This is a genomic window from Gibbsiella dentisursi, assembly GCF_039539505.1.
Taxonomy (GTDB): Bacteria; Pseudomonadota; Gammaproteobacteria; order Enterobacterales; family Enterobacteriaceae; genus Gibbsiella; species Gibbsiella quercinecans.
In genome coordinates this window covers 400,286-457,956 of the sequence record NZ_BAABDG010000002.1, presented here as the reverse complement: position 1 = coordinate 457,956, position 57,671 = coordinate 400,286, and the positions used below count along the sequence as shown (strand labels likewise).

Genomic DNA, 57,671 nt, shown 5'->3' with positions numbered 1-57,671 from the left:
GGGGCAGACGGTTGTTCCCTTGGCCGTTCCAGCACTGTTGTCTGCTATTTACGCCGCTACTCTGGCTTGAACTCCAGTATAGAACTCTTAAACTGCTGATAGACAGCATCACTTGGCGGTTTCGGAATTCGTGCCAATTTTGCTGCCGATATTGCTGCCTGGCAGAGTGCCGGATCACCTCCAGCCGCAGTCACGCTGGTCAGGAAACCATCCGGCTGCAAACGAATGCGGAGATCACAAGTCTTGCCGACAAAAGATCCCGAGTCGTAAAACTTGCTCTGGATCGCTGCCTGTATCTGGCTCTTGTAGCCGCTGATATCCGCCCCACTGGCGCCCGCCGTTTTAGCATTGCCCTGGCCGGCCGGTTTACCGTCGCCTTTCTGAGTGGCGCCGCCACCCTTCGGTGCATTCTTGCCATCAGCCAAACCACCAAACAGTTCGTCGACGTCTGAAGACTGCTTCGCCGCCTCTGCCGCGGCTTTCTTCTTGGCATCTGCTGCGGCTTTCTTGGCTGCCGCAGCCTTCTCAGCGGCGGCGGCTTTTTTCGCGGCCTCGGCGGCAGCCTTCTTCTCGGCTTCTGCGGCGGCTTTCTTCTCTGCATCAGCGGCCGCTTTTTTCTCAGCGGCTTCTGCGGCCTTTTGCTCTGCGGCTGCGGCAGCGGCTTTCTTCGCCTCTTCCGCCTGCTTCTTGGCCGCTGCAGCGGCCGCAGCTTCTTTCTTCGCTTCAGCCTCGGCCTTTTTCTGTGCCTCGGCCTGCGCCTGGGCGATTTTATCCGCTTCGGCTTTTGCTTTAGCTGCGGCTTCTTCCGCCGCCTTTTGCTGTTGTTTGGCCTTCGCCGCGGCGGCTTCCGCCGCTTTCTGCTGCTCGGCAGCCTGCTGTTGTTGCTCCGCCGCCTGCTTCTGCTGCTCTGCCTGGGCCGCTTTTTCCTGGGCGGCCTTTTCCTGCGCCGCCAGGCGCTCTTGCTCCAGCGCTTTCAGGCGCTGCTGCTCTGCCGCCTGCTTCTGCTGCAGCTCTTCAGCCTGCTGTTCCGCCTTCTTCTGGCGCTGTTTCTCCGCACGCTGCGCATCATTGTTCTGCTGCTGCTGGCGATTGTACTGCTCGACCACCGCCCCCGGATCAACCATCACGGCGCCGATAGCGGTGCCGTCACCGCCGCCGCCGCCAGCGCTCATTTCGGCATTTTCATGCAGCGAGCCCCAGATCAACAGGGCAATCAATACGAAGTGCAGAACCACCGAAACAATAACGGCGCGGTTCAGCTTATCGTTTTGCTCAGTTGGTTTTACCAAAATAGAGTCCCAAAAACTGGTGCCTAAACGGGGTTCCCGCATCAGTTACGCAGGAACCGGGTGCCACTTGCCAGGCAGCTAGATAGGTTGAGTCATCAACCCAACCGAAGCCACGCCCGCCTGGTGCAGGATATTCAATGCCTTGATGATCTCATCATAAGGCACTTCCTTCGCCCCGCCGATCAAGAAGACCGTCTTCGGGTTCGCTGCCAGGCGTGATTTGGCCTCCGCTGCCACCTGCTCAGGCGGTAATAGCTCCATACGGTTATGGTCAACCACCATGGTGTATTGACCAACGCCTGAAACCTCCAGGATAACCGGCGGATTATCATCGCTGGATACCGTTTTGGAATCAGTGGCATCCGGCAGATCGACCTCCACACTCTGGGTGATGATGGGTGCGGTTGCCATAAAGATCAGCAGCAACACCAGCAACACATCCAACAGCGGAACAATGTTGATTTCAGACTTCAGCTCACGACGGCCACGTCTACGCGCCATGCTATCCTCCTACTTATTTGCTGCTGCTGGAGAAGGCCTGACGGTACAGAATGGCGGTAAACTCTTCCATAAAGTTGTCGTAATTCTGCTCAAGCTTGTTAACCCGCAGGTTGAGGCGGTTATACGCCATGACCGCCGGGATCGCAGCGAACAGACCGATCGCAGTAGCGATCAGCGCTTCGGCGATACCGGGAGCCACCATCTGCAGCGTTGCCTGCTTCACCGCGCCCAAGGCGATAAAAGCATGCATAATCCCCCATACGGTACCAAACAGGCCGATATACGGGCTGATGGAGCCGACCGTGCCCAGGAAGGGGATGTGGTTTTCCAGGCTTTCCAGTTCACGATTGAGCGAAATACGCATCGCGCGTGAAGCGCCCTCAATCACCGCATCCGGCGCATGGTTATTGGCACGGTGCAGGCGGGCAAACTCTTTAAAGCCGGCGTAAAAAATCTGTTCAGAGCCGGTCAGGCTGTCACGGCGCGCTTGGCTTTCCTGATACAAGCGTGAAAGCTCAATACCGGACCAGAACTTGTCTTCAAAGGCTTCGGCGTCGCGCGTCGCCGCATTCAGAATACGGGTACGCTGGATGATAATCGCCCAGGAGACTACGGAAAAACCTATCAAAACCAGCATGATAAGCTTAACCAACAGGCTCGCCTTCAAGAATAAATCTAGGATATTCATCTCAGTCACTGCTTAAACTCCGCGACAATCGACTTAGGAAGCGCTACCGGCTTCATTTGGTGTGGATCAATGCATGCAATCAACACATCGGCCTGACTCAAGAGAGTACCGTCAGAATTGACAATGCGTTGAGCAAACGTGAGAGAAGCCCCGCGTATCTGGGTGATTTCACTCTGCACTTCCAGCAGCTCATCAAGGCGTGCAGGATGCAGGTACTCCACCGTCATACGCCGGACCATAAAAGCGACGTGTTCACTGAGCAGTTGCTGCTGATGAAAGTTATGCTGACGCAACATTTCAGTGCGCGCTCTTTCAAAAAAGGCGACATAGCGAGCGTGATAAACCACGCCACCGGCATCGGTATCTTCAAAGTAGACACGCACCGGCCATCGGAACAACATATTACTCACTCTACTTCCCAGCAATGCAATTAACGCTGCTACTATACGCAAGAGAGATCGGGTTTGGAATGGGGTACCAGAGGGGGAATGCAAATAATTATGGGCCAAAATGGCCCATAACTCAGGTATTTCGAACAGATTATAAAGTTACGTAAAGTAATCCCGCGATGAGGATCACAATTGCCGGAAGTGGCGCGAAAAATGCACGCCAGAATGCGCGTTGCGGGCGGAAACCAAAGCCATGAACCACCCCGGCGCAAACGGCCCAAATCAGCAAAATACCCTGCCACACTTCAAACGCGCTGGTGTGTGCGGCAAACCGAGAAGGATCCCAGAACACACACCCCGCAACCACCAACGCCAGCACCAATGAGAGGGCCCGAACCGGGCCCTTATCGGTGATCGCATACAGCTTATCGGCTAACGAACCCATTACTTGCCGTCTTGCTGCGCTTTTGAATCTTCGCTGTGCTCAAGCGCCAGCGCCGTGATGATGCCGAAGGCGCAGGCAAGAAGCGTTCCGAGAATCCAGGCAAAATACCACATGGTTTAGCTCCTTTTCCTTAGTACAACGAGTGCTTGTTGCTTTCGATATAGTTCTTATCCAGGCGCCCGAACATTTTGTAGTACGCCCAGCTGGTGTACGCCAGAACGATAGGCACGAAGATCGCGGCCACAACGGTCATCACCTGCAGGGTCAGCAGGCTGGAAGTGGCGTCCCACATGGTCAGGCTAACGTTCGGGTTGGTGCTGGAAGGCATCACGAACGGGAACATGGTGATGCCCGCGGTCAGGATCACACAGGCGATGGTCAATGACGACGTCACAAACGCCAGCGCGCCCTTCTCCAACCGGGAGAACAGGATGGTAAACAGCGGCAGCACCACACCCAGCGCCGGCAATGCCCACAACAGCGGATATTTGTTGTAGTTGATCAGCCAAGCGCCAGCCTGATGGGCCACTTCTTTACGCAGCGGGTTAGACTCCGCCATCGTGTTCAGCGCAGAAGTGATTACATAGCCATCAATGCCTTTCACCAGCCAGACGCCGGCCAGCAGGAAGCAGACCGCCATGATCAGCGTCGCCAACTGTGCCGCGGCACGGGAGCGCAGGTGAATCTCACCGGTGGTGCGCATCTGCAGATAGGTCGCCCCCTGGGTAATCAGCATGGTCAGGCTGACGATACCGGCCAACAGGCCAAACGGATTCAGCAGTTGGAAGAAGTTACCGGTATAGAACAGTCGCAGATACTCATCCACGTGGAACGGCACGCCCTGCAGCAGGTTGCCGAAGGCCACGCCGAATACCAAGGCCGGCACGAATGAGCCGATGAAGATGCCCCAGTCCCACATGTTGCGCCAGCGGCTGTTTTCCAGCTTGGAACGGTAGTCAAAACCGACCGGGCGGAAGAACAACGAAGCCAGCACCAGGATCATCGCCACGTAAAAGCCGGAGAATGCCGCGGCGTAGACCATTGGCCAGGCAGCAAACAGCGCGCCACCGGCGGTGATCAACCAAACCTGGTTACCGTCCCAGTGCGGGGCGATAGCGTTGATCATCACACGGCGTTCGGTATCGGTTTTCCCGATCAGGCGCACTAAAATGCCAACGCCCATATCAAAACCGTCGGTGATAGCGAAACCGATCAGCAGCACGCCAACCAGTATCCACCAGATAAATCGTAGTACTTCATAGTCAAACATACGTGGACTCCTGTTTAACGTGCTTCCTGCAAGGCGGCAGTCGGTTGTTCAAAATGATAACGGCCGGTTTTCAGGCTGCTAGGGCCCAGGCGCGCGAATTTAAACATCAGATACAGCTCAGCCACCAGGAACAGCGTATACAAACCGCAAATCAGCCCCATGGAGAACAGGATATCGCCCGCCGTCAGCGACGAGTTGGCAACGGCCGTCGGCAACACCTCACCAATCGCCCAAGGCTGGCGGCCATATTCAGCCACGAACCAGCCCGCTTCCACTGCAATCCACGGTAACGGAATACCGAACAGAGCCGCGCGCAGCAGCCATTTTTTCTGGCCGATACGGCCACGCACGACGCTCAGGAAAGACAGGCCGATAATGATCAGCATCAGCACGCCGCAGGCCACCATGATACGGAAAGCAAAGTACAGCGGCGCCACGCGTGGGATCGAGTCTTTGGTTGCCTGAGCGATCTGCGCTTCCGTGGCATCGGTCACGTTCGGCGTATAGCGTTTGAGCAACATGCCATAACCCAGGTCCTGCTTGGTCTTGTTGAATTCGGCACGCACGTTCGGATCGGTATTGCCGGCGCGCAATTCTTCCAGCAGGTGGTAAGCGGTCATACCGTTACGGATACGCAATTCATGCTGCGCCATCAAATCTTTCAGGCCGGTGACCTGGGTATCGGTGGAGCGGGTCGCGATCAGGCCCAGCGCATAAGGGATTTGGATCGCGTATGCGTTTTCCTGTTTATCCTGGTTCGGGATACCGAACAGGGTAAAGGCCGCCGGCGCCGGTTGGGTTTCCCATTCGGCTTCGATCGCTGCCAGTTTGGTTTTCTGCACGTCGCCCATTTCATAACCGGACTCATCACCCAGCACGATAACGGACAGTACGGCAGCCATACCGAAGCTGGCGGCGATGGCGAAGGAGCGTTTGGCGAACGCCACATCACGGCCTTTCAGCAGATAGTAGGCGCTGATGCCCAGCACGAACATCGCACCGGTGGTGTAACCGGCAGCGACGGTATGCACAAACTTCACCTGCGCAACCGGGTTCAAAACCAGTTCGGAGAAGCTCACCATCTCCATACGCATGGTTTCGAAGTTGAAGTCAGAGGCGATAGGGTTCTGCATCCAGCCGTTAGCAACCAGGATCCACAGAGCGGAAAGGTTGGAGCCGAGGGCCACAAACCAGGTTACCGCCATGTGCTGCACCTTGCTCAAACGATCCCAGCCGAAGAAGAACAGGCCGACCAGCGTCGATTCAAGGAAGAACGCCATCAGACCTTCGATCGCCAACGGGGCCCCGAAGATGTCACCGACGTAGTGGGAGAAGTAAGACCAGTTGGTCCCGAACTGGAACTCCATGGTCAAACCGGTGGCCACACCCAGAGCAAAGTTGATTGCAAACAACTTGCCCCAGAATTTGGTCATATCTTTATAGATTTGTTTGCCTGACAGCACATATACCGTTTCCATAATTGCCAGCAGAAACGCCATACCGAGCGTTAGTGGAACAAATAAGAAATGGTACATCGCCGTTAACGCAAACTGTAAGCGCGACAGCTCGACAATATCAAACATCTTGACTCCTTGCTCCTCGCAGGAAGACTCCGACTTGCGGTTACCGGCATAGTGCCGCTAACGCCCCGCAGTGAATGCCCTAAAAACACAACAAATTGATCCAGCCTCTCCGCTTTCAACTACATGCTCAGGCCCGCGCATCACAACAGACACAAAGCACAACACTGAAAACCGACAGCGGGTAACAAATACAACAAGATCGCCCATGCCTGAATACAGAATGGATGATACTCGCCCAATCCCACACAATAAATAGGTTTTTACGTGACGTGGGTTAGACTTTTGGCTATAGGTCAAAAGACAGCCAAAAGAGACGCTCAGGCTTAATTTGATCTGGAACAATTTAAGCCTATCTGGCTTTTATTTCCAGATTCATCACACTATTTCGCATAATTTTCTTATGACATGTTAATCAATGAGTTAATTGTTTTTCCATCATGTTCATTATGTTAATTTAATGTAGCATAAAAGGTGGGTGTTTTTATTTTTACCAACTTATAACACGAAATATATTAACCATTTATTTCCATATATCGAACACAGTGATTTAAATCACAAAATTGATTTTCTACATTAATCATAGCCGTTTTTTCTGCCGCCGAGACAATGCTTTTCCCTTCACGCCATACCCGGCGCCCAACCGCACGACGACACCCCTGTACACCAGACACGGCTCGGCGCCGATGCCGTTTTTGAGCGGCACAATCCCCCAACCGCTTGCAACATGGCGAGACGCTGGCCGGCAGGTAATGAACGGAGGCAACCGAGAGAGAGCGGCATGGCAAATGCCGCGTGGTAATTTAGCTATTAATAAACCAGCGTTGAGATGCAATCACGATTAATAAACGCAAAAAGAAATAAAAAAATAACATTTGGCATCATTTTAATTAACTGCGTTACTGGAATACATTACGGCGGCTCGCAGGATAAAAACGCCGCTTGTGCCGGCGATTTGCCTCGCAGGCAATAATCATAAAAAAACCACCTAAACGGGTTTCGTTCAGAAACGCATGCCTGCCAACGACAGGCATGCGCCATCGTTTTTCAACGGCGGGTTTTACGGCGGCGGTGCATACTCAAGCCGGCCTGACGCCAGGCCGGGCCCACTGCAGAAGGACAAAAAACAGCCCGACCACCAGCAAGACCACCGTGGAAGCCGCCGCCAGCGTGGGCGTAATCTGCAGCAAAATATCGTCCCACATCTGTTTCGGCAGCGTGGTTTTCAGCCCGCCACCGATAAACAGCGCAATGGTCAACTCCTCGAAAGAGTTCAAAAAACCAATAACCAACGCAGCGGCCAGCCCTGCCTTAATCGAAGGTAGCGTCACCCGCCACAACACCTGGCGTTTATTGGCCCCCAGGGTTGCGGCGGCCTGATCCAACCGCCAGTCATGCCCTCTGAACGTCGTCAGCAGGATCACAAATACCATCGGCAAAGCAATGACGATGTGACCAATCGCGATCCCCAGGTCAGTCGCAACCAAGCCGATCTGCGCGCACAAATAGAAAAGCACAATGGCGATGACGATAGCCGGGATAATCATCGGCAGAATGAACAGCAGAAAAACCAGCCCGGATGCCCGGCTGTCCGAACGGCTGATACTGAATGCGGCCATACCGGCAATCACCGTGCTCACCAGCGCAACCGCCAGCCCAATCATAAAAGAACGCAGGGTTGCTCCCATCCACAGCGGCGAATCGAAATAAACCTGGTACCATTTCAGGCTGAAGCCGTGAGGGGGAAACGAGAGAAAATTGCTGTCGGTGAATGAGATGGGGATCACCGCCAGTACCGGCAATACCAGAAGCGCAATCAGTACCCAACAGAACGCGCTCAGCAAACTCATTTTAAGCCAGCGCCCCGGCCCCCGCTGATATAGCTTATCGAGCACCGCGGAGCAGCATGCCAGCACTGAAATCAGCCCTAACCCCAGGCGCCGCAAGATACGGTGATGGAATGAAACATTTCTGTTGCTCCCACCGGCAAGTGATGAAAGGCCAAAAATCAGATCGTAGATGATGCAGTTGATGATGGCCGCCAATACCAGAATAACAGCCAGCGCACAGCCCAATTGCCAGTTCTGTAATTGGTTGATCTGCAAAATAATCATTTGCCCCAGCATCATCTCCCGCGGGCTGCCGAGAAAGGTTGGGGTAATAAAAAAGCCAAGGCTGCTGATAAAGATCAACAGCCCGGCGGCGGCGACGCCGCGCATGGAGAGCGTGAAATAAACGCGCCAGAAAGTATGGGCGCGATCGGCCCCCAACGTCGCCGCCGCCTTTTGCAGATTGCGATCAATCTGGTTCATCACCGGAAGCAACGTAACCACCCCGAGCGGGAGCAAGGTATGAACCATCGCGAAGATCACGACCCCCCGATTAAACAACAGACTATCGCCGCTAAAACCGAGAGCGCTTAAAAGATGGGCAACCACCCCATTGCGCGCCAGAAGGATCAGCCAGGTAAAGTTCTTGACCAGCGTGCTACTCCAGAATGCCAGTAATATCAACAGTGACAGTATCTTCTGGGCGCGCTCGGGAAGGTTAGACAACCAGTAGGCCAATGGATACCCCAACAACAGGCTGAATACGGTTGTCCAAAACGCAATATCAAACGTGTTCATCAGAACCCGCTGGTAAACGCCATGCGTAAAAAAGCGCTCAAACCCGGCTAAGGAGAACTGCCCTTGATTGTTGACCACGCTGAGCATAAAAATTTTAAGCGACGGTATTATCAGGAACAGGAGAAGAAACACAATGCCGGGCAGGGCCAGCCAAAGCGGGCCCGGGCGCCAGAGTTTCCATGCCCAACGCGATTTACGGGTCACTTCTGTCAACGTCGTCATAACGAACATCCTTCAAAGTCATCTCTCGGCGTGATGTGCTACCCGTTAGCGCTTATCGCCGGCGGCAACATGGCGATTAGCGGGGCGCGACAGGTTAAGGTGTTCGCGCAGAGTGCTGCCTTGGTACTGCTGGCGATAAACGCCGCGTGCTTGCAGAACCGGCACGACTTTGCTGACAAAATCCTGCAAATCATCCGGCAAGGTATGGAAGCTCAACATAAAACCATCCGCCGCATCGCTTTCCATCCACGTCATCATATGATCGGCAATCATCGCCGGCGTGCCGCACAGCGAGACTTTGCCTCGTTCGTAACTGGAATAGAGCTGCCGGAGCGTTAAGCGCTGCTCGCGGATCATCTCTGCAAGCTGGTTGAAATACGCCTGATGAAAATTGGCTTTTTTCGGGATCATCTCGACGGGTATCGGTTCATCCAATGGCAGGCTGCTTAAATCGGCTTCCAGATCGGCACTCAATCGCATTTTCCCCACGTCCGGGTGGATCATATCCTGCAGTTGCTGAAATTTATCCTGAGCTTCCGCTTCGCTATCGCCCACCACCACGGAAAGGCCGGCCAGGATCTTCAGCTCATCGGTATGGCGGCCAAACTGCGCCATACGCCCCTTCAGGTCGGCATAAAAACGTTGAGCGGCTTCAAGGGTAGGATCGGAGGCGAAGACCACCTCTGCGGTTTCCGCCGCCAGCGCTTTACCCGCTTCGGAAGAACCCGCCTGGATAACCACCGGCCGCCCCTGGGGCGTGCGCTGGATATTGAGCCCGCCATAAACCTTAAAATATTCGCCTTTGAAATCAGTGATATGATATTTTTTTGGATCGAAGTACAGGCATTCGGCCTTATCATAGATAAAGGCGTCGTCTTCCCAGGTATCCCAAAGGCTTGCCACTATCGAGTAAAACTCGCGAGCCCGGGCATAACGCGCATCGTGCGGGGGTAATTTATCCAGCCCAAAATTTCGTGCCGCGTAGTCATTCGCGGAGGTCACGATATTCCATGCCGCACGCCCCTTTGACAGATGATCGAGAGAGGCAAACAGGCGGGCAATATTATAGGGTTCGTAGAAACTGGTGGATGCGGTGGCCCCCAGGCCAATATGCCGCGTCATACCGGCGATGGCGGTTAATTCCGTAATGGGTTCAAGCCGGTTCATGTAGTTTGGGTAGCGGCTATGTATATGCAGGTTTTCAGTGCAGGTGGCCGGCGTATCAGCAATAAAAAACAGATCGAACAGCCCTTTTTCCGCCGTAAGCGCTAACTGCTGCAGGTAATGAATATTGGTGGCGCCGCCGGCAGGCGCACTGGAATTTAACCAGGCGGCCAAATGATCGCCGTAAGGTTGTGCCAGCAAGCCCAGATGAATTTGTCTGTTGCGCATATATCTTGCTCCTGAAGTTAATTAAGGTTAGGCGCCGATAAGCCATTCCTGAAAACGTTCATTGGCCGCGTCATAGTTCTTGCCCCACCAGGCGTCATCCTGGCGAACAAGCCCCTGGAGATTTTTCGGGTGGGTTGCAAGCTGCTGCGCGGCGGCAGGATCCATCATGGACAGCGCCTTACTGTTACTGGGTCCATTACTGGTCAGCGCGGAATATTCAGCCTGCCGATCGGGCCGCATACAGAAACGAACAAACTGCTGAGCCTGCTTGAGTTTCGACGTGCCTTTGACGATGGCCCAGCCATCAACGCTGTATGTCCCCTGCCAGACAATGCTCACCGGGGCACCGGAATGTATCGCCGCAAGCGCGCGCGCATTCCAGGTATCCGACAGATCGACTTCGCCGCTTTGCAGCAGTTGGGTGTTCTGGGCGCCATCGGACCACCAGACATTGATATGATCGCGAATTTTATCCAGTGATTTCATGGCTCTGTCGATATCGATGGGGTAAAGGTCGGCGGGAGCAACGCCATCGGCGAGCAAGGCGGCCTCGAAGGTGCAGGACGGCGATCGATACATTCCCCGCCGCCCTGGAAATTTTGCCACGTCCCAGTAATCGCGCCAGTTTTGCGGGCCATTTTGTGCGAACTTATCCGTGCGGTACGCCATAATGGCGGCCCAAACGGAAAAGCCAAACCAGTTGGCGGTCAACATCCCGGGCAGGATGTCTTTTCCATCCGCCGCATCAATTTCTAGCGGCTCGATATAGTTTTTCCCTTCCGTCAGACGCAGCACATTATCGGGCGTCACCAGCGCGATGTCCCAGATGTGGGAACCGGAATCCACCGCCAGTTTAAATTGCGTTACCGCATCTGATTCATGAGCCACATTGGTGACATGAATGCCGGTTTCTTTTTCAAAGGGATCATAGAAAGCTTTACGCAGGGCCGGTGCAACGGAACCACCATAATCCGCCACCACCAGGCTTTCCGCCGCAAAAGCCCGGGGGAGCCATAATGAAGGAAAGGCCAGTGCAGCTCCGGTAACGCCCATTGTTTTAAGAAAACCACGACGACTATCTTGCCTTTTAAGCATGACTCAGACTCCATCATAAAGTGTGTTTTACTGTGGATACCATTAACGACTGACGTAGGGTTTTATTAACGGGTTAGCAGGCGCGCGTTTGCGGCTTGCCACTGTAGAGCAACATACTCACCGACTTCGGGCACACGGCCCCCCGCAGGCCGCCGAACGGTCAATACGGCGCCACTCTTCAGCTTTATCAATAGGCGTATTTCCGCACCGGCATAGATCTGTTCAATCACTTGCCCGTGCAGGAAGCCGTTGTCGGCAACCAGTTGAATATATTCCGGCCGTATAATCAGGGTGGCCCGATCGCCGGATGCAATATTGCCCCCATATTTAGGCAACGGCAGCGTGCCGTCTGGGGTATGTAATCCCCCATCACTATCCACAACGCCGGTCAGCTTGTTGGATACGCCAATAAAATCGGCGGCGAAAAGCGTTTTAGGGTATTCATAAACGGCCGAGGGCGTATCTATCTGCTCAATACGCCCGGCATTCATCAAGCAGACGCGGTCAGACAAGGCCAGCGCCTCATCCTGATCGTGAGTCACAAAAATAATTGTTGAGCCGGTTTCGCGGTGAATACGTTTAATCTCCACCTGAATACTTTCACGCAGTTTGCGATCCAGCGCCGACAGGGATTCGTCCATCAGTAGAATGGAGGGCTGATAAACCAGGCTACGTGCCAATGCCACCCGCTGCTGCTGCCCGCCGGACAATTCATGGGGAAAACGTTGGCCATGAGCACCCAATCCGACCATTTCAAGGGCATTAACGACTTTGGTTTTTATGGCTCCGCCGGGGATAGCGCGCATCTTTAAAGGAAAGGCGATATTTTCAAACACGCTCATTTGCGGGAACAGCGCGTAGTTTTGAAAAACAACGCCAATATCGCGCTGGTGAGATGGCGTATGCGTTTTGGGTTCGCCGTCAATATAAAGTTCGCCCGCGCTCGGTTCCGTCAGCCCGCTGATTAACTGGAGCAAGGTTGTTTTCCCTGATCCTGACGGGCCTAATAGCGTCATTAATTCGCCGTCACGAACGTCAAGATCAATAGGATGCAGCGCGGTAAAGGCACCATAACGCTTTGATAGCCCCAAAGTACGCATTTTAATTTTTTGCGTAACTGCCGAAGGCTGGGTTATTTGCATGCTAGCCAGTTCAGTCATTCTATAACCTCAGGATCGAGTGACGACTTACCATAAACGTATGGCACCTGCTCCCGGCGGAAAAACATCTCCGCGCACGAGACAAGGCCAACGCTACATGAGATTTAGCACAACAATTTTTTTGTTCGGCGATAAATATCGCCAGAAACAAACAGGCAACGGCGGCATTATTTTCGTATCCGTGATAAAGCACCCGCTATAATGCTTCAGCCACCGGCAGAGAAGCATACCGTTGCCATTATGAAAGATACGTTTCCACCAGGCGTGAAAAATAACTCGCCCCAATCGGTAATAACGCATCATTGAAATCATAATTTGCATTATGCAGCTCACAGGCGCCCGGAGAATGATCATTCTTGCCACTGCCGGCCATGCCATTGCCGATAAAGGCAAAACACCCTTTAACTTCATTAAGCATAAAAGAGAAATCTTCCGCCGCCGTTGTCGGTTCTATATCCGTGATGACGTTATCCTGGCCGACAACGTTATTTGCCACTTGTTGTGCAAATAATGCCATATCCGAATTATTTATCACCGGCGGATAATAAGGTGTAAATTCGAAATCTGCCTGGCAGCCGTAAGCTTGTGCCGTAAACTGGACGATTTCCTGCATTTTTTCGGCGATAATATCGGTAATCCCCGTATCATACGTACGCACAGTACCATGAAAGAACAGGCTGGATGGCAAGGCATTTAGCGTATCGCCGCCGTGAATCTCAGTGACGGAAACCACCACGCTCTGTAACGGGGAAACCATCCGGCTCGCAATACTCTGCAGCGCAACGATGATATGCGAGCTTGCCAGTATCACGTCATGACTCTTATGCGGCATGGCCGCATGGCCGCCTTTGCCAGTGACGACCACTTTAAAGATGCTTGATGACGCCATCATCGGGCCTGGCCTTACGGCTATCGCCCCTGCCGGCAGCCCGGGCCAATTGTGCACGCCAAAAATCGCATCCACAGGGAAACGTTTAAAAAGGCCGTCCTCAATCATAGTTCTGGCCCCCCAACCTTTTTCCTCTGCCGGCTGGAAAATAAAGTGCACGGTGCCGTCAAAATTTTTCGTCTTGGAAAGATAACGCGCCGCTCCCAGCAACATCGCCATATGGCCATCATGCCCGCAGGCATGCATCGCCCCCGCGACCTGTGATCGCCAAGGGAATGCATTCAATTCATTTATCGGCAGTGCGTCCATATCAGCCCTCAGGCCAATCGCACGTGGGCTATTCCCCGCCTTTAACGTTCCCACGATGCCGCTAATGCCAATGCCTTCGGTCACCGAAATGCCCCATTCGGCCAGATAGCCCGCGATCATCGCCGTCGTTTTGGGGAGCTCAAACCCCAGTTCAGGGTGACGATGCAAATCCCTTCTGATTTTTATAAAAAGCGCTTCTTCTTGCGCTATGATGCCCGGTACGTTCACGTTTGCCTCCCGCTTAAGTCAAAAGCGCCGTTAGCCTTATTTCATCTCGAAGTTAAAATATTTTTTGGCGAGCTTAGGGTATTCATCGCTGGTTTTAATGGCAGTTATCGCTTGGTTGAACGTGTCTTTTAATTGCAAATCGCTTTTACGAAACGCCAGGCCCACGCCTTTACCAAAATATTTTTCATCCGATAATGTTGGGCTGGCTATCATAAAATCTTTCCCCTGCGGGGTATTGAGGAAAGCGGAAGTAGCCGTTGCGGCATTAGTAAAGGTGGCATCAAGACGGTTATTCTCCAGATCCAGATAGACCTGTTCCTGGCTTTGATAAGAAACAACATTAATGCCTTTTGGCGCCCAGAACTTTAAGGCGTAGCTTTCTTGTATTGTTCCCTGAGTAACGCCAACGTTTGCGCCAGCTTTAATGTTCTCAGGCGTTATTTTATTTGATTTCCTGACAACCAGCGCGCTGGGGATGTTATACAGCGGAACAGAAAAATCAACCTGTTTTTCCCTCTCGGCGGTAATCGCCATAGCAGAAAGAATAATGTCTATTTTCTTCGCCTGTAATGCGGGGATAATCCCATCAAAACTTATTTCTTTCCATTTACATTCAACGTTTGCCTGTTTACACAATTTCTCGCCAAGATCATAGTCGAATCCAGAATATGAACCATCAGGGAGTTTAAACTCAAAAGGCGCATAGGTTGGATCAAAGCCGATGGTCACCGTTTGGGCATAAAGGTTGTAACTTGCTGAAAAACAGAGCGCGAAAAGAGCTACGCGTTTTATATTTTTAAACATAATATCCGCTCAGTATATAATTGATAACCGTGATCTCATCGTGATAATTTTACTTATCGTTGACAGGCTCTCTTCCATTTGACCAAATCACCGGGAACAGCGGGTGATCCATTGGCGCCCCGGCGGGCAGCTCATCAGCCAGGCCGGGAAATTCCGGCGATGTTCTCCAGGGCCTTGGCGCATGGGTAACATCATCGCCAAGGAAACGCAGCGAGAATGCTCTTCTACGGGAATTGGCGCCGACGCCGCCTGAGGCGTGCAGAGTAAGCATATGGAAAAACAATACGTCTCCTGGCTCCAGCTCCCAGCCAAGGATATTCCATTTTGAGCGGTCCGCTTCTATATCCGGTAACTCCGCCAGGCTCCCCTCTGGAAACCAGCTCGCATGGTTGTCTCTGAAGGTTCTGGGCATTAACCATGGCCCTTTGTGCGAGCCGGCAATAAACTCCAGCGTTGATGCTCTTGAAACGGGATCCACCGGCATCCACATGCTACAGTTCATTTGCCCCTCGATGTTATAGTAGGGCTGATCTTGGTGCCATGGCGTTTTCTGTTGGGTTTTAGCCTCCTTGACCAATAGATGATCGTGGTAAAAACGCACTTGCTGGCTTTGCATCAGCTGTGCGGCGACAGAGGCCACGCCGGAGGTGAGAATAAAATCTTTATAGTATGAGTTCTGGTTCCAGTTGCAGAAGTCTTCAAAAAACTTGCCCGGATCCTCTTTGTTACTCGCAATCTTCGCGCGTTCGCTGGGCTGTTCAAGGTTTAGCTGAATACCTTTCTCGATTTTTTCAACCTGCTCCCTGGAGAATAAGTTTCGGATACACACAGCGCCATGCAACTGAAAATCATCCACCGTTTTTTGCGGTACAGTCATCTGCTTCATACACACCCTGCTGGAAATTTTTTTACTATTCACCTTCACGCACATCGTCATGCAGGCAACCATCCGCCAACATAACCCCACAATAAGTAACAATGAACTTACATGTATATACATGCATTAACCATGCCATAACACCAGGGGCGTCTGTTGCCCGCGCTGGCGCGGTAAAAAGGCCGGGTGGGCGAAAAATGCCACTGCTTTGCACTCTTTTAGTGACGCATTGCACTATTAACTATGCAATTAATGTCGCGTCGCTACGGGCAAGCCGGCAGCACCCGCCGGTTGCATCAACGGGTGAGCAAATGATTGCAGGGCATCACGATTGGAAGGAAATACGTATAAAAAAGCCACCCGATGGGTGGCTTACAGAAGGTTACGTTGCGGCTCAGTCGCCCAATACGGTTTTGATGGCGTCGCCAATATCAGCCAGGCTGCGCACGGTTTTCACCCCCGCCGCTTCCAGCGCCGCGAATTTTTCATCCGCCGTGCCTTTACCGCCGGCAATGATCGCGCCCGCGTGGCCCATACGTTTGCCCTTAGGCGCGGTGACGCCGGCGATATAGCCAACCACAGGCTTGGTCACGTGCGCCTTGATGTACGCCGCGGCGTCTTCTTCCGCGCTGCCACCGATTTCACCGATCATCACAATGGCTTCAGTTTGCGGATCTTCCTGGAACAGTTTCAGGATATCGATGAAATTGGAGCCAGGGATAGGATCGCCGCCGATACCAACGCAGGTAGACTGCCCCAGACCCACATCGGTGGTTTGTTTCACCGCTTCATAGGTCAGGGTACCGGAGCGGGAAACAATGCCCACCTTGCCCGGCAGGTGAATATGGCCCGGCATGATACCGATTTTACATTCGCCTGGGGTGATAACGCCCGGGCAGTTCGGGCCGATCATCCGTACACCGGCTTCGTCCAGCTTCACTTTAACGGTCAGCATATCCAGCGTTGGGATACCTTCCGTAATGGTGATGATCAGTTTGATACCGGCATCAATCGCTTCCAGAATGGAATCTTTGCAGAACGGGGCCGGCACGTAGATCACCGATGCCGTAGCGCCGGTGGCTTCTACCGCTTCGCGTACGGTATTAAATACCGGCAACCCCAAATGGGTAGTGCCGCCTTTGCCCGGCGTCACGCCGCCGACCATTTTCGTACCGTAAGCGATAGCCTGTTCGGAGTGGAAGGTGCCCTGGCTACCGGTAAAACCCTGGCAAATAACTTTGGTGTTCTTATCGATTAAAATGGACATTATTCCCCCTCCACTGCCGCAACAACTTGCTGAGCCGCATCTGTCAGGCTGATCGCAGCAATGATGTTCAAACCGCTGTCCGCCAGTTTTTTGGCGCCCAATTCGGCATTGTTACCTTCCAGGCGCACCACCACAGGGACGCTCACGCCCACCTCGGCCACCGCGCCAATGATACCGTCGGCGATCAGATCGCAGCGCACGATACCACCAAAAATGTTCACCAGAACCGCCTTCACCTTGTCGTCAGACAGGATGATTTTAAACGCCTCGGTAACGCGTTCTTTGGTTGCGCCGCCGCCCACGTCAAGGAAGTTGGCCGGCTCACCGCCGTGCAGTTTGACGATGTCCATGGTGCCCATCGCCAGCCCGGCGCCGTTCACCATACAGCCGATGTTTCCGTCCAGGGCGACATAGTTCAGCTCCCACTGGGACGCACGGGATTCGCGCTCATCTTCCTGCGAAATATCATGCATTTCACGCAGTTCTGGCTGGCGGAACAGCGCATTGCCGTCAACGCCCAGCTTGCCGTCCAGGCAGATCAAATCGCCCTGTTTGGTGATCACCAGCGGGTTGATTTCAACCAGTGCCAGATCGCGCTCCAGGAACAACTTCGCCAATCCCATGAAAATTTTGCTGAACTGGCTAACCTGTTTCCCCGACAGCCCCAATTTGAATGCCAGTTCGCGGCCCTGATAAGGCTGCGGCCCGGTCAGCGGATCGATACTCATCTTGTGGATCAATTCAGGGGTGTGCTCGGCAACCTTCTCGATTTCCACACCGCCTTCGGTAGAGGCCATGAAGACCACGCGGCGGCTACTGCGATCCACCACCGCCCCCAGATACAGTTCCTTGTCGATATCGGTGGCCGCTTCTACCAGGATCTGGTTAACCGGCTGGCCCAGCTCATCCGTCTGGTAGGTCACCAGGCGTTTGCCCAGCCATTGTTCAGCAAAAGCACGAATCTCTTCCTTACTGTTCACTACCTTGACGCCGCCCGATTTACCACGGCCGCCCGCATGCACCTGGCATTTGACCACCCACGGACCACTGCCGATTTTGGAAGCGGCTTCTTCTGCTTCACGCGGCGTCGTGCAGGCGTAACCGGCGGGAGCCGGCAAGCCATACCGAGCAAACAGCTGTTTTGCCTGATATTCGTGTAAGTTCATGATATTCAATCCGTTCTGTCTGAAAGTTTTAGCCGGGCCACGATTGCGAAAACCGCATGACTTATCGGCCACAGAGTACCGTAAAGGCACGATACCGCGCGCCATGTGTCTCCCCGCCGTATTCGGGTATGGCTGCCATCATAGACCAGCACACACGGCCAACACCTTATGCTGAGTCAAATAGCCGCCCGGCAAGCGCAGGGCGGCAATGGCCTGGTACTAGACGTCCAGCAGCAGGCGAGTCGGATCTTCCAGCATCTCTTTGACCGCCACCAAATAACCGACGGACTCACGCCCGTCGATCAGCCGGTGATCGTAAGAGAGAGCCAGATACATCATCGGCAGGATCACCACCTGGCCGTTTACCGCCATCGGCCGGTCCTTGATCGCGTGCATCCCCAAAATGGCGCTTTGCGGCGGGTTGATGATAGGCGTCGACATCAGTGAACCGAACACGCCGCCGTTGGTGATGGTGAAGTTACCGCCGGTCAGTTCTTCCACTTTCAACTTGCCGTCGCGGCCTTTCACCGCCAGCTCTTTAATTTTTTTCTCAATGTCCGCCATGCTGAGGCTGTCCACGTCGCGCAGAACCGGAGTCACCAGACCGCGCGGCGTCGATACCGCAATGCTGACATCAAAGTAATTGTGATAAACCACATCATCGCCATCAATGGAAGCATTCACTTCCGGATAGCGTTTCAATGCTTCAACCACCGCCTTGATGTAGAAGGACATGAAGCCCAGGCGCACGCCGTGGCGCTTTTCAAACGCTTCGCCGTACTGTTTGCGCAGATCCATGATCGGCTTCATGTTGATTTCATTGAAGGTCGTCAACATGGCCGTGCTGTTTTTGGCTTCCAGCAGGCGTTCCGCCACGCGTTTGCGCAGGCGGGTCATCGGCACGCGTTTTTCACTGCGGCCGTTCAACGCCGCAGGCTGAGGCGCCGCTTCGGCCGCCGGCGCAGCGGCAGGCTGCTGAGCGGGTTTCGCCGCGTTGGCCAGATGCGCTTCCACATCTTCACGGGTGATACGGCCACCCACGCCGCTGCCTTTAATGGCGCTGGCATCGAGTTCATGTTCAGCAATCAGGCGGCGAATCGCCGGGCTTAATGCGTCATTGCTCTCTTCTTCCAGGCTGGCGGTGGCACGCTGGGCCGGCGTGGCTTCTTTGCTTTGGCTTTTCTCTGCCGTCGGCTTGCCGGAGTTGTCGCCCTGGCGAATGCGGCCGAGGATCTGCCGGGAAGTCACCGTGGCGCCTTCATCTTCCAGAATGGCATCAAGCACGCCCGCTTCGCTGGCCGGCACTTCCAGCACCACTTTGTCGGTTTCAATCTCAACCAGGACTTCGTCACGCTGAACGCTATCGCCCGGTTTTTTATGCCAGGTGGCAACCGAGGCATCGGCAACCGATTCAGGAAGGTCAGGAACCAGAATATCTACGCTACTCATTAGCTTTCCCTTAATTTTTAATCAATATTCAGCGCGTCATTCACCAGAGCCTGTTGCTGCTTCTGGTGCACGGACATATAACCCACCGCCGGCGAGGCGGAGGCTGGCCGCCCGGCGTAACGTAAAGAGGCCCCGAACGGGATCACTTCACGGAAATTATGCTGGCTGCAATACCAGGCCCCCTGGTTCAACGGCTCTTCCTGGCACCAGACAAAATCATGCACATGGGCGTATTTTTCCAGCACCGCTTGAACCGCCTGATGCGGGAACGGATACAGTTGCTCGATACGCACAATCGCCACATCCTGCTGCTCATTCTTACGGCGCTGTTCCAGCAGGTCGTAATACACCTTGCCGGCGCACAGCACGACGCGCTTCACCGCTTTCGGATCCAGATCATCGATCTCGCCAATCGCCGGCTGGAAGGCGCCGTTGGCCAACTCGTCCAGCGAAGAAGTCGCCAGCGGGTGGCGCAGCAGAGATTTGGGCGACATCACCACCAGCGGGCGGCGCATACCGCGCAGCGCCTGGCGGCGCAGCATGTGGTAAACCTGCGCCGGCGTCGACGGAATGCACACCTGCATATTCTGTTCAGCACACAGTTGCAGATAACGCTCCAGGCGGGCGGAGGAGTGTTCCGGCCCCTGCCCTTCATAGCCATGCGGCAGCAGCATCACCAGGCCGCACATACGGCCCCATTTTTGCTCGCCGGAGCTGATGAACTGATCGATCACCACCTGGGCGCCGTTGGCGAAGTCACCAAACTGCGCTTCCCAAATCGTCAAGGTGCGCGGTTCGGCGGTGGCATAGCCATATTCGAACGCCAGCACCGCCTCTTCAGACAGCACGGAATCCCACACCTTGAACTCGCCCTGCCCGCTGTGGATATTGGCCAACGGCACGTAGACCGAACCATCTTTCTGGTTATGCACCACGGCGTGGCGGTGGAAGAACGTCCCGCGGCCGGAGTCTTCGCCGGAAATACGGATTGGGATACCTTCATCCACCAGCGTCGCATACGCCAACGTTTCGGCCCCGCCCCAGTCAAACAACTTGTTGCCCGCGGCCATCTCGGCGCGATCGCCGTAGATTTTCGCCACGCGGGATTGCATTTCGACCCCATCCGGCACACGGCTGATACGGCGCGCCAGCTCCTGCAGGCGTTTCATATCCACTTTGCTTGGATATTCTTCGTCCCATTCATGGTTCAGATAAGGCGACCAGGTGAAAGAATGAAGATTCATCGGGCGCCATGAATCCACAACGCACTCACCGTCATCGAGCGCATCACGGTACAGATTGACCATTTCCGTGGCATCTTCCAGGCTGGCGATATTCTGCTCTGTCAGTTTGTCAGCATAGAGCTTGCGCGGCGTTGGGTGTTTCTTGATCTTTTGATACATCAACGGCTGAGTGGCACTCGGCTCATCCGCTTCGTTATGGCCATGACGGCGGTAACAGACCAGATCGATCATCACGTCACGTTTGAAGGTGTTACGGAAATCCAACGCTATCCGGGTCACGAAGGCAACGGCTTCCGGATCGTCTGCGTTCACATGGAAAATCGGCGCCTGCACCATTTTAGCGATATCAGTGCAATACTCGGTGGAACGTGCATCATGCGGGTTGGAGGTGGTGAAACCCACCTGGTTGTTAATCACGATACGCACCGTACCGCCAACCTCATAGCCGCGGGCCTGCGACATGTTCAGGGTTTCCTGAATAACGCCCTGGCCGGTAATGGCGGCATCACCATGGATAGTGATCGGCAACACCATGTTGCTGTGCGCTTCATCAAGACGATCGCGGCGGGCGCGTACCGAGCCCATTACCACCGGGCTGACGATTTCCAGGTGCGAGGGGTTAAACGCCAGCGCCAGGTGAACCATGCCGCCTTCGGTTTCCACGTCGGACGAATAGCCCTGGTGATATTTCACATCGCCAGTGCCCAGGTGTTCTTTATGCTTACCGGCAAACTCGTCGAACAAATCAGCCGGCTTCTTACCCAGCACATTGATCAGCACGTTCAGGCGGCCGCGGTGGGCCATGCCCAGCACCACTTCACGCGTGCCATTATTGCCGGCATGGCGCACCATCTCTTTCAGCATCGGCACCAGCGCATCGCCGCCTTCCAGCGAGAAGCGCTTCGCGCCGGGGAATTTGGCCCCCAGATAGCGTTCCAGCCCTTCGGCCGCCGTCAGCTCTTGCAGAAAACGGCGCTTCTCCTCGTTGCTGAAGCTGGCCTGGCCGACCACCGATTCAATACGCTGCTGGATCCAGCGTTTTTCGTCGGTATTGGTGATGTGCATGTATTCAGCGCCGATCGAACCGCAATAGGTTTGTTTCAGCGCGGCATACAAATCGCTCAGCCGCATGGTTTCTCTGCCAATGGCGAAAGACCCCACGTTAAAGGTTTCCTGGAAATCGGCTTCGGTCAGATTGTGGTAGGCAGGATCCAGATCCGGCACCCGTTCCTGTTGCCATAAGCCGAGCGGATCCAGATTGGCATGCTGATGCCCGCGAAAGCGGAATGCGTTGATTAATTGCAGCACCTTGACCTGTTTGGCATCGGTCTGCGGATCGCTGATGGTTGAGTGATAACGTGCGCTATCTTTCGCCAGGCGGCGGAAATACTCGCGCGTTTGGGAATGGAGCTGATCGGGTGTGGCTCTTACGGTAGGAAGCTGCTGAAAGATAGAACGCCAGCTATCCTCAACGGAGCCCGGATCGGTTAGAAAATCTTCATAGAGCTGCTCTATGTAGGACTGGTTCGCGCCCGCCAGATAGGAGGAATCCAGCCAGGCCTTCATTGCGCCGTTCTGCATTATGATCCCTTAAGCTTTAAAGCTTCAGTTTTCGCCGTGGTTAACATGGTTACCGTGAAAAAGACGGTTTGCCGTAAAACGGTTCACTCGCCGTACCTGCGGCCTTATCCTGAACTCGTCACAACCGCGTTATTATTGCAAACAAACTGGGCCAGGCCAGCGCACAAACGCGATACCGCACGTTTAAATGCCCTTTCCGGCGCCGACTGGCGAAAATATGCTCAGGCGCGCCGTTCCCGATTGCCAAAAATAACCGCTTGCCGAATTCAAGCCCCACGTACGTTTTATTCCGGGCCTCGCGGCCCATTACAAGGAACATCTAAAAACCGAGGAAAAACAAGGTTTGCCAGCATGGCAATCACCATCGGTTTTTAGGCGCTTCCTGCCCGGCGATGAGGCCGGGGAAGCCCCCGGCACAGCATCTTGTACTCTTTAAGCGCTACGCTGCAGCAACATTGACTTGATATGGCCAATTGCACGCGTTGGATTAAGGCCTTTGGGACATACACTGACACAATTCATAATGCTATGGCAGCGGAAAACACTAAAAGCATCGTTCAGATCATCTAAACGTTCTGCCGTTTCGGTATCGCGGCTGTCGATCAGGAAGCGGTATGCCGCCAGCAGCCCCGCCGGCCCAACGAACTTGTCAGGATTCCACCAGAACGACGGGCACGAGGTTGAACAGCAGGCGCACAGAATGCATTCATACAAACCATCCAGCTTAGCGCGCTGCTCCGGCGATTGCAGATGTTCGCGCGCCGGTGGATTTTTACCATCATTCAATAAGTAAGGCTTAATCTTTTCATACTGGGTATAGAACTGCCCCATGTCCACCACCAGATCGCGGATCACCGGCAATCCCGGCAGCGGCCGGATCACGATCTTGTTATTGCCTTTGCGCAGCGCAGATACCGGGGTGATACAGGCCAGGCCGTTTTTGCCGTTCATATTCAGCCCGTCGGAGCCGCAGACCCCTTCACGGCAGGAACGGCGAAACGCCAGGGTCGGATCCTTTTCTTTCAGTTGGATCAGCGCATCCAACAGCATCATATCCCGGCCTTCTTCCGCTTCCAGCGTATAATCCTGCATATGCGGCGCATCATCAACATCCGGGTTATAGCGATAGATTGAAAATTCGAGTTTCATTTATCCCTTCTCCGCAATTAATAAGAACGCACTTTTGGCGGGAATGCCGGGCGCAGCGTCGGCTGCATATTCACGCTACGGCGCGTCATGCTTTCCGACTGCGGCAGATACAGCGAATGGCACAGCCAATTAGCGTCATCCCGATCCGGGTAGTCAAAGCGGCTGTGGGCACCGCGACTTTCCGTGCGATAGTTGGCCGATACGGCAGTGGAAAACGCCGTCTCCATCAGGTTATCCAACTCCAGGCATTCAATGCGCTGGGTATTGAACTCCGTTGAGGTATCGTCCAAACGCGCGTTCTTCAGGCGCTCGCGGATCACTTTCAACTCTTCCAACCCTTTGGCCATCGCGTCGCCTTCGCGGAACACCGAGAAATTGTGCTGCATGCAGGATTGCAGCGCCTTGCGGATTTCAACCGGATCTTCACCGCTGCGGTTATTGTTCCAGCGGTTAAGGCGCTCCAGCGAGGCCTCAACGTCGGAATCGCTGGCGTCACGGCTGGCGCCCTGTTCTTCCAGGGATTCCTGCAGATGCAGGCCGGCGGAACGGCCGAAGACCACCAGATCGAGCAGAGAATTGCCGCCAAGCCGGTTGGCGCCGTGTACCGACACGCAGGCAATTTCGCCCACGGCGAATAGCCCCGGGATCACCACGTCCTCCCCCTGCTCGTTCACCGTCAGTGCCTGGCCGGTCACCTTGGTTGGAATGCCACCCATCATATAGTGGCAGGTCGGAATCACCGGGATCGGCTCTTTGACCGGATCGACATGGGCAAAGGTGCGCGACAGCTCGAGGATCCCCGGTAAGCGCGATTCCAACACGTCTTTACCCAGATGATCGAGCTTCAGCTTGGCGTGCGGGCCCCACGGGCCGTCGCAGCCGCGGCCTTCACGGATTTCGATCATGATCGAACGGGCCACCACATCACGGCCCGCCAGGTCTTTGGCATTCGGCGCGTAGCGCTCCATGAAGCGCTCGCCATGTTTGTTCAGCAGGTAGCCGCCTTCGCCACGGCAGCCTTCTGTCACCAGAACCCCCGCGCCGGCAATACCGGTTGGGTGGAACTGCCACATTTCCATATCCTGCACCGGCACCCCGGCGCGCAACGCCATCCCCACGCCGTCGCCGGTATTGATGTGCGCATTGGTGGTGGACTGATAAATACGCCCGGCGCCGCCGGTCGCCAGCACGGTGGCCTTGGCTTTGAAATAGACCACTTCGCCGGTTTCAATACAGATAGCGGTGGTGCCCACCACGGCGCCATCCTGGTTTTTCACCAGATCCAGCGCATACCATTCGGAGAAAATCGTAGTGTGATTTTTCAGATTCTGCTGGTAAAGGGTGTGCAGCAGCGCATGGCCGGTGCGGTCGGCAGCGGCGGCCGTGCGGGCCGCCTGCTCGCCGCCGAAGTTCTTCGACTGGCCGCCAAACGGCCGCTGATAAATACGGCCGTCATCAAGACGGGAAAACGGCAACCCCATGTGTTCAAGCTCAAGAATGGCTTCAGGGCCGGTTTTGCACATGTATTCGATGGCGTCCTGATCGCCGATATAATCAGAGCCTTTCACCGTGTCATACATGTGCCATTCCCAGTTATCTTCATGGGTGTTGCCAAGCGCGACGGTAATGCCGCCCTGAGCGGACACGGTATGGGAACGGGTTGGAAATACTTTTGACAGCAGGGCACAGGTTGAGCCCGCCTGGGAAATCTGCAGTGCCGCGCGCATCCCCGCGCCGCCGGCACCGATAACAACAGCATCAAACTCTCTGACTGGCAGCTTCATTTACGCACCCCACACGACAATGGTTCCATACAATAAATAGACCACCAGCGCGACCACGATCGCCAATTGCAGCACCAGGCGCACCGCCAGCGGTTTGATATAATCCGTTAACACCTGCCACATCCCAATCCAGGCGTGAACCAGAATGGAAAGCAATGCCAGCAGGGTAAAAACTTTCGTGATGGAAGTGGCGAAGAAAGCCCGCCAGATGTCATAGGTAATGTCAGGCGCAGTGGCGACAAAACCCAGAAGATAAAGAACATACAGGGTGATAACGATGGCGGAGGCACGCAGTAATAACCAGTCATGCACGCCGTTGCGTCCTAATGCAGAAACATTGCTTACCATACCAAGACTCCCGCCAGAATTGACAACACGGCGGTCAATACGAACGCCACCTGGGCAGAACGTTTACCCGCGGCCAAACTCTCTTCGATATAGCCAAAATCCATTAGCAAATGGCGAATGCCACCGCAAATGTGATAAGCCAGCGCCGTCAGGATCCCCCAAAAAATAAATTTCGCGAAGAAACTATTCATGATGGCTGTAGCTTGCAGAAACCCGTCCTGGGAAGAGAGAGACAGGCCTAACAGCCAGAGGAGAATGCCCACGGCAACGAAGGTGATTACGCCAGAGACTCGGTGTAAAATGGAAGCTATTGCAGTTACGGGAAACCGGATCGTTTGCAGATCCAGATTAACAGGTCTTTGTTTTTTCACGATTTTGCCCACACAGCTCTTATTATTTTCCTTCCTCCGGCCTGGGCGGGGATCAGACAGCGTTAAGAGCCGAAAAAAACCCTCACACGTCACGCGCTCAAACATCAACATCCTATGTGCTTAAACGGCGCGTTGTTATAACGCTGGGTGCTCCTACTTCAGGGTAAACCCGGAGACCTGGCGGCAGTATAGGATGATCACAATCCTATTACAATTCCCACACAATCTCTTTGGTGACATTTCCGCTGAACAGTGATTTGGATCACTTTTTTCACAAAAAACATAAAACAAATCATATCATTTGACAAAATATCAACATTTGAATTACATATACAACGCAAACACGCCTATGATAGACGAACGACCAGTAGATACACTTCCCCCTACGCCCAAGTTATGCAACAGTGTATCTTGCTGAAACTCCTTCAATCCGTGTGGTTACACCGCCCAGAGCCGCGATCGCGCATGCCATAGCCAGCAAACAACATGCCGGGCAACCCTACGGGCCTGGTAAGCCAGAAGGCGATACGGCACTGAAAAGCGCGAAGGGCACGGGTTTGAACAACCGCGGCATATCGTAGGTAACAATTAGCAGACAATAATGAATTCGAATGAATCGTTGATAACTGGTCACCTGTTTCGTTCGCCTGATGAGCACTCTGTACCCCATACACGCATTTGCGTAGTTGCTCACAGAGTTTGCGCTTGCGCGAATTTTTTGCGGGCAACATGCGGAGATTTAAGGTATTTCAGTTATTAGTGGTTTAAAAATAAGGCGCTAAGGAGACTGTAAATGACTGACAAAAAAGCGACGCTGGCACTGAATGACGGTGCAGCGCCGATCGAGCTAAACGTACTGACCCCGACGCTGGGTCCTGATGTCCTCGACGTCCGCGCCTTGGGCACGAAAGGTTACTTCACCTTTGATCCTGGCTTTACCTCTACCGCGTCCTGTGAATCCAAAATCACCTACATCGACGGTGACAACGGCATTCTGCTGCACCGCGGCTTCCCGATTGAACAGTTGGCGAAAAAATCCACCTATCTTGAGGTGTGTTACATCCTGCTGTACGGCGAAACGCCAACCAAAGAAGAGTTTGAACAGTTCCGAACCAACGTCACCCGCCATACCATGATCCACGATCAGATCACCCATCTGTTCCGTGGTTTCCGCCGTGACTCACACCCCATGGCCGTGCTGTGCGGCGTTACCGGCGCGCTGGCGGCCTTCTATCACGATGCGTTGGACGTCAACAACGAGCGCCATCGGGAAATCGCCGCCTTCCGTCTGCTGTCGAAAATGCCGACCGTCGCGGCGATGTGTTACAAATACTCCCTTGGCCAGCCGTTTGTTTATCCACGTAACGAGCTGTCGTATGCGGGTAACTTCCTGCACATGATGTTCGCGACGCCGTGTGAAGAATATGTGGTCAACCCGGTGCTGGAACGCGCGATGGATCGGATCCTGATCCTGCACGCCGATCACGAACAGAACGCCTCGACGTCGACCGTGCGCACCGCCGGTTCTTCCGGCGCCAACCCGTTCGCCTGCATCGCGGCCGGTATCGCATCGCTTTGGGGGCCTGCGCATGGCGGCGCCAACGAAGCCGCGCTGAAAATGCTCGAAGAAATCAAGAGCGTTGAACACATTCCGGAATTCATCAAACGCGCCAAAGACAAGAACGACTCATTCCGTCTGATGGGCTTTGGCCACCGCGTATACAAAAACTACGATCCGCGTGCGACCGTAATGCGTGAAACCTGCCACGAAGTGCTGAAAGAGCTGAACAAGAAGGATGACAACCTGCTGGAAGTAGCGATGGAGCTGGAGCACATCGCACTGCACGATCCGTACTTCATCGAGAAAAAGCTGTACCCGAACGTTGATTTCTATTCAGGCATCATCCTGAAGGCGATGGGCATCCCATCCTCCATGTTCACCGTGATCTTTGCCATTGCCCGTACCATCGGCTGGATCGCTCACTGGAGCGAAATGCATGCCGAAGGGTTGAAGATCGCTCGCCCGCGCCAGCTTTACACCGGCTACGCCGAGCGCGACTTTGACTCTATGCTGAAAAAATAACAACGCAGGGTTCTTGCCTTACAGCGTTAAGCGCCGCCCCTGGGGCGGCGCTTTTCGTTTTGCAACCAGGCAGGGATAGAAGAAGCCCGATCTGGCCGGTGAGGGAACACGGTTTTCCCGCTATTTCTGGCACCCCGGGCACCAATAGAACGGCCGTGAAGACAGCGTCTCACGAACGATCATGGCGCCGCAGCGCGGGCATGGCTCGCCGCTGCGGTGAAACACCTTAAAGCTAAAGAGAGTGCCGTGGTGGCGGTTGTCATCCACCTGCCCCCGCGTCTGGTAAGACAAACGCGGGATCTGCAGCAGCGCCTCGGCCAGGCGGTGCAACGCCGGCGGCGCCAGCTCCTGCGCCCGATGCTGCGGCGCCAGTTCGGCCTGCCATAAAATTTCAGCACGCAGGTAGTTGCCCAATCCGGCGAGAAAGGCCTGATCGAGCAACATTCCCCCCAGTTGCCGCCGCCTGAACGCCGGCAGCAATAAACGCTGTTCGACGGCGGCCACCGTCACCGTAGGATCCAGCACATCCGGGCCGATGCGTTGCAAAAACGGGTGCTGCTCAATCTCTTCACGCGGCCCAACGGTAATATCCGAAGCACTGTAGAGCAAAATCGCCCGCTCCGGCGTTTGCAGGCGCACGCGTAAATCACGTTTGGTATCGGGCACCTCCCCGGCACTAACCACTTTCCACACGCCATATAGCTGGTTGTGGCTATACATCGTCAGCCCATCAGAAAAATGGATCAGCAACGCCTTGCCACGCGGTTCAATCGCGATCACCCGCTGGCCAACCAGCGTTGCCTGATAGTGCTTCAACTGTGGAAAAGCAAACCAAACGTCAGTCAGCGGTTGCTCAATCACCGCAGCCGCCAGTTTATCCGCCGCCCGGCGTATTTCCGGCCCTTCCGGCATCTAAGACTCCTTAATGCGTGGCGCCTCCGGCCACTTTTCGATCCTGTTCAACCTGTAAGGCGATAGATATCGCCAACTCCACGGCAATTAACACCGTATGGGCGGCCATACTTGGCGCACCGGGATGTGCGATTGCCTGTTCAGGCAAATAAGGGATATGCATAAATCCCCCTTTCACCGTCGGCCGGCCGCGCAAATAATGCAACAGGCCGTACATGACGTGATTACAGACATAGGTCCCGGCCGTTTGCGATACCGAAGCGGGAATACCCGCGGCACGAATCGCTTCCACCACCGTTTTGATCGGCAGCGTACTGAAATACGCAGCCGGCCCGTCGGCCGCTATCGGCTCATCGATGGGCTGATAGCCTTTATTATCAGGAATGCGCGCGTCGTTGATATTAATCGCCACGCGCTCAAGCGTAATATCGGTTCGCCCTCCCGCCTGGCCGATACACAACACCATTGCCGGTTGCCACTCATCAACCGCCGCCTCCAGCACGGTTAACGCCTCACCAAACACGCACGGCAGCTGGCGCGCGATAATATGCCCCCCGGCCAATTCGCGATCGTTCAACTGCTTCACGACCTCCCAGGAAGGGTTAACAGATTCGCCATCGAAAGGTTCAAAGCCGGTAATCAGAACGTTGCGCATAAAAGATACCCTACAGGAACATCAAAAAATAAAGCAGCAGCACGTTCACCACCAACAACGCGATTCCCGTTGGGATCTGGGCTTTAATAACGGCGTTTTTATCCGGCAGCTCCAACAATGCGGCGGGGACAATATTATAGTTAGCCGCCATCGGCGTCATTAATGTGCCGCAATACCCCGAGAACATGCCGATTGCCGCCATCACCGCCGGATTGCCGCCGTGCTGCAATACCAGAATAGGGATCCCAACCCCCGCGGTCACGATCGGAAAGGCAGCGAAAGCATTGCCCATAACCATGGTTAACAGCGCCATACCAACGGCATACACCACGACCGCAATAAAACGGTTGTCTACCGCCAGGTACTCTTGCGTCAAATGAGAAATCGCCGTGCCAACCCCCGCCGCAGTGAATAACAGCCCAAGCGTTGCCAGGATCTGAGGTAAAATAAACGCCCAGCCGACGGAATCCAGCAGGCGCCGCGCCTCTTGGATCGGCTGATGGATTTTTTCACCGGTCATTTTTAACGCAATCAAACAGCCCAGCAGGCAGCCGACCGTCATACTGAACAAGGTGATCAGCGTCGCATGATTGCCTGGGCCGAACACCTTTGTTTGCCATACCTGCACGTTGGTAAACAGCAATACGCCGATTACCGTTACTACAGGTATCGTCAACGCCGGCACAAATAAGCGGTTGCCAAGCCGTTGGGCGCTTTCCTCGCGCTGTTCCACGCTGCGCTGGTGATAATGGCCCAGGCGTACCCCGCCAAACCCCGCAATCAGCGCCATGACAACCACCAGCACACCGACCAGAATATGCAGTTGACGGCGAGCCTCTTCCCCAGAACCAAACAGCCCGTAGGCCCAATCACCGATCAAGAAAATTACGCCATACAATCCCCAAAACAACGCGGTGAAGATACGGCGTGGGTTAGCGCGATCGCGTAGAGACATCGCTGCGACAATCAATAAAACTGCGCCGGCAAGCCAGTAGAGGTATTGCTGTTGGAAATTCATTGCGCCTCTCCCTTCGCTTTTAATGCCGCCTGGTTAAGCTGCGCCAGCTCTGTGCTCAAGCGCTTATCCATGCGGTACATACGCCAGGCATGGATCAAAAAAGCGAAAATGGCGGTGGGGATGCCCCACAAGGCGATATGCAACGGCTCGGTTTGAATCCCGCCAGACTCCAACATAAAGTTGTGCATGAAAATAATCGCGCCAAACGCAACGAAGATATCTTCGCCAAAGAACAGGCCCACATTATCAGCCGCCGCAGACATCGCGCGTAAACGATAGCGAACATGCTCCGGCAATTCGCCGTAACGTTTTTTCATTGCGCCTTCAGCCATGGGCGCCAACATGGGCCGCACCATCTGCGGATGCCCACCCAGGCTGGTCAGCCCCATTGCCGCGGTTATTTCACGGAAAAACAAATAGATGATCAGCAGACGCCCTGCCGTCGCACTTTTGATTTTGGCAATCCATATTTGCGCACGTTCCTTCAATCCATGGCGTTCCAGCAGGCCAATTACCGCTAACGGCAACAGCAGGATCAATGGCAGATTACGGGTATTGAGGAACCCTTCGCCAAGCTTTTCCAGAATAACGGCCAGCGGCATTGAGGCCGCCAGCCCGGTAATAATCCCTGAAGCGATGACCACTAAAACCGGATTGATGCGCAACAAGAAACCAATCACGATGGCAGCGATACCGATCAGTGGCCACAAATCCACCCCATGTTCCATAGCCTATTCCCTCTGATGTTGTGTCAGCGTTAATTCCACGTTGTTCCGTGTGGATAGCGGCCAGCCTCTGGAGATGAAAAAGATTTACACCTTCATCGGCCATTACCGCCAATCAATGTTCATCCAGCCCCCAGGCAATTTGTTGGATAAAATGGTCCTGTTCAATTTTGGCGCGCTGCGCCTCCGCCAGCGTGCAGGGCATAAAATGAATCGGTTCCCCCAGGCGAATCTGCGCCAGGTGGTAGAGATCGGCCTCGATCACGCAGGCGATGCGCGGGTAGCCGCCGGTCGTTTGCGCATCCGCCATCAGCACGATGGGTTGCCCGTTATGCGGCACCTGAACCACGCCAGGCACCAGGCCATGTGACAAAATCTCATGTTCAGTGGTGCGGGCCAAAGCATGGCCGCCGTGCAAACGGTACCCCATGCGGTTGCTCTGCGGGCTAATCTGCCAGGGGGTGCGCCAAAAGGCGTCCTGCGCTTCTTCACTGTATTCGCCATACTCCGGCCCGGGTAACGCACAAATACGGTTATTAAACAGCAACTGTTTCACCCCGATGCTGTCACGCGCCAGCGTTTGGCTTTTGCCAAGCGGCAGCCGATCGCCATCCCGCAACGGCCGCCCTTCCAGGCCCCCGAAAGCGGCCTTAACATCGGTACTGCGCGATCCCAGCACCGCCGGCACGGCAATCCCGCCCGCCACGGCCAGATAGCTGCGCATACCACGCCTTGGCATATTCAACACCAGCCGTTGGCCTTTTTTTACCCGGTAACGCCAGCCGGTCCATAGCGGTTTGCCATCCAGCGTTGCGTCACAGCCCGCGCCGGTGAGGGCGAACCAGCCGGCGCGGCTGAATTCGGCACTAAACTGCCCAAGGGTGATCTCCAGGCCGGCGGCGTCTTGCGGATTCCCCACCAATAGATTGGCGATCTTCAGCGCGGGAATATCCAGCGCGCCACCCTGGCTAACCCCCAGGCGCCGGAAGCCATGGCGGCCAAGATCCTGCACCGTGGTAAAAATGCCCGCCCGTAGGATTTTCAGCATACGCCCTCCTTTTGCGGCACAAAACGCACGTTGTCGCCGGGGCGCAGCAACGTTGGCGGCATGGTGTCAGGGGTAAACAAAGCCCGCGGCGTACGGCCAATAATTTGCCAGCCGCCCGGGCTGGCCAACGGATAGATACCCGTTTGGCCGCCGCCAATCCCTACCGATCCGGCCGCGACGCTCAGGCGCGGCTCTGCACGGCGCGGCATCGCCAGTTTTTCCGGCATGCCGCCTAGGTAAGGGAAACCGGGCTGAAAACCGAGGAAGTAAACCACGTAGGCCGCCGCTGCATGGCATTCCACCACCTGCTGCGGCGACATACCGGTGTGGTCCGCCACCGCGGCCAGATCCGGCCCATATTCGCCGCCATAAATGACGGGAATATCCACATGACGCGGCTCCGGCACCAGGCTTTCTTCACGCTCCCAGCCTTGCTGCAACGCGGCCAGCATGGCCTGCGCGTTAGCCTGCGGCACCCGCAGCAACAGCGTTAAGTTATTCATCCCCGGCACCACTTCATGCACGTCGGGGTGATGATTAAGCTTTTCGGCCAGTGCCCAGATCCGCCGTTGGCTGACCAACGTGACCGGCGGCGCCAACTCAAGCACGGCGGCTTTTTCACCCAACAGGTAATACTGCGCTCGTTGCACCCCGACACCTCTTTTTATGATGAAAAACCTCACTGTTATGCGCGAGGCAGCTTCCGCTGTCAATAGAACAACCGGTGAAAAAAGAAGGGATTAAACCGCATTCACGGAAGGGAAATAATTGAAAAGTGGGCCAAATCTTGCTGCAGATAGGATTAAAGGGTTCAGCCAGGCTGAACCCTTGGCCAAAGATTAAGCCGGATTGGGAATATCGATAAAGGTGACCTCAAAGCCATGGTTCTGCTGCAACCACTCGCCGAGCGCCTTGATCCCGCCGCGCTCAGTGGCATGGTGGCCGGCGGCAAAGAAGTGCAGCCCCATTTCCCGGGCGACATGGATGGTTTGTTCAGAAACTTCACCGCTGATAAATGCATCCACGCCAAAACGCGCCGCGCTATCGATAAAACTCTGCCCGCCGCCGGTGCACCAGGCCACGCGGCGAATATGCGCCGGCGCGTTATCGCCGCAGTGTAATACGCTGCGGCCCAGGCGGCTTTCCAGACGCTGTTTCAGCTCATCAGCGCCAATCGGCCGTTCGAACTCCCCATGCGGCAACAAAGGCTCAACTTCACCGATCACGCGGATACCCAGCGCCAGCGCCAACTGGGCGTTGTTGCCCAGCACCGGGTGCGCATCCAGCGGCAAATGATAACCATACAGATTGATGTCGTTGGCCAGCAGCGTTTTCAGGCGATTACGTTTCATCCCGCGCACCGCGGGCGCCTCATTTTTCCAGAAATAGCCATGGTGCACGACGATGGCATCCGCCTGTTGCTCAACGGCGGCGTCCAGCAATGCCTGGCAGGCCGTCACCCCGGTGACGATCCGTTGTACATGAGGCCGGCCTTCCACCTGCAAGCCATTCGGGGCGTAGTCTTGAAAAGCCGAACTGTTTAATTCGGTATTGATCAGATGTTCCAGATCGAGGTTAAGCATAATGTCCTCTCTTTAAAATCAACCTATTATACCCTTCATACTTCAAGTTGCAGGTGTGTTGGCTTTCCTCGCTCACCCCAGTCACTTACTACAGTAAGCTCCTGGGGATTCGCTGCGTTGCCGCCTTCCTGCAACTCGAATTATTTGGGGTATGTATCTTCCCCTTTTGGCGCCGAAGCCCACCGCAAGGCGGAAGATCAAAACTGTTGCCGCTCCCCTTGCTCCATCAAAATAAAGCGCACGCCCATATCATTCCCCTGTTCCAACTGTTGGCGCACCGTGGCGCGCACGTCACCGCCCTGTTTCAGGCTCGGTTTGATATGGCTGATGATCACCGGCAGATCTTTCAACGCACCGTCGCCGCCGCTGTATTTTTCCAGGTTTTTCAGCTCCGTCAGCAACCAGGCAGGCGTCAGATGACCATATAATTTGCTGTCTTTCACCCCATTGGGGTAGGACGTTTCAATGATCATGCCTTTCAGCTTCCCCTGCTCGACTAGCGGCCCAAGCGCCCGCCAGGCGGTATCCAGATGGCGGGATTGTTCAACCGCATCCGGCCCGGTATCGCCGAAATAGGCAAAGGAATCAGTGCGATCGGAAATCAGCACCATGGCGGAGGGAGTCTTCGCATGGCTTAACGGATAAAGCACGCCGCTAAGCCCGGTATTGCCGAAGGTGAACCGCTGCAGTTCACGCACCGGCTGCAGGCGATAGGTACCAAGACGCGTGCCGTTGCCGGAATCGGTGAAGTTAGGCCAGGCCTTCCAGTTAAAATAGTGGTTGCGCAGGGTCAGCACCGCATCAGTGGATGCATAAAGGGTTTTGCGGCTGTCTTCCGGCGCGGCCAGGATCAGCCCGGCAACGTGGTCAAGGTGCGCATGGCTAATAAAATAACTGCCGATCAGTTCACGCAACACATAGCCCTGCGGCGTATACGGCGCGGCAAGCGCATCGTTAACCTGGGGGAAGCTGCCCTTTGCCAACCCTTTGGCGATACCCGGCAATAATGAACCGGCATCCAGCGCCAGATATTGCCGCTGGCTATCGCTACGGATCAGGTACGAGGTCAGGTTGCCGTCGCTAACGCCGCCCTCGACGCCCAGTGCCACAACGTCGAACGCCGCGCTGGCCCACGAGCAGTACCCGGCCAGGCACAAGGCCACTAATTTATTCATCATGACAGGTCACTCCAGCTTTGCTTTAACGCGCTTCCCGCTTCGCCGCCTCAAAAGCTGCCAGTGTTTCACGCCGCGCCTGCTGATGTATCACGATCGGTTGCGGATAATTCAGCACGCGCTGCCGCTGCTTTTCCAACCAGCGATAGGGTTGATGAATATCATTGTCCGGCACGTCTGCCAGTTCAGGCAACCACTTACGAATAAAAGTGCCTTGTGGATCAAAACGTTCTCCCTGGGTGGTCGGGTTGAAGATGCGAAAATAAGGCGTTGCGTCGGTGCCGGTAGACGCCGCCCACTGCCAGCCGCCGTTGTTGGCCGCCAGATCGCCGTCCAGCAATTGCGACATGAAGTACCGCTCGCCGGCACGCCAGTCGATCAGTAAATCCTTCACCAGAAAGCTGGCGCTAATCATCCGTAGCCGGTTATGCATCCACCCCGTGGCATTCAGTTGCCGCATCGCCGCATCGACGATCGGGTAGCCGGTTTGCCCTTGCTGCCAGGCTTTCAGCAACGCCGCATCCCCCTGCCAGCGCACATTATCCGTCCAGTCAATAAAGGGCCGGTGCTTGCACAGCGCCGGATAGGCCACCAGCAGATGACGATAAAACTCACGCCAAATCAGCTCATTGAGCCAACTGAACGCACCGCCTTCGGTGTTTTCCAACACCTCCGGGCATTCGGCCCGCAGCCGGTTGACGCACTGGCGCGGCGAGATCACACCGGTTGCCAGATAGGGCGAAAGACAACTGGTTCCTGCCAGCGCGGGCAGATCGCGCTGTCGCACGTAATCCTGCACCTGCTCGCGGCAGAAAGCCCGTAACCGCTGTAGCGCCGCCTCTTCACCGCAGGGGAATGCATCGCTCAACGCCGCCTGCGGGTAATCAAACGGCGCGATCGGGCACACCGCGATCTTTTTGCCACGCGCTTTGGGCGCCGGTAAAGAACTGACGTCCGTGGCCATCAGGCGCTGAATAAAAGCCTTGCGAAACGGGGTATACACCCTGAACATTTCGCCCTTGCCGGTCAGTACACTGCCTGGCGGCAACAGCAGGCTGTCATCAAAACTGTGGCACGCAACGTTGCCCGCCAGGCGCGCTTCCAACTGGGCATCACGCTGGCGCTCGTTAATTTCATACTGGCGATTATAGTAAAGCGCATCCACCTGCTGTTGTTGGCAGAAGGCCACCAACCAGTCAACGGATGCCGAAAAATCATCGCATTGGTGGAAGAACAGCGGGATTGCCCGTTGCGCCAATGCCTGCTGGAGCGCCAGCAGGTTGGCATGAATAAACCCGGCCTGGCGCGGCGCCATACCGTGTTGCTGCCATTGCCCTGGTGTAGCGATAAACACCGCCAACACCTTGGCATCGGGATCGTCACAGGCGGCGTGCAGCGCACGATTGTCGGTAATGCGCAAATCATTGCGCAGCCAAATAAGATGGGTAGCCATAGGCGCTTCCTTGTGATTAACGGCCGTAGCGCAGGCGCAGAGCTTCCGGGTAGGGTTCAAAGTAACGCTGCTGTGCCAGATAGCTATCCGGGTATTCAGCCATATAGTGTTTTAGCAACGCGATAGGCACCAGCAACGGCTGCATCCCCTGGCGGTAACGATCGATAAGCTGCGACAGCTCCTGGCGCTGGGCCGGGCTAAGCTGGCGACGGAAATACCCCTGAACGTGCATCAGCACATTGGTGTGGTTACGGCGCGTGGCCTTATGCGCCATCAGCGCCATTAAGCGGCTGCGGTATTCCGTGGCGAAGGCGTCCAGCGAATCCCATTTTTCGATATCCGCGACAAAGCGGCCAAGCGAGCGGTATTCCGGCTGCGAATGCGCCAACAGCGAGAGCTTATAGCGGCTGTGGAACGCAATCAGCTTGCCGCGCGTCAGGCCAGAGCGCCATAAGGTATTCAATTCGTGCAGCGCATAAACCCGCTCGACAAAGTTTTCACGCAGTGCGGCATCTTGCAAACGGCCGTCTTCCTCAACGGGCAACCAGGGCATCTGGCGCATCAGTTCAGCGGTAAACAGGCCAACGCCGCTTTTGCGCGCGCCGTCGCCATTTTCGCTGTACACCCGCACCCGCTCCATGCCGCAGCTTGGCGATTTTGAACAGACAATGTAACCGCACAGGTTCCCCAGTTCGGCGACCTGCTGCCTGGAAAAATGCTGCATCGGCTCGGTGACGTCAATGCTGCTGTCATTGCTGTTGCACAGCCTGATTTGCTGCTGCTGTTTAATCAAGCGCAGCGCTGGCCGCGGCGAAGGTAACCCTATCGCCATTTCCGGGCAGATGGATGAAAATTGCACATATTCGCCGAGTTGTTCTACGGCAAACGTTAGCCTTTTATGGCCACCGTCAAAACGCACGGCGCCGCCTAACAGGCAGGCGCTGATACCGACAGGAATTTTGTCACTCATGCTTCGCTCCCTCAAAGTAATACTAAAGTGTAGAAGAATTCGCAGCTTAGTACGACCTAAGGGTAAAGAATCGCGGGGAGAATGTTTACAGACAGGCGCGGAAAGCGCCCAATCAAACCATCAAGAAGAAGGAAGAAGACAACCGCCGCATGGGTTGAGCCGCCGCACGCCAAAAAACGCTGGCCGCTCAAGCCGCGGAAACTCAGTAAAAATCACCGGCCGCCAGTTCCGCCTGCTGTAACCAAACGGGTTTATCGCTGGTTTTTGACCAAACGCGATGCAGGTAGCTGTAAAACCGCGCGCGATCGCGGCGGAACAGCATCACAGGCAGCGCCAGAGCGCCAAGCAAAATCACTGCGCTGCGGCGCAGGAGAATCCGATGCATGGGATAGGCCTGATACAAAGACATGCGAACCTCCTAAAAATGCCGGCCGCTAAACTGCCAGGAACGCGGCGGGCAAAACAAATGAAAGAGTGGGTGGTGAAATAGTAAGCTGAAGGGAATCTTATCGCAGTTGATGAAAGTTTACTACTCATCCGACCACTAAATAACAAAATAATGCGCAAATTTTCATCAACAACGGCAATTTGTTTATTTTTTGTTATTAAATGACTTTATTATGGTTATTTTATTGTAATTTTGTTTCTTGCACATGCGGTACACCCCCTTCGCCGTGCGGGCGTTCGCCACCGCCAGAACAAAAAAAGTGCGGCAATATCTGCCGCACCTTTAGTATTGCAAGCCGGATTACTTGGCTGAAGCCAACACTTCGCTGACGATATTCACCGCTTCGTGTTCGATCTTCTCGCGGTGTTCAGCCCCGAGGAAGCTCTCACAATAGATTTTGTAAGCCTCTTCCGTGCCGGATGGGCGTGCAGCGAACCAGCCGTTGTCCGTCATCACTTTCAGGCCGCCGATTGCGGCGCCGTTGCCCGGCGCGGCCGTCAGGCGAGCCGTGATCGGATCGCCAGCCAGCGTGCTGGCCTTCACCATCTCTGGCGAAAGCTTGGCCAACACGGCCTTCTGCGCATGGGTCGCCGGCGCCTGAATACGGTTGTAGCTCGGCGCGCCAAAACGCGCGGCCAGCTCATCGTAATGGGCCTGTGGGTTTTTGCCGGTAACCGCCGTAATTTCCGCCGCCAGCAGGCACATAATGATGCCGTCTTTATCGGTGGACCACGGTTTGCCGTCAAAGCGCAGGAAAGATGCACCGGCGCTCTCTTCACCACCAAAGCCGAAGCTGCCGTCAAACAGGCCGTCAACGAACCACTTAAAGCCCACTGGCACTTCCACCAGCTTGCGGCCCAGGTCAGCCACCACGCGATCGATCATCGCGCTCGACACCAGCGTTTTACCTACGGCGACGTCAGCCCCCCACTGCGGGCGATGCTGGAACAGGTAGTTAATGGCCACCGCCAGGTAATGGTTCGGGTTCATCAGGCCCTTCGGCGTAACGATACCGTGGCGGTCGTAGTCCGGATCGTTGGCGAAAGCCAGATCAAACTTATCGCGCAGCGCCAGCAAACCGGCCATCGCCGATTCCGATGAGCAATCCATACGGATAATGCCGTCGTGATCCAGGTGCATAAAGCGGAAAGTTTGATCGACCGAATCGTTAACCAGCGTCAGATCCAGCTTGTAATGTTCGGCAATGCGCTGCCAGTAGGTAATGCCCGAACCACCGAGCGGATCAACGCCCAGCTTCAGCCCCGCCTGCTGGATGGCCGGCATATCTATGATATTAACCAGCCCTTCGACATACGGCTGCACCAGATCCTGCGCGTGCAGATGGCCGCTTTGCCAAGCTTTGTCCAATGACTGGCGCGCCACGCCTTTCAACTGCTGCGCCAGCAGTTCATTGGCGCGTTTTTCGATCACCGAGGTCAGGTTGGTATCCGCCGGCCCGCCGTTTGGCGGATTATATTTAATGCCGCCGTCTTCCGGCGGGTTGTGCGAAGGCGTGATAACGATGCCATCCGCCAGCGCGCCACCGTCGCGGTTATGCACCAAAATGGCATTGGAAATCGCCGGCGTCGGTGTGAAACCGTTGTTTTCCTGCACGATCACATCAACACCGTTCGCGGTCAGCACTTCCAGCACGGAAATAAATGCCGGTTCCGACAGCGCATGGGTATCTTTCCCCACGTAGCAAGGGCCGGTGATGCCTTGTTGATGGCGCACTTCCGCTATCGCCTGAGCAATCGCCAGAATGTGAGCTTCGTTGAAGCTGTGGCGTTGAGCGCTGCCACGGTGACCTGAAGTACCGAACTTAACCGCATGGGCGGCATTGCCCACCTCCGGCTGCAGCACATAGTACTGCGAAGCCAGTTGGGCTACGTTAATCAAATCGCTTTGCTGAGCAGGTTGCCCGGCACGTGGGTTGTTCGCCATCGGCATATCTCCCTGTACCCTCCCGGCCACCGGGCAGACAGCTGCGCACGGCCACCGGTCAGGCTGTTCGCTAAATTAGATAGTCCCGCAAACTTTCTCAGTCAGTTCCGCCGGGAACTGCATGGCCTGCATGATGTGTTCAACCATGCTGCGCTTGCGGCCGGTATTGGTATTGGTGATCACCCAGTATGGCGTACCTGGAACGTGTTTCGGTTTGGTATGCGTCCCATTTGCCAGCAGGGTTTGCTGATCGCCGGCAAAGTAAGTACGGGTACGGCCATGTAATGCTTCGGTTGCAGCGGCAAAGCCCGCGGCATCCTGGGTATACAGAGTGGAAAGTACCAGCATAAAACGGTTGACGGCTTTATTCTGCTCGGCGTATTCGTCCGACAGCAACAGCTCGCGCATGGCACGCACGCGATCGCGCGGGCGCGATTGCGCCGCATTTTTCTCTGGCTCCGCCGCTGCGCTGCCGCCCACTGGCACAGCGCGCACTGGCTGCCCCGCAGTGAACTTCAACATACGCCGTAAAATATCAGACGCGCTTTCACCAATATGTTGCGTGTGGCTGGCAATATAGCGGTAAAGTTCTTCGTCGACTTCAATAGTTTTCATCTTTATCCAGTACGTTTTTTTCTACTTAAAGCCTGAAGCCAGGTTCTGCATTCAAGCCATGGGATTATAAAGTTAAAAGCGCAGGGGCGGACACAATATTGTTCCATCTGGCAGCAAAAGCAGATTATTACCTATCGCCACCGGAGGCAAACGCCACGCCTTACCATGAAAAACCCACGTTATTCATTGGGAAGACCAACCTGATTCAATCATGATACCCTAATCTTGGTATCCATAAATCATCAACTTCACCATGAAATTACATTATCAACGCTTGGCGGCACCGGCGGATGCACCGGCAGCACTGCCGATTATTTTGATCCACGGTCTGTTTGGCGATCTCGACAATCTGGGCGTGCTGGCGCGCGATTTGTGCCAACAGCACACGGTAATAAAAGTCGATCTGCGTAATCATGGGCTTTCCCCTCACGCAGAGGAGATGTCTTATCCAGCCATGGCGCAGGATCTGCTGGCCCTGATGGACGAACTTTCGGTAGCAAAGGCCATCGTCATCGGTCATTCAATGGGCGGCAAGGCGGCGATGGCGTTAACGGCGATAGCGCCGGAACGGATTGAAAAACTGGTGGTTATCGACATCGCCCCGGTGGCCTATGATACCCGCCGCCATGACAAAATTTTCGCCGCGCTGCAGGCGGTGGCCAACGCCAACGTGTCCCAGCGCCGTGAGGCCGCCTTGCTGATGCGCGACTATATTGATGAAGAAGGCGTCATTCAGTTCCTGCTGAAATCGTTTCACAACGGCGCCTGGCGTTTTAACCTGCCGGTGCTGATTCAACAATATGAGGCAATTCTCGGTTGGCAGGATGTGCCTGCCTGGCCACACCCGGTGCTGTTTATCAGCGGTGGACTATCACCCTATATACAAGACAGCTACCGTGATGAAATCACCCGCCAGTTTCCGCAGGCCCGTGCCTATGTCGTCGCCGGCAGCGGCCACTGGGTTCACGCCGAAAAACCACAGGCGGTATTAAGAGCAATTCATCGATTTATCGGCCCGGCCTGAGCCAATTGGCGGAAAAACGCGCTAAAGATAAGCGCTTAGCGCGTTTGCGCCGCAGTTAAGCATTGTCGTTGCTCTACCTGCTGGGGTAATATGGCGCGCTGTAATTTTGCCGCCTAAGCTCCGCGTTTTAACCGGCGCCAGGCTGGGGGCGAATTTTGGGTTAGGGTTGATTGGCCCGACAAAATGTAAACCGAACCGTCCAAAGGCGCATAAGCGCTTTTTGATACAAACTCCCTTGCAGTTACCGCAACAATGGCTAAAGAACAAACGGATCGCACAACGCTGGATCTGTTCGCAGATGAACGCCGTCCGGGGCGCCCGAAAACTAACCCGCTTTCCCGCAATGAACAGCTTAGGATCAACAAGCGCAATCAGTTACGGCGCGATAAGGTTCGTGGCTTGCGGCGTGTGGAGCTGAAAATCAATGCGGACGCGGTAGACGCTCTGAACAAACTGGCGGACCAGCGCAACATCAGCCGCAGCGAACTCATTGAGCAGATGCTGTTGGCTAAACTGGCGGAAGAACAGCCAGAACTCTGATCTTGCCGCCCTGGCGCGCGGCGCAGGCGTTAAGGACAACGCCGGATCGCTCCCGCTTTCTTCCCCCTAGGTATCGCATAAATGCGATAAATCCTGCGGGTAAATTTCTGGCATGATAGGCGTTTACCGATAAGAAACAGCGTGAAAATGGCGCACGGGATGCCCAGCGCTGCGTCGCCATCGGCGTCTTATCGCGGCACAACTTTATTGAATTGAAAGGGTTATACGCTATATGGCAACTGTAGGCATTTTCTTTGGCAGCGACACTGGTAATACCGAAAACATTGCCAAAATGATCCAAAAACAATTGGGCAAAGAAGTGGCTGAAGTTCACGACATTGCCAAAAGCAGCAAGGAAGATCTGGAAGCCTTCGACATCCTGCTACTGGGTATTCCAACCTGGTACTACGGTGAAGCGCAGTGCGATTGGGATGACTTCTTCCCTACGCTCGAAGAGATCGACTTCAACGGTAAGCTGGTCGCGCTGTTCGGCTGCGGCGATCAGGAAGACTACGCAGAATACTTCTGCGATGCGATGGGCACCATCCGCGATATCATCGAACCACGCGGCGCTACCATCGTCGGCCACTGGCCAACCCAGGGCTACCATTTCGAAGCCTCAAAAGGTTTGGCGGATGACGATCATTTTATTGGCCTGGCCATTGATGAAGACCGCCAGCCGGAGTTGACCAACGAGCGTGTCGACGCTTGGGTCAAACAGATCAGCGAAGAATTGAATCTGGCTGAACTGGCCAACTAAACCTTGTGGGTGGCAGTTGAATAATGGCCCTGTAACGTGCATAGTAGCAATGTCAACAGGGTCATTATTGATATTATGAATTGAAGCAATAGAAGCTACGATTTTGTAACTTCTCACATCGTCACGGTAAACTGCGGCATCGGTTTATCCCATTCATCAAGACGTTGCATATGTAAAATGCAATAGTGCAAATATAGCGTTGTTAACAACCGGCGGTTTTCATTTAGCACAACCGGTTCTATAATGTGACGCAATTATATCTTTGTGCCGACCGATGCCATAGGCGAGAACGCCTCAACTTGATTAGCATAGTAACAGGACTGAATCCGCATGACTGACAACAACACCGCATTGAAGAAGGCCGGCTTAAAAGTCACGCTTCCGCGACTCAAAATCCTGGAAGTGCTGCAGGATCCGGAATGCCACCACGTCAGTGCGGAAGATTTGTATAAGAAATTGATTGATATGGGCGAAGAAATTGGCCTGGCCACGGTGTACCGCGTGCTCAACCAGTTTGACGACGCCGGCATCGTCACCCGCCACAATTTTGAAGGCGGCAAATCCGTATTTGAATTAACTCAGCAACACCACCACGATCACCTGATTTGCCTGGACTGCGGCAAAGTGATCGAATTCCGCGACGAATTTATTGAAGCGCGCCAGCGTGATATTGCCAAAAGGCACGGTATCAAACTCACCAACCACAGCCTATATCTGTATGGGCACTGTGAAACCGGTGATTGCCGTGAAGATGACGCGATACACAACGCAAAGTAACAGGTGCTTGCCCCTACCGTAAAAAACAGCCGTATATGCGGCTGTTTTTTTATGGCCTGCGTATGCAGCCCGCGCGGCGCGCGGGCTGGCGTAACTACTCTTGCACCGTTTCGCTACGGCTAAAGCGCGTGCCGTCCGGGCTGACGGCGCGGATTTGCACCCCGGCGGAAACGTTCGGCCTGGCGCTGCCGTCATAGCGCCGCCACTGTTTGCCACCGTCGGTGGAATATTCAATCCCCAGGCCCGGCAGTGAGATATTGGCCTCCAGTTTGCCATCAACGATGCGCGCGCCAGGCACCGGCAAGCGGTAGTGGATACCACCCTTATCCAACTTGGCCAGTTCACGCTGCCCTAACAGATTGGCAAAGCGCAGCCAGTCTTTATCCAACGCCGCGCGATCGACAAACTGCGTTTCACCACCTTTATATTCGCGCCCGGCCTGATAATCCAGTTCCCAGCCCGCACGGTGCCACGCACGCTCCGCCACCGAAATGACGCGCGGGAAAATCATATATTCCATCTGCTCGTCGGTACGTACGGTTTCGCTCCAGGACTGCGCCGACAGCCCATAGGCGCCTGGCCATGGCTTCTCGCTCTTGGCGCTGAAGGCATCACCGTCGCGATCGCGCGAGGTTTCCGCATTCTGCGGCAGGTTGTCCGGCGCAAAGCTGAACATTTTCTGTTCATCGTTAAAGCGTGCCGCCCAATAGTACCCGCGTTCGTTGGGATTAACTTCGTACGGGAAATCCATGTAGACATAATCCGGGTTGGAGATCGTCACCTCATAGCCCTTGTTCGCCCAGTCGTTAGCGGTGTCGAAGCCGCCCCAGTACAGGGTATCCCAGAAATTAACGCCAACGCGCTTGGTGGCGAATGCCTTGGCGTTTTCCGCGTCTTTCAGGCCATCCTGCCAGGCCTGCATTTTTTCGATGCCGTGCGCGTTAACCCGTTTGCTCACCTCAATGGCGAAATAGCTCGGCAGGTGCGCCATATCCTGCACCTTGCCTTGCGCGATCATCGCCTGGCAAACCTGCGATTTCGCCCAGGGTTTGTCCTCTTTGCTAAGATCGATCACCCCTTTGCCTGGCTCCGGATGGCGGATATCGGTATAGCCGGTGCCCAGGCGGATATTTTTTGCTTCATCACCGCCAAAATGCCAGGTGGTCAGCGGTTGGCCGGCCTCTTTATGCATCAGGGCGATCTCGCCAATCACCTTATCGGCAAAGCGCGTGGACGATGGCAGGCAAGGGTTCAGGTAGCTGTGGCGATCGTAAAACTGCACCGACGTGGTATTGGAGTCATCGGAGGGATCCAGCAGGCGGTACTCACCAGCGGCCTGTTCCTTGCCTTCGGCGTGCAGCTTTTGGTAGCGGGCTTCCATCGCCACCACCGCCGCACGGGCGTGCGCCGGCATGTCAATTTCCGGGATCACTTCAATCTGGCGCGCCTGGGCGTATTTTACGATGTCGATATAGTCGCCGCGGGTGAAAAAGCCGGAACCGTTATTATCGCTGTCCGGCCCGGAGCCCAACTGGGGCAACAGGCACGTTGTTTCTGTCAGATCGTGGCAGCGCTTGCCACCCACCTCGGTTAACTCCGGCAGGCCGGGAATTTCAATGCGCCAGCCTTCGTCGTCGCTCAGGTGAAAGTGGAATTTATTCAGCTTATAGGCCGCCATCTGGTCCAATAAGCGCAGAACCGCGTCTTTGGTGTGGAAATTGCGCCCCACGTCCAGGAACACGCCACGGTATTGAAAACGCGGCGCATCGCGGGCCGTCAGCACGGCGATTTTTTTGTCGCCACCGGCGGGCAGCAGCGAAAGAACAGACTGCAGGCCATAAAATACGCCCGCCTCATCAAAGCCGGTAATCTGTGCGGATCTCTTATCAATCGCCAGCGTATAAGCCCCCGGCACCGCCCCGGCGCCGCTGAAAGCGTGTGGGTCAATCGCGGTTGTGACCGGATACCCGCCCGCACGCTGGGGGATGCCAAGCTGTTCGAAACGCTGGATGACGGCGCTGGCTGCCGGTGCCGCCAATGCACCAAGCGCCAGTGCAACGCCCTGGCTAAGATCGGCATCCCGAGTGGGATCAACCGTCACCTGCAGCGGCGTTGGGATTATCTGCCCGCGCAGCGCCGTGGCCGGCAGGCGGCTTAACGCCGCGTTTTTCGTAAAGCGCGTCGCCGGCGTCATCAGGATGTTGTTATCATGTTGGGTGCGTTTCCATTGATCGCCGCTTAACGGCGTCAGGAACTGGTGCAAATCTTCAGTATCGGTGTTCACCAGCACCTTGGGCTTGGCGTTACCGGAGGTGGCATACCAGCGCGGCATCACATCGCTGTTGAACAATTGCCAGTATTCCCCCACCAGCGGGATCTCCACACGCCCTCCGGCCGGGAAGCCGGTGAATTTATCCGTCGGCTCCAGCTTATGTAAATCGCCGGTGATAAAGCTAATTTTAAACTGATCGCTATCCACCTTCAGGATCTGGCGGATGCTGTGAAAATAGATGGCCCAATCCTTTTCTTTTATCGCTGCGCCATCGTTGATTAGGGTAAGCACCGCCTGGTTACACGCCGCCCAATCCGCCCCCAGCTTGGCGCAGTCCACGCCATGCTCTCCCGCACGATTATCCACGATGCGGTAATTAACCTTCAGTTGGCTCAGTTGATCAACCACCGCCTGCGCCGCCGCCCCAAAGCCCACCGTTGCCATCAGCGCCGCCAGCGCTCTCAACGTAAATTTATTCATTTTCAGCTCATCCTTAATCCGTCAGCAGTATCGCCAATCGCGCCTTTTCCCCTGCGGGTGTGCCTTACAGCAGCGTAAACGGCGCGATCACCATGAATTTAACGTCTTTCTCATCCTGGAAAATGTTGCCGTAGCCCCCGCTCCAGCTTGGGATATCCGAGTGGTTGTCATAGCGGGTGAAGTGCAGCTTGAACTGTGTACCTTTGGCGCGCCCTTCCTGCACGGTGTACATCGCATCAAGGCTATAAGCGCTCTCTTTGAGCCGTTGGCTCTGATCGTAAACCGGGTTGGTGCTGGGTTTGGCATCCCAGGCGTAAACATACGAACCGCCCACCGCCCAACCAGGCAGATCCCAGTTCTTCAGGTCATACATCACGCCGGCGTAGACGGCTTTTTCACCGTTGGCGTTAAAATCGGAACGGTTATCCCACCAGATATCAAGGCGGCCGTTGGAAGACGCGTAGGTCGGCGTCATGCGTTGCAGGAAATACCCCTGGTTGCCCTCGGCCTTGACCATGGTGCCTTCCAACCGCCAGTTGAACGGGCCGGTGGTATAGCCGAAGGTCAGCGCCTGCAGCCAGGCCAGGCCGTCATAGATACTGTTGGCATCGCTTTTATTGCCGATGCGGTCTTCAGCCCCATAGAACTGGTAACTGGTGGTCAGCGGGTTGCCCGCCACGGAAAACTGGTAGCTGGCCTTGGTGAAATACTGGTTTACATAGCCCTGGGCCTGGCCGAAGGCGGCTTCCAGCACCAGGTTGTTTTTAAAGTCATATTTCGCCCCGAAGGAGTGCAGGTAGGCAACCGCGGTTTTTCTGTCGTTCTGGCGGAAATCGTCCATTTCGGTGTGCCACGGAGCCTTATACTTGTTGGCCCACATATAAGAAAAACGCAGTTCCCCAGCATCGCCGTAATCAAACTCGGCCCCGGCTTCCGCCCCCTGATAAGTGCCGGGCAGCAGGCTCCAGTGCGGCGCCAGCAACGTTTGCCCACTAGGCTGGATATAACCGGCGCGCGCCCACAGCGGGCCTGATTTGAACTTCGCTGCGGCCTTATACAGGCTAACGCCGCTCTTGTCGCCGCTGTAATCTTCAGCGTAAGTGCGGTTCTTCGCAGAAAAAGCGATTTCATTCGGGTGACCGCTTGCGCTGGATTCCGCCATCTCAACGGCGGTGAAGAGCGCCAAATCGATGCCGAACATATCGGCGACATAGCCGGAGGAGAAATCAAGATTGGCGTTCCATGTGGCATGGGAAAGATTGGTTTTATATTGATCGCCGTCGGTAACATCTTTGCGATCGCGCTGGCGCTGCCAGTAGTACACTCCACCCGTCAGCGATGCATCATCGATAAACCCTGCGGCCTGCACGCTGGCCGGGGCCACCCAACCACCGCCGGCAGCGGCACTGGCTAACACCAGCACCAGCGCTCTGCGCCGCACATCCTGTTGTTTCATACAAAATCCCTCTTGCGGTTAAAAGTGCGGCGAATACACCGTTGAGCCGTACGCCGCGCAATGTCATGCTGATCACAGACTACTTTCGCGTTGAAAATTATCAAAGAGGAATGGCGTGATTTTTATCAAAGTATGACCAAGAGCACATCTCGGTATGTCATGAGGTAACAATTTATGTGACGCAGCACCAAATGGCGGACAGATAAATAATAATATGATTATAAAATAATTTTTATCACACTATACCTAATCAGGGTGAACACTTTGCGCCAAAGAAACATCGCTTCGGCGCCGGCTTGCTTAAGAGGGAAATGCAGTTAATTCGCAATAAAAATAAATAACACAAGGCAGTGTATGCGGTGGGAATGAACGAAAATAGCCGCGAATAATCGGCGTAAACATAAAAAAAGCGCAGCCTGCGCCGCGCTTTTTAGCCACTGAAGAAAGAAAGACTTAAACTGCGGCTTTCGCCCAGGTATCACGCAGGCCGACGGTGCGGTTAAACACCAGGTGCGTGGCCGCAGCATCGCGGCTGTCTGCACAGAAGTAACCTTCGCGCTCAAACTGGTAGGCTTTTTCCGGTTGTGCACCGGCCAGGCTTGGCTCAACGAAGCCCTGTTTAATCACCAGCGATTCCGGGTTAATGGTCGAGAGGAAATCCTCTGCCGCGCCCGGGTTCGGCACGCTGAACAGGCGATCGTACAGGCGAATTTCCGCCGGCAGCGCGTGCGCCACAGACACCCAGTGGATCACCCCTTTCACCTTGCGGCCATCGGCCGGATCCTTGCTTAGCGTTTGCGCATCATAGCTGCAATAGATGGTGGTGATGTTCCCCTGCTCGTCTTTCTCAACGCGTTCGGCTTTAATCACGTAGGCGTTACGCAGGCGCACTTCTTTACCCAGCACCAGACGCTTGTACTGCTTGTTGGCTTCTTCACGGAAATCCGCGCGATCGATATAGATCTCACGGCTAAATGGCACCTCACGGCTGCCCATTTCCGGCTTATTCGGATGGTTAGGCATAGTGACCATCTCAACATCTTCGCCCTTGTTTTCGATGACCACTTTCACCGGATCCAATACCGCCATGGCGCGCGGCGCGTTCTCGTTAAGATCGTCCCGGATGCAGGATTCCAACGCCACCATTTCCACGTTGTTATCTTGTTTGGTGACGCCTATCCGCTGGCAGAACTCACGGATCGATGCCGCGGTATAACCACGGCGGCGCAGGCCGGAAACGGTCGGCATACGCGGATCGTCCCACCCTTCCACGATGTTTTCCGTCACCAGCTGGTTCAGCTTGCGCTTGGACATAATCGCGTACTCAAGATTGAGGCGCGAAAACTCGTACTGACGCGGGTGGCACGCGATGGTGATATTATCCAGCACCCAGTCATACAGGCGGCGGTTATCCTGGAATTCCAGCGTGCACAGCGAATGCGTGATCCCTTCCAGCGCATCGGAAATGCAGTGGGTGAAATCGTACATCGGATAGATGCACCATTTGTCGCCGGTCTGGTGGTGATGGGCGAACTTGATGCGGTACAGCACCGGATCGCGCATCACAATGAACGGCGATGCCATATCAATTTTGGCACGCAGGCACGCCGTGCCTTCAGCGAATTCGCCCTGGCGCATTTTTTCAAACAGCGCCAGGTTTTCATCTACGCTGCGATCGCGGTACGGGCTGTTTTTACCCGGCGCCGTCAGGGTGCCGCGGTATTCACGGATTTGTTCAGGCGACAGTTCATCAACGTAAGCCAGGCCCTTGGTGATCAACTCCACTGCATAGCCGTACAACTGATCGAAATAGTTCGAGGAATAGCAAACGTCGCCGCTCCACGTGAAGCCCAGCCATTCCACATCGCGCTTGATTGACTCAACAAACTCCACGTTTTCCTTAACCGGGTTGGTGTCGTCAAAGCGCAGATTGCACTGGCCATGATAATCCCTGGCGATGCCAAAATTCAGGCAGATAGACTTCGCATGGCCAATATGCAGATAGCCATTAGGTTCAGGCGGGAAACGGGTATGAACCGTGGTGTGCTTCCCTGAAGCCAGATCTTCATCAATGATCTGGCGGATAAAGTTGGTTGGGCGGGCTTCAGCCTCACTCATTGTTCTATTCCTCAAAGACAAAACGCGACATATAACCGCCTATGATCCAACAAGCCACGCCCGGAAACAACCGTTAGTTTCACGAAAAGCGCAGCTTGCGGCCACCTCATGCTTAAGAGAGCCACAGCCCGGCATTTGTGCCGTTCTTCCATAACAAAAGCGGGAAGAGATCGCTCTCTTCCCGCCTCATTATTCAGGCCGTTTTCGCTATCTGCGATAGCGCGCCCTGGCTTTACGCCTTATTTTTGGATCTCAAACAGCGGGGTCTGGCCGGCCACCACCTGCCCACTGGCCAATTCGGCCAGGCCGGCATAGTCTTCAATGTTGCTGACGATCACCGGGCTCACCATTGAGCGCGCGTTGGCATTCAGGAAAGCCAGATCCAGCTCCAGAACCGGCTGGCCGGCTTTCACCGCCTCGCCTTCCTGCACCAGGCGTTTAAAGCCCTGGCCGTTCAGCGCCACGGTATCAATGCCGATGTGGACGACAATTTCGGCGCCTTTATCGGTTTCCAGGCAAAACGCATGGTCGGTGTTGAAGATTTTCACCACGGTGCCGTCTGCCGGCGCCACGACGGTTTTATCGGTTGGGCGAATGGCAACGCCTTCCCCGACAGCTTTGCTGGCAAAGGCTTCATCCGGCACCTGCTCCAATGGCACCACCTCACCGGTGATCGGCGCCAGCAAGCGCTGGAACGCCGCCTTCGGCGCATTCGGTACCGCCTGCGGTTTGGCCTGGGTGGCGGGTTCAACCGCCGCCGCTGCAACCGCGGCGGCAACCGGGCCGGCGGAAATAACGCTGCGCATCGCGCTGGCGATCAGTTCGGCACGGGTGCCGACAATAATCTGCACGCTCTGCTTGTTCAACCGGATCACCCCGGAAGCGCCCAGGCGTTTCGCCAGGCCATCATTAACCAGCGCAGAATCTTTTACATTCAGGCGCAGGCGGGTGATGCAGGCATCAATCCCCGTCAGATTATCGCTACCGCCAATGGCGGAAACATAGCGGCGAGCCAGCGCGGAGGTTTCACTTTCACCCTGGTTGGCGCTGTTATCCACATTCACATCATAACCGTCGCTCTCATCACCGCTAGCCGCCAGTTCACGCCCCGGCGTCATCAGGTTGAACCGGGTGATGGTGAAGCGGAACACCAGGTAGTAAATGACGAAGAACACCAACCCTTGCGGGATCAGCATATACCAGTGGGTTGCCAGCGGGTTGCGCACCCACAGCATCATATCCACCAGCCCGGCGCTAAAGCCAAAGCCGGAAATCCAATGCATGCTGGCGGCGATGAACACCGAGATCCCGGTCAGCACCGCGTGAATCACATACAGCACCGGGGCCACAAACATGAAGGAAAACTCAAGCGGCTCGGTGATGCCGGTAAAGAAGGCCGCAAAGCCGGCAGCCAGCATAATCCCAGCCACTTTTGCCTTATTCTCCGGGCGCGCGCATTGATAAATCGCCAGCGCCGCCCCCGGCAGGCCGAACATCATGATCGGGAAGAAACCAGCCTGATAGCGGCCGGTAATGCCCACCACCGCTTTGCCGGCATCGATGGACTGCTGGCCGCCGAGGAAGTTAGGGATATCGTTAATCCCGGCGACGTCAAACCAGAACACCGAGTTCAGCGCATGGTGCAGACCGACCGGGATCAACAGGCGGTTAAAGAAGGCATAAATACCGGCGCCAACCGCGCCCATTTTCTGGATGTGCTCACCGAAGCTCACCAGCGCGTTGAAGATCATCGGCCAGACATACATCAGGATGAAAGCAACGAGGATCATCAGGAAAGAGATCAGGATCGGCACCAGGCGGCGGCCGCTGAAGAAGGACAATGCCTTCGGCAGTTCAACGCCGCTGAAGCGGTTGTATATCTCCGCCGAGATCACCCCCACCAGAATACCAACGAACTGGTTTTCTATTTTACCGAACGCGGCGGGCACCTGCTCCACCGGGATTTTTTGGATCATTGAGACGGCGGCAGGTGAACACAGGGTGGTCAGCACCAGGAAGCCGACAAAGCCGGTCAGCGCGGCGGCGCCGTCTTTGTCTTTCGACATGCCATAAGCCACACCAATGGCAAACAGCACAGCCATGTGGTCAATGATGGCCGAACCGGATTTGATCAACAATGCGGCAAACGCATTATCGCCCCCCCAGCCGACGGGATCGATCCAATACCCCACCCCCATCAGGATTGCGGCTGCCGGTAGCGTGGCAACCGGCACCATCAGGGCCCGGCCTACTTTTTGTAAATAACTAAGAATATTCACCTTTTCCCCCTACTGATCCGCGAGCGGAATCTTATTAGTTGTTATTGATGCTACTCACTACTTTTTGGAAAACTCCATGGCACGCATGACTCGCACCGAGTGTAAAAAGAATATTTTTCATCGCAAATTAAAACCTCATTATTTGTGATGCACATCACTAATAATGAGTCTTTTATAACCGTATTGCTAGCCACAACACAAAACTTATTTTATGATTCGAAAAATCAAAGCATGCGGTGATTCATACAGGAGCCATCAAGCTGAGTTACGCTTAGAGCTCCTGCCCAGGGCCCGTTTCGCTCCCGTTTTAGTTTACTTACAGAGGTGTATGATGAGACTGATACCACTACAAGATACCGCACAAGTCGGCAAATGGGCGGCACGCCATATTGTGCAACGCATCAAGGCGTTCAACCCCACCACAGAGCGCCCGTTCGTTCTCGGGCTGCCCACTGGCGGTACGCCGCTGGAAGCATACAAACACCTGATCGCCATGCACAAAGCCGGTGAAGTCAGCTTCAAACATGTGGTTACCTTCAATATGGATGAATATGTTGGTCTGCCGCAAGAGCACCCGGAAAGCTATCACACCTTCATGTACCGTAATTTATTTGATCACATTGATATCCCGCGCGAAAATATCAATCTGCTGAATGGTAATGCGCCGGATGTGGACGCTGAGTGCCGTAGCTATGAAGAGAAAATCAAATCTTACGGTAAGATTCACCTGTTTATGGGCGGCGTCGGCATTGACGGGCACATTGCGTTTAACGAGCCGGCCTCATCCCTGGCCTCTCGCACCCGCATCAAGACATTGACCGAAGAGACCCGCATTGCCAACTCACGCTTCTTTGGCGGCGATGTCAATCTGGTGCCTAAATATGCCCTGACCGTAGGCGTCGGCACGCTGCTGGATGCCGAAGAAGTGATGATTCTGGTTACCGGCCATGCCAAAGCGCAAGCGCTGGCGGCCGCGGTGGAAGGTAATATCAACCACCTGTGGACGATCAGTTGCCTGCAGTTGCATGCCAAAGCCGTTATGGTTTGCGACGAGCCTTCCACGATGGAATTGAAAGTCAAAACCGTTAAGTATTTCCGCGCGTTAGAAGCGGAAAACATGAAAAATCTTTAATCTCTGCAGGGGGCTACATGTTCGCTTTAACTCACGGCCGTATCTACACCGGCCACGATGTGCTTGATAACCACGCGGTTGTCATTGCTGATGGCCTGATTGAACGGGTCTGCCCACAAGACCAGCTGCCCGCCGGGATCGAAACGCGCGATCTGGGTGGCGCCATGCTAGCCCCCGGTTTCATTGACGTTCAGCTTAACGGCTGCGGCGGCGTGCAGTTTAACGATTCGCTGGCAGCCATCTCGGTTGAAACGCTGGAAATCATGCAGCGCGCCAATGAAAAATCCGGCTGCACCAGCTATCTGCCGACGCTGATCACCTGCAGCGACGAATTTATGAAGCACGGCATCGAAGTGATGCGTGCCTATCTGAAAAAACACCCGAATCAGGCGCTGGGCCTGCATCTGGAAGGGCCCTACCTCAACCCGGTGAAAAAAGGCACCCACAACCCGGCGTTTATCCGCAAGCCCGACAGCCAGATGGTGGATTACCTGTGCGCCCATGCCGATGCCATCAGCAAAATCACGCTGGCGCCGGAAATGGTCGAGCCGCACGTTATCCGCCAGTTGTCTGAAGCCGGCATCATCGTTTCCGCCGGCCATGCCAACGCCACCTACGCCGAAGCCCGCGCCGGCTTTGCTGCGGGCATCACTTTCGCCACCCATTTGTACAACGCCATGCCTTATATCACCGGCCGCGAACCGGGCCTGATCGGCGCGGTGTTTGATACGCCAGAGATCTATACCGGTATCATCGCCGACGGCCATCACGTGGCCTGGGCGAGTATCCGTAACGCTAAACGTATTAAAGGTGATAAATTGGTGCTGGTCACCGACGCGACTGCTCCGGCAGGCGCCGATATTGATCAATTTATTTTTGCCGGTAAAACAATATACTATCGCGACGGAATTTGCGTAGACGCCAACGGTACCCTGAGCGGGTCCGCGCTGACCATGATCCAAGCGGTGCAAAACAGCGTGGAACATATCGGCATTGCGCTGGATGAAGCGCTGCGGATGGCAACGCTGTACCCGGCGCGCGCCATCGGCGTGGCTCATCGCTTAGGCACCGTCGAGGCCGGCAAGGTCGCTAACCTGACCGCTTTTACCCGTGATTATAAAATCACCAAGACTCTCGTTAACGGTAACGAGGTATAATTAATGAACAGCGAGTAACATTTTGATGAGCACCGGTGGCCAGGCACAAATAGGTAATATTGATTTAGTTAAACAGCTCAACGGCGCCGCCGTTTACCGCCTGATCGACCAGCAAGGCCCGATCTCGCGTATTCAAATTGCCGAACTGAGCCAGCTTGCCCCCGCCAGTGTCACTAAAATTACTCGCCAGTTGTTGGAGCGCGGGCTGATCAAAGAAGTCGATCAGCAAGCCTCTACCGGCGGGCGCCGTGCGATCTCCATCGTAACGGAAACCCGCTATTTCCATACCATCGCCGTGCGGCTTGGCCGCTACGACGCCACGATTACCCTGTACGACATGAGCGGTAAATCGCTGGGCGAAGAGCACTATGCGCTGCCCGAGCGGACGCAAGAGACGCTGGAACACGCGCTGTTTGCCGCCATCGCTCAATTTATTGAAAGCTACCAGCGCAAGCTGCGCGAACTGATCGCCATTGCCGTTATTTTGCCCGGCCTGGTAGATCCAGTGCAGGGCGTGGTGCGTTATATGCCGCATATCAGCGTGAATAACTGGGCGCTGGTGGATAACCTGCAGCAGCGCTTTAACGTCACCAGCTTTGTCGGCCACGATATCCGCAGCCTGGCGCTGGCAGAGCACTACTTTGGCGCCACGCGCGACTGCGAAGATTCCATCCTGGTGCGGCTGCACCGCGGCACCGGCGCCGGGATTATCGTCAACGGGCAGATCTTCCTCGGCACCAACGGCAACGTCGGCGAGATTGGCCATATCCAGATCGATCCCCTCGGCGAGCGCTGCCACTGCGGCAACTTCGGCTGCCTGGAAACCGTGGCCGCCAATGCCGCCATCGAACACCGGGTGCGCAACCTGCTGACGCAAGGCTACCCGAGCAAACTGACGCTGGACGACTGTAACATCAGCGCCATCTGCAAGGCCGCCAACCGCAGCGATCTGCTGGCCAGCGAAGTGATCGAACACGTCGGCCGCGATCTGGGCAAAGCCGTGGCGATCGCCATTAACCTGTTCAACCCGCAGAAAGTGGTGATCGCCGGCGAAATTACCGAAGCCGAGAAAGTGTTGCTGCCGGCCATTCAAAGCTGCGTGAATACCCAGGTGCTGAAAGACTTCCGCAAAAATCTGCCGATAGTCACCTCCGAACTCAACCATCAATCCGCCATTGGCGCTTTTGCGCTGGTTAAGCGGGCCATGCTCAACGGCGTGCTATTACAGCGGCTGCTGGAAAGCTGAGCCTTCGCGCGGCAAGGCATGTTATTTTCACGCCTTGCCCTGCTGCTATTATGAGAACCGTAAACAATGACCATAAAAAACGTTATCTGTGACATCGACGGCGTACTGATGCATGACAATACGGCCATCCCGGGCGCCGATCTGTTTTTAGCGCGCATCCAGGAACAAGGCATGCCGCTGGTTATTCTGACCAACTATCCTTCCCAGACCGCGCAGGATTTGGCAAACCGCTTTGCCGCCGCCGGGCTGGAAGTGCCGGAAAGCGCGTTTTATACCTCCGCCATGGCCACCGCCGATTTCCTACGCCGCCAGGAAGGTAAAAAGGCCTATGTGGTGGGGGAAGGCGCGCTGATCCACGAGCTGTACAAGGCCGGCTTTACCATTACCGATATCAACCCGGATTTTGTCATCGTTGGGGAAACCCGCTCCTATAACTGGGATATGATGCACAAGGCGGCCTATTTCGTGAATAACGGCGCCCGCTTTATCGCCACCAATCCGGATACCCACGGCCACGGTTTTGTTCCCGCCTGCGGCGCGCTGTGCGCCCCGATTGAAAAAATCACCGGCCGCGTGCCTTTCTACGTTGGCAAACCCAGCCCGTGGATTATCCGTGCCGCGCTCAATAAGATGCAGGCGCATTCGGAAGACACGGTGATCGTCGGCGACAACCTGCGCACCGATATTCTGGCGGGCTTCCAGGCCGGGCTGGAAACCGTGCTGGTGTTGTCCGGGGTTTCCACCCTCAACGATGTGGAAACCATGCCGTTCCGCCCGAGCTACATATTCCCATCCGTCAGCGATATCACCATATTCTGATCCCCCGGCGGCCGCACCGCCAGGCAAATACGCCACGGCGGCCATGCGCCGCCTTAGCAAACGCCCGTTGCCCAAAGCTGCCTTTATGCCGCCCTGACGGCGCAAAACACCATTTCAGCAAACGCCCGATTCACTTTGTATAAAAAAGACGCATCCGGATGAAAATTGAATATTCGCTAACTTTAGGCGTTTAAAAATGAAGATCCGCTAATTTTCCGCCCCCCGCCAACAACTATTTTTCCGGCCGGCGTTAAAACGCTTGCATCTACCGGCCCTTTTGACGCATTTTCATAAACACAACGCAGCTATACCGCCAGATACTCTGGCAAAGCCTGAATAATTCGAGTAGCAAGCCAACGCTTGTGCAGCTTGAAATATGACGGGGATAAAACGGCAATGCTGCTATAAATAACACCACGAAAAGTCGTTAGGAGAGTTTGTATGTGTTCTATTTTTGGCGCGCTTGATCTGAAATCCGATCCCACGGAACTGCGCAAAACAGCGCTGGAAATGTCGCGCCTGATGCGCCACCGCGGCCCAGACTGGTCTGGCGTATATGCCAGCGATAAAGCCATTCTTGCGCATGAACGCCTGTCCATCGTTGACGTTAACAACGGTGCGCAACCTTTATACAACGCCGCTCACACCCATGTGCTGGCGGTTAACGGTGAAATCTACAACCATCAGGCGCTGCGTCAGCAACTGAGCGAACGCTATGCGTTCCAAACCGGCTCCGACTGCGAAGTGATCCTCGCGCTGTATCAGGAAAAAGGCCCGGAATTCCTTGACGAACTGCAGGGCATGTTCGCTTTCGCCCTGTACGACAGTGAAAAAGACGCTTACCTGATCGGCCGTGAC

Annotated in this window: 50 protein-coding genes (1 of these 50 cut by a window edge); 10 read left to right on the top strand and 40 right to left on the bottom strand. The window is 55.1% G+C overall.

Annotated elements, in window-relative coordinates:
- Positions 1–56 precede the first annotated feature (56 nt).
- From tolA to sdhC, 23 genes are all read right to left on the bottom strand, one after another.
- A complete protein-coding gene (gene tolA / locus ABFX35_RS02525; protein WP_279026436.1) occupies positions 57–1,289 on the bottom strand; it encodes a cell envelope integrity protein TolA in 1,233 nt (410 codons plus the stop codon).
- A 78-nt stretch (positions 1,290–1,367) separates the two neighbouring features.
- Complete coding sequence (gene tolR, locus ABFX35_RS02520) at positions 1,368–1,790, bottom strand: colicin uptake protein TolR (protein WP_095845421.1); 423 nt, start codon at positions 1,788–1,790, stop codon at positions 1,368–1,370.
- Positions 1,791–1,803: 13 nt separating this feature from the next.
- Positions 1,804–2,478: a Tol-Pal system protein TolQ gene (tolQ, locus tag ABFX35_RS02515; protein ID WP_346078983.1), complete on the bottom strand. Its 675-nt coding sequence runs from the start codon at positions 2,476–2,478 to the stop codon at positions 1,804–1,806.
- Positions 2,479–2,483: 5 nt separating this feature from the next.
- Positions 2,484–2,888, bottom strand: a complete 405-nt coding sequence (gene ybgC / locus ABFX35_RS02510; protein ID WP_279026430.1) for a tol-pal system-associated acyl-CoA thioesterase — start codon at positions 2,886–2,888, stop codon at positions 2,484–2,486.
- Positions 2,889–3,018: 130 nt separating this feature from the next.
- Positions 3,019–3,312 carry a cyd operon protein YbgE gene (gene ybgE, locus ABFX35_RS02505; protein WP_279026428.1) on the bottom strand — a complete coding sequence of 98 codons (294 nt, stop codon included), beginning with the start codon at positions 3,310–3,312 and terminating at the stop codon, positions 3,019–3,021.
- Positions 3,312–3,425 (bottom strand): cytochrome bd-I oxidase subunit CydX, encoded by a 114-nt coding sequence (gene cydX, locus ABFX35_RS02500; protein ID WP_021805265.1) that lies wholly within the window; start codon positions 3,423–3,425, stop codon positions 3,312–3,314. Before cydX ends, ybgE begins: the two co-directional genes overlap by 1 nt.
- A gap of 17 nt (positions 3,426–3,442) precedes the next feature.
- Positions 3,443–4,582 (bottom strand): cytochrome d ubiquinol oxidase subunit II, encoded by a 1,140-nt coding sequence (cydB, locus tag ABFX35_RS02495; protein WP_279026420.1) that lies wholly within the window; start codon positions 4,580–4,582, stop codon positions 3,443–3,445.
- Between the two features lie 14 nt (positions 4,583–4,596).
- Positions 4,597–6,165, bottom strand: coding sequence for a cytochrome ubiquinol oxidase subunit I (gene cydA, locus ABFX35_RS02490; protein ID WP_279026418.1), 1,569 nt, complete (start codon positions 6,163–6,165; stop codon positions 4,597–4,599).
- A gap of 1,076 nt (positions 6,166–7,241) precedes the next feature.
- A complete protein-coding gene (locus ABFX35_RS02485; RefSeq protein ID WP_346078979.1) occupies positions 7,242–9,011 on the bottom strand; it encodes an ABC transporter permease subunit in 1,770 nt (589 codons plus the stop codon).
- Positions 9,012–9,056: 45 nt separating this feature from the next.
- On the bottom strand, positions 9,057–10,403 hold the full coding sequence (locus tag ABFX35_RS02480) for an LLM class flavin-dependent oxidoreductase (RefSeq protein WP_346078976.1): 1,347 nt from the start codon (positions 10,401–10,403) through the stop codon (positions 9,057–9,059).
- Positions 10,404–10,430: 27 nt separating this feature from the next.
- Entirely contained in the window at positions 10,431–11,498 is a 1,068-nt protein-coding gene (locus ABFX35_RS02475; RefSeq protein WP_346078975.1) for an extracellular solute-binding protein, read from the bottom strand.
- Positions 11,499–11,563: 65 nt separating this feature from the next.
- A complete protein-coding gene (locus ABFX35_RS02470) occupies positions 11,564–12,658 on the bottom strand; it encodes an ABC transporter ATP-binding protein (protein ID WP_346078973.1) in 1,095 nt (364 codons plus the stop codon).
- Positions 12,659–12,896: 238 nt separating this feature from the next.
- The gene (locus ABFX35_RS02465; RefSeq protein WP_346078971.1) at positions 12,897–14,084 is read right to left on the bottom strand and encodes a M20 aminoacylase family protein; all 1,188 of its coding nucleotides are present in this window, start codon (positions 14,082–14,084) and stop codon (positions 12,897–12,899) included.
- A 36-nt stretch (positions 14,085–14,120) separates the two neighbouring features.
- Entirely contained in the window at positions 14,121–14,888 is a 768-nt protein-coding gene (locus tag ABFX35_RS02460; RefSeq protein ID WP_346078969.1) for a transporter substrate-binding domain-containing protein, read from the bottom strand.
- A 49-nt stretch (positions 14,889–14,937) separates the two neighbouring features.
- Complete coding sequence (locus tag ABFX35_RS02455) at positions 14,938–15,774, bottom strand: phytanoyl-CoA dioxygenase family protein (RefSeq protein WP_346078967.1); 837 nt, start codon at positions 15,772–15,774, stop codon at positions 14,938–14,940.
- 385 nt (positions 15,775–16,159) lie between these two features.
- Positions 16,160–17,032: a succinate--CoA ligase subunit alpha gene (gene sucD, locus ABFX35_RS02450; protein WP_346078965.1), complete on the bottom strand. Its 873-nt coding sequence runs from the start codon at positions 17,030–17,032 to the stop codon at positions 16,160–16,162.
- On the bottom strand, positions 17,032–18,198 hold the full coding sequence (gene sucC, locus ABFX35_RS02445; RefSeq protein ID WP_279026415.1) for an ADP-forming succinate--CoA ligase subunit beta: 1,167 nt from the start codon (positions 18,196–18,198) through the stop codon (positions 17,032–17,034). The genes sucD and sucC overlap by 1 nt, the downstream gene beginning before the upstream one ends.
- Positions 18,199–18,417: 219 nt before the next feature.
- The gene (gene odhB / locus ABFX35_RS02440) at positions 18,418–19,647 is read right to left on the bottom strand and encodes a 2-oxoglutarate dehydrogenase complex dihydrolipoyllysine-residue succinyltransferase (RefSeq protein ID WP_279026413.1); all 1,230 of its coding nucleotides are present in this window, start codon (positions 19,645–19,647) and stop codon (positions 18,418–18,420) included.
- A 17-nt stretch (positions 19,648–19,664) separates the two neighbouring features.
- Positions 19,665–22,472 (bottom strand): 2-oxoglutarate dehydrogenase E1 component, encoded by a 2,808-nt coding sequence (gene sucA / locus ABFX35_RS02435; RefSeq protein ID WP_279026412.1) that lies wholly within the window; start codon positions 22,470–22,472, stop codon positions 19,665–19,667.
- Positions 22,473–22,904: 432 nt separating this feature from the next.
- On the bottom strand, positions 22,905–23,621 hold the full coding sequence (locus tag ABFX35_RS02430) for a succinate dehydrogenase iron-sulfur subunit (protein ID WP_121525267.1): 717 nt from the start codon (positions 23,619–23,621) through the stop codon (positions 22,905–22,907).
- A 17-nt stretch (positions 23,622–23,638) separates the two neighbouring features.
- A complete protein-coding gene (gene sdhA / locus ABFX35_RS02425; protein WP_346078961.1) occupies positions 23,639–25,405 on the bottom strand; it encodes a succinate dehydrogenase flavoprotein subunit in 1,767 nt (588 codons plus the stop codon).
- Complete coding sequence (gene sdhD, locus ABFX35_RS02420; RefSeq protein WP_279026406.1) at positions 25,406–25,753, bottom strand: succinate dehydrogenase membrane anchor subunit; 348 nt, start codon at positions 25,751–25,753, stop codon at positions 25,406–25,408.
- Positions 25,747–26,136, bottom strand: coding sequence for a succinate dehydrogenase cytochrome b556 subunit (gene sdhC, locus ABFX35_RS02415; RefSeq protein WP_095848928.1), 390 nt, complete (start codon positions 26,134–26,136; stop codon positions 25,747–25,749). The genes sdhD and sdhC overlap by 7 nt, the downstream gene beginning before the upstream one ends.
- Before the next feature lie 781 nt (positions 26,137–26,917).
- Between sdhC and ABFX35_RS02410 the strand changes: the two genes are divergently transcribed.
- Positions 26,918–28,207: a citrate synthase gene (locus tag ABFX35_RS02410; RefSeq protein WP_095845434.1), complete on the top strand. Its 1,290-nt coding sequence runs from the start codon at positions 26,918–26,920 to the stop codon at positions 28,205–28,207.
- Positions 28,208–28,327: 120 nt separating this feature from the next.
- Here the strand turns inward: ABFX35_RS02410 and nei are convergent, their stop codons facing one another.
- From nei to seqA, 13 genes are all read right to left on the bottom strand, one after another.
- A complete protein-coding gene (gene nei, locus ABFX35_RS02405; protein ID WP_346078959.1) occupies positions 28,328–29,119 on the bottom strand; it encodes an endonuclease VIII in 792 nt (263 codons plus the stop codon).
- Positions 29,120–29,129: 10 nt separating this feature from the next.
- Entirely contained in the window at positions 29,130–29,774 is a 645-nt protein-coding gene (gene pcp, locus ABFX35_RS02400; RefSeq protein ID WP_346078957.1) for a pyroglutamyl-peptidase I, read from the bottom strand.
- A 10-nt stretch (positions 29,775–29,784) separates the two neighbouring features.
- Positions 29,785–30,792 carry a DUF979 domain-containing protein gene (locus ABFX35_RS02395; protein WP_346078955.1) on the bottom strand — a complete coding sequence of 336 codons (1,008 nt, stop codon included), beginning with the start codon at positions 30,790–30,792 and terminating at the stop codon, positions 29,785–29,787.
- Positions 30,789–31,520 (bottom strand): DUF969 domain-containing protein, encoded by a 732-nt coding sequence (locus tag ABFX35_RS02390; RefSeq protein ID WP_346078953.1) that lies wholly within the window; start codon positions 31,518–31,520, stop codon positions 30,789–30,791. Before ABFX35_RS02390 ends, ABFX35_RS02395 begins: the two co-directional genes overlap by 4 nt.
- 112 nt (positions 31,521–31,632) lie before the next feature.
- A complete protein-coding gene (gene pxpC, locus ABFX35_RS02385; RefSeq protein WP_346078951.1) occupies positions 31,633–32,565 on the bottom strand; it encodes a 5-oxoprolinase subunit PxpC in 933 nt (310 codons plus the stop codon).
- A complete protein-coding gene (gene pxpB / locus ABFX35_RS02380; protein ID WP_279029668.1) occupies positions 32,559–33,215 on the bottom strand; it encodes a 5-oxoprolinase subunit PxpB in 657 nt (218 codons plus the stop codon). Before pxpB ends, pxpC begins: the two co-directional genes overlap by 7 nt.
- A gap of 189 nt (positions 33,216–33,404) precedes the next feature.
- Entirely contained in the window at positions 33,405–34,148 is a 744-nt protein-coding gene (locus ABFX35_RS02375) for a type 2 GTP cyclohydrolase I (protein ID WP_121553020.1), read from the bottom strand.
- Positions 34,149–34,345: 197 nt separating this feature from the next.
- Complete coding sequence (locus ABFX35_RS02370) at positions 34,346–35,326, bottom strand: MBL fold metallo-hydrolase (RefSeq protein ID WP_346078948.1); 981 nt, start codon at positions 35,324–35,326, stop codon at positions 34,346–34,348.
- Positions 35,327–35,348: 22 nt separating this feature from the next.
- Positions 35,349–36,776, bottom strand: coding sequence for a deoxyribodipyrimidine photo-lyase (gene phrB, locus ABFX35_RS02365; protein WP_346078947.1), 1,428 nt, complete (start codon positions 36,774–36,776; stop codon positions 35,349–35,351).
- Positions 36,777–36,792: 16 nt separating this feature from the next.
- Positions 36,793–37,746: a YbgA family protein gene (locus tag ABFX35_RS02360; protein ID WP_279027056.1), complete on the bottom strand. Its 954-nt coding sequence runs from the start codon at positions 37,744–37,746 to the stop codon at positions 36,793–36,795.
- Positions 37,747–37,948: 202 nt separating this feature from the next.
- Positions 37,949–38,155: a YbfA family protein gene (locus ABFX35_RS02355; protein ID WP_095845445.1), complete on the bottom strand. Its 207-nt coding sequence runs from the start codon at positions 38,153–38,155 to the stop codon at positions 37,949–37,951.
- Between the two features lie 339 nt (positions 38,156–38,494).
- Positions 38,495–40,138, bottom strand: a complete 1,644-nt coding sequence (pgm, locus tag ABFX35_RS02350) for a phosphoglucomutase (alpha-D-glucose-1,6-bisphosphate-dependent) (RefSeq protein WP_121553024.1) — start codon at positions 40,136–40,138, stop codon at positions 38,495–38,497.
- Between the two features lie 75 nt (positions 40,139–40,213).
- The gene (gene seqA, locus ABFX35_RS02345; protein ID WP_346078944.1) at positions 40,214–40,753 is read right to left on the bottom strand and encodes a replication initiation negative regulator SeqA; all 540 of its coding nucleotides are present in this window, start codon (positions 40,751–40,753) and stop codon (positions 40,214–40,216) included.
- A gap of 253 nt (positions 40,754–41,006) precedes the next feature.
- Here seqA and ybfF point away from each other — a divergent pair, with 253 nt between their 5' ends.
- The 4 genes from ybfF (at position 41,007) to fur (ending at position 43,854) form a co-directional block, all read left to right on the top strand.
- Positions 41,007–41,777 carry an esterase gene (gene ybfF, locus ABFX35_RS02340; RefSeq protein WP_346078942.1) on the top strand — a complete coding sequence of 257 codons (771 nt, stop codon included), beginning with the start codon at positions 41,007–41,009 and terminating at the stop codon, positions 41,775–41,777.
- Between the two features lie 252 nt (positions 41,778–42,029).
- The gene (gene ybfE, locus ABFX35_RS02335; RefSeq protein ID WP_279027061.1) at positions 42,030–42,317 is read left to right on the top strand and encodes a LexA regulated protein; all 288 of its coding nucleotides are present in this window, start codon (positions 42,030–42,032) and stop codon (positions 42,315–42,317) included.
- Positions 42,318–42,549: 232 nt separating this feature from the next.
- Positions 42,550–43,077 (top strand): flavodoxin FldA, encoded by a 528-nt coding sequence (gene fldA, locus ABFX35_RS02330; RefSeq protein ID WP_095845450.1) that lies wholly within the window; start codon positions 42,550–42,552, stop codon positions 43,075–43,077.
- Between the two features lie 330 nt (positions 43,078–43,407).
- Entirely contained in the window at positions 43,408–43,854 is a 447-nt protein-coding gene (gene fur / locus ABFX35_RS02325) for a ferric iron uptake transcriptional regulator (protein ID WP_121553026.1), read from the top strand.
- A 94-nt stretch (positions 43,855–43,948) separates the two neighbouring features.
- Here the strand turns inward: fur and ABFX35_RS02320 are convergent, their stop codons facing one another.
- From ABFX35_RS02320 to nagE, 4 genes are all read right to left on the bottom strand, one after another.
- Entirely contained in the window at positions 43,949–46,606 is a 2,658-nt protein-coding gene (locus ABFX35_RS02320) for a beta-N-acetylhexosaminidase (RefSeq protein WP_346078939.1), read from the bottom strand.
- Positions 46,607–46,670: 64 nt separating this feature from the next.
- Positions 46,671–48,062: a chitoporin ChiP gene (gene chiP / locus ABFX35_RS02315; protein ID WP_346078937.1), complete on the bottom strand. Its 1,392-nt coding sequence runs from the start codon at positions 48,060–48,062 to the stop codon at positions 46,671–46,673.
- A 453-nt stretch (positions 48,063–48,515) separates the two neighbouring features.
- Entirely contained in the window at positions 48,516–50,180 is a 1,665-nt protein-coding gene (glnS, locus tag ABFX35_RS02310) for a glutamine--tRNA ligase (RefSeq protein ID WP_346078935.1), read from the bottom strand.
- A gap of 239 nt (positions 50,181–50,419) precedes the next feature.
- Positions 50,420–52,459, bottom strand: a complete 2,040-nt coding sequence (nagE, locus tag ABFX35_RS02305) for an N-acetylglucosamine-specific PTS transporter subunit IIBC (RefSeq protein WP_279027066.1) — start codon at positions 52,457–52,459, stop codon at positions 50,420–50,422.
- A 331-nt stretch (positions 52,460–52,790) separates the two neighbouring features.
- On the opposite strand from nagE, the gene nagB reads away from it, so the two are divergent.
- The 5 genes from nagB to asnB form a co-directional block, all read left to right on the top strand.
- The gene (gene nagB / locus ABFX35_RS02300) at positions 52,791–53,591 is read left to right on the top strand and encodes a glucosamine-6-phosphate deaminase (RefSeq protein WP_346080827.1); all 801 of its coding nucleotides are present in this window, start codon (positions 52,791–52,793) and stop codon (positions 53,589–53,591) included.
- Between the two features lie 17 nt (positions 53,592–53,608).
- Positions 53,609–54,748: an N-acetylglucosamine-6-phosphate deacetylase gene (nagA, locus tag ABFX35_RS02295; protein WP_095845457.1), complete on the top strand. Its 1,140-nt coding sequence runs from the start codon at positions 53,609–53,611 to the stop codon at positions 54,746–54,748.
- A 25-nt stretch (positions 54,749–54,773) separates the two neighbouring features.
- Positions 54,774–55,994, top strand: coding sequence for a DNA-binding transcriptional regulator NagC (gene nagC, locus ABFX35_RS02290; protein WP_279029240.1), 1,221 nt, complete (start codon positions 54,774–54,776; stop codon positions 55,992–55,994).
- Positions 55,995–56,060: 66 nt separating this feature from the next.
- A complete protein-coding gene (locus ABFX35_RS02285; protein ID WP_095845459.1) occupies positions 56,061–56,813 on the top strand; it encodes an HAD-IIA family hydrolase in 753 nt (250 codons plus the stop codon).
- Between the two features lie 441 nt (positions 56,814–57,254).
- A protein-coding gene (gene asnB / locus ABFX35_RS02280) for an asparagine synthase B (RefSeq protein ID WP_121554790.1) crosses the window boundary here: on the top strand, positions 57,255–57,671 show its 5' end (the start). The gene runs 1,248 nt beyond the window's last position; only the first 417 of its 1,665 coding nucleotides appear in the window; the start codon lies at positions 57,255–57,257; the stop codon falls past the right edge of the window.

What these genes read in the sequence shown, in the direction of transcription:
- ABFX35_RS02390 (WP_346078953.1), bottom strand. Translation starts at nt 31,520, where the DNA reads ATGGAACATGGGGTGGATTTGTGGCCACTGATCGGTATCGCTGCCATC.
- nagA (WP_095845457.1), top strand. Translation starts at nt 53,609, where the DNA reads ATGTTCGCTTTAACTCACGGCCGTATCTACACCGGCCACGATGTGCTT.
- cydX (WP_021805265.1), bottom strand. Translation starts at nt 3,425, where the DNA reads ATGTGGTATTTTGCCTGGATTCTCGGAACGCTTCTTGCCTGCGCCTTC.
- ybgE (WP_279026428.1), bottom strand. Translation starts at nt 3,312, where the DNA reads ATGGGTTCGTTAGCCGATAAGCTGTATGCGATCACCGATAAGGGCCCG.
- tolR (WP_095845421.1), bottom strand. Translation starts at nt 1,790, where the DNA reads ATGGCGCGTAGACGTGGCCGTCGTGAGCTGAAGTCTGAAATCAACATT.
- pcp (WP_346078957.1), bottom strand. Translation starts at nt 29,774, where the DNA reads ATGCGCAACGTTCTGATTACCGGCTTTGAACCTTTCGATGGCGAATCT.
- cydB (WP_279026420.1), bottom strand. Translation starts at nt 4,582, where the DNA reads ATGTTTGACTATGAAGTACTACGATTTATCTGGTGGATACTGGTTGGC.
- phrB (WP_346078947.1), bottom strand. Translation starts at nt 36,776, where the DNA reads ATGGCTACCCATCTTATTTGGCTGCGCAATGATTTGCGCATTACCGAC.
- sucC (WP_279026415.1), bottom strand. Translation starts at nt 18,198, where the DNA reads ATGAACTTACACGAATATCAGGCAAAACAGCTGTTTGCTCGGTATGGC.
- tolQ (WP_346078983.1), bottom strand. Translation starts at nt 2,478, where the DNA reads ATGAATATCCTAGATTTATTCTTGAAGGCGAGCCTGTTGGTTAAGCTT.
- ABFX35_RS02370 (WP_346078948.1), bottom strand. Translation starts at nt 35,326, where the DNA reads ATGATGAATAAATTAGTGGCCTTGTGCCTGGCCGGGTACTGCTCGTGG.
- ABFX35_RS02470 (WP_346078973.1), bottom strand. Translation starts at nt 12,658, where the DNA reads ATGACTGAACTGGCTAGCATGCAAATAACCCAGCCTTCGGCAGTTACG.
- chiP (WP_346078937.1), bottom strand. Translation starts at nt 48,062, where the DNA reads ATGAAACAACAGGATGTGCGGCGCAGAGCGCTGGTGCTGGTGTTAGCC.
- ybfF (WP_346078942.1), top strand. Translation starts at nt 41,007, where the DNA reads ATGAAATTACATTATCAACGCTTGGCGGCACCGGCGGATGCACCGGCA.
- pxpC (WP_346078951.1), bottom strand. Translation starts at nt 32,565, where the DNA reads ATGCTGAAAATCCTACGGGCGGGCATTTTTACCACGGTGCAGGATCTT.
- ABFX35_RS02285 (WP_095845459.1), top strand. Translation starts at nt 56,061, where the DNA reads ATGACCATAAAAAACGTTATCTGTGACATCGACGGCGTACTGATGCAT.
- sdhD (WP_279026406.1), bottom strand. Translation starts at nt 25,753, where the DNA reads ATGGTAAGCAATGTTTCTGCATTAGGACGCAACGGCGTGCATGACTGG.
- ABFX35_RS02355 (WP_095845445.1), bottom strand. Translation starts at nt 38,155, where the DNA reads ATGTCTTTGTATCAGGCCTATCCCATGCATCGGATTCTCCTGCGCCGC.
- fldA (WP_095845450.1), top strand. Translation starts at nt 42,550, where the DNA reads ATGGCAACTGTAGGCATTTTCTTTGGCAGCGACACTGGTAATACCGAA.
- cydA (WP_279026418.1), bottom strand. Translation starts at nt 6,165, where the DNA reads ATGTTTGATATTGTCGAGCTGTCGCGCTTACAGTTTGCGTTAACGGCG.
- ABFX35_RS02460 (WP_346078969.1), bottom strand. Translation starts at nt 14,888, where the DNA reads ATGTTTAAAAATATAAAACGCGTAGCTCTTTTCGCGCTCTGTTTTTCA.
- pgm (WP_121553024.1), bottom strand. Translation starts at nt 40,138, where the DNA reads ATGGCGAACAACCCACGTGCCGGGCAACCTGCTCAGCAAAGCGATTTG.
- sucA (WP_279026412.1), bottom strand. Translation starts at nt 22,472, where the DNA reads ATGCAGAACGGCGCAATGAAGGCCTGGCTGGATTCCTCCTATCTGGCG.
- ABFX35_RS02430 (WP_121525267.1), bottom strand. Translation starts at nt 23,621, where the DNA reads ATGAAACTCGAATTTTCAATCTATCGCTATAACCCGGATGTTGATGAT.
- ABFX35_RS02485 (WP_346078979.1), bottom strand. Translation starts at nt 9,011, where the DNA reads ATGACGACGTTGACAGAAGTGACCCGTAAATCGCGTTGGGCATGGAAA.
- nei (WP_346078959.1), bottom strand. Translation starts at nt 29,119, where the DNA reads ATGCCGGAAGGGCCGGAAATACGCCGGGCGGCGGATAAACTGGCGGCT.
- sucD (WP_346078965.1), bottom strand. Translation starts at nt 17,032, where the DNA reads ATGTCCATTTTAATCGATAAGAACACCAAAGTTATTTGCCAGGGTTTT.
- nagB (WP_346080827.1), top strand. Translation starts at nt 52,791, where the DNA reads ATGAGACTGATACCACTACAAGATACCGCACAAGTCGGCAAATGGGCG.
- ybfE (WP_279027061.1), top strand. Translation starts at nt 42,030, where the DNA reads ATGGCTAAAGAACAAACGGATCGCACAACGCTGGATCTGTTCGCAGAT.
- nagC (WP_279029240.1), top strand. Translation starts at nt 54,774, where the DNA reads ATGAGCACCGGTGGCCAGGCACAAATAGGTAATATTGATTTAGTTAAA.
- ABFX35_RS02320 (WP_346078939.1), bottom strand. Translation starts at nt 46,606, where the DNA reads ATGAATAAATTTACGTTGAGAGCGCTGGCGGCGCTGATGGCAACGGTG.
- odhB (WP_279026413.1), bottom strand. Translation starts at nt 19,647, where the DNA reads ATGAGTAGCGTAGATATTCTGGTTCCTGACCTTCCTGAATCGGTTGCC.
- sdhA (WP_346078961.1), bottom strand. Translation starts at nt 25,405, where the DNA reads ATGAAGCTGCCAGTCAGAGAGTTTGATGCTGTTGTTATCGGTGCCGGC.
- ABFX35_RS02410 (WP_095845434.1), top strand. Translation starts at nt 26,918, where the DNA reads ATGACTGACAAAAAAGCGACGCTGGCACTGAATGACGGTGCAGCGCCG.
- ABFX35_RS02480 (WP_346078976.1), bottom strand. Translation starts at nt 10,403, where the DNA reads ATGCGCAACAGACAAATTCATCTGGGCTTGCTGGCACAACCTTACGGC.
- glnS (WP_346078935.1), bottom strand. Translation starts at nt 50,180, where the DNA reads ATGAGTGAGGCTGAAGCCCGCCCAACCAACTTTATCCGCCAGATCATT.
- ABFX35_RS02375 (WP_121553020.1), bottom strand. Translation starts at nt 34,148, where the DNA reads ATGCTTAACCTCGATCTGGAACATCTGATCAATACCGAATTAAACAGT.
- ABFX35_RS02475 (WP_346078975.1), bottom strand. Translation starts at nt 11,498, where the DNA reads ATGCTTAAAAGGCAAGATAGTCGTCGTGGTTTTCTTAAAACAATGGGC.
- fur (WP_121553026.1), top strand. Translation starts at nt 43,408, where the DNA reads ATGACTGACAACAACACCGCATTGAAGAAGGCCGGCTTAAAAGTCACG.
- seqA (WP_346078944.1), bottom strand. Translation starts at nt 40,753, where the DNA reads ATGAAAACTATTGAAGTCGACGAAGAACTTTACCGCTATATTGCCAGC.
- ABFX35_RS02360 (WP_279027056.1), bottom strand. Translation starts at nt 37,746, where the DNA reads ATGAGTGACAAAATTCCTGTCGGTATCAGCGCCTGCCTGTTAGGCGGC.
- ABFX35_RS02455 (WP_346078967.1), bottom strand. Translation starts at nt 15,774, where the DNA reads ATGAAGCAGATGACTGTACCGCAAAAAACGGTGGATGATTTTCAGTTG.
- ABFX35_RS02395 (WP_346078955.1), bottom strand. Translation starts at nt 30,792, where the DNA reads ATGAATTTCCAACAGCAATACCTCTACTGGCTTGCCGGCGCAGTTTTA.